A 57,671-nucleotide genomic window follows, 5' to 3' on the forward strand; every position below is an offset into this window, starting at 1 on the left:
AAACACAGAGGCGGGATCCCGAACCGGGATCCCGCCTCGTATGGGTGTTGGCGATCAGAAGCCGCCCATGCCACCCATCTCGTCCATGCCTGGAGCGCCGGCGGCAGCCGGAGCCTTCTCGGGCTTGTCGGCGATGACGGCCTCGGTAGTCAGGAACAGCGCCGCGATGGAGGCAGCGTTCTGCAGTGCCGACCGGGTCACCTTCGCCGGGTCGATGATCCCCGCGTCCACCATGTCGACGTACTCGCCGGTGGCGGCATTGAGACCGTGGCCCTTGGGCAGCCCGGCGACCTTCTCAGCGATGACGCCGCCCTCAAGACCGGCGTTCGTGGCGATCTGACGCAGCGGACCCTGCGCCGCAGCCAGCACGATGCTGGCACCAACCAGCTCGTCGTCATCCAGGCCCTCGACCTTGGCAGCCTTGGAAGCCTGCAGCAGCGCGACACCACCGCCGGGCACGATGCCCTCCTCGACCGCGGCCTTGGCGTTGCGGACGGCATCCTCGATGCGGTGCTTACGCTCTTTGAGCTCGACCTCGGTGGCGGCACCCACCTTGATGACGGCAACGCCACCGGCCAGCTTGGCCAGGCGCTCCTGCAGCTTCTCACGGTCATACTCGGAATCGGAGTTCTCGATCTCCTTGCGGATCTGGGCGACGCGCCCCTCGATCATCTCCTGCTCGCCACCGCCGTCGACGATGGTGCACTCGTCCTTGGTGACGATGACCTGACGGGCCCGGCCGAGCAGGTCGAGGGTGACGGCGTCGAGCGACAGGCCGACTTCCTCGGAGATCACCTGCCCACCGGTGAGGATGGCGATGTCAGCCAGCATGGCCTTGCGGCGGTCGCCGAAGCCCGGCGCCTTGACCGCGATGGACTTGAAGGTGCCACGCAGCTTGTTGACGATCAGGCCGGCGAGAGCCTCGCCCTCGACGTCCTCAGCCACCACCAGCAACGACTTGCCGGACTGCATGACCTTCTCCAGCACGGGAAGCAGGTCCTTGAGGGAGGAGATCTTGGAGTTGACGATCAGGACATAGGGATCGTCGAGGGTGGCCTCCATCCGCTCCGCATCGGTGACGAAGTACGGGGAGATGTAGCCCTTGTCGAAGCGCATACCCTCGGTCAGTTCGAGTTCCAGCCCGAAGGTGTTGGACTCCTCGACGGTGATCACACCCTCCTTGCCGACCTTGTCCATGGCCTCGGCGATGATCTCGCCGACGGTGGGATCAGCGGCGGAGATGGACGCGGTGGCAGCGATCTGCTCCTTGGTCTCCACGTCGATGGCCAGCGAGGCCAGCTCCTTGGCGATGGCGGCGACAGCAGTCTCGATGCCCTTCTTCAGAGCCATCGGGTTGGCACCGGCGGTGACATTGCGCAGGCCCTCGCGAACCATCGCCTGGGCCACGACGGTGGCAGTGGTGGTGCCGTCGCCGGCGACGTCGTCAGTCTTCTTGGCGACTTCCTTGACCAGCTCAGCGCCGATCTTCTCGTAGGGATCGTCGAGCTCGATCTCCTTGGCGATGGAGACGCCATCATTGGTGATGGTGGGGGCGCCCCACTTCTTCTCAAGCACGACGTTGCGGCCCTTGGGGCCGAGGGTTACTTTGACCGCGTCTGCGAGGGTGTTCATGCCCCGCTCGAGGCCGCGGCGAGCCTCTTCGTTGAATTCGATGAGCTTTGCCATGGTGTTTTCGGGAGTCCTCCCGTCCAGCCGGGGCGGGGCCCCGGAATCCTGTTTTCTTCGTTGGCAGGAACAGTGCCCGCGACGGACGGCCCTTGGCCTCACCAGCCCTACCGGTAGCACTCGAAGCGCCCGAGTGCTAACTACATTCTTAGCACTCAACCCCCAAGAGTGCAAAGGACCACTCCGGGTAGAACACCAATCCGGCGCGTCGTCCATCGGACCCCAGACCTGCCCGGACAGCCTGGCGTGATGTTCGAGATGATGATCGGCTGGGAGCCAGCGCGGCAGGGGACACCACCGACTCACACTGGGACACGTGACCGGTGAGTGGCGGCCTCGTCTCAGGAGTGGAGGCGGCGAGCGGAGCGGGCGGCCTGGCGCTGGGCGCGCTGGCGGCGCAGGCGCTTGACCAGCAACGGCTTGTATCCGAGGGCGGCCGGGTCGTCGATCAGGTTGTTGAGCCGCTGGTAGTAACGGGTGGTGGAGCAGCCGAAGCGCTCCATGATGGCCTGTTCCTTGGGGACGTCGAGGGTGAACCAGCGTTCCTCGAAATCAAGCATGGCGGCGTCACGCTCGGCGAGTGGGGTCTCCAGGGAAGCCTCGGTCATGGCCCCATGGTACGCGAGGATTGCGAGGTAAGCCCTGCTGGTGTCATGCAACTGGATGTCAACCGGTTTCCGCGTATCTCCTGCAAAACAGCGCGTTCTGCACGAGACTTGTGGGACCGGGTTCACTGGTACGGCATGACATGTTCATCTGGAGGAAACGATGCTGGAACTGATCGGGGTACGCCAGAGCTACCCCTGGGGCACCAAGGACGCCATCCCCAGCCTGATCGGCCAGGCCCCTGATGCGAAGCCCTGGGCAGAGCAGTGGTACGGCGCCCATCCCCTGGGTGACTCCCCCACACCCGATGGCGCGACGCTGTCGGAGCACCTGGCGCAGCAACAGGACCAGCTGGGCAAGGCCGCCCTGATGACCTTCGGCCGCCGGCTGCCGTTTCTGATGAAGATCCTGTCGGCCGCATCCCCTCTCAGTCTCCAGGCCCACCCCACCAGGCAGCAGGCCCGGGAGGGGCATGCCCGGGAGTCGCTGCTGGGAGTGCCGCTGGGAGCCCCCGAGCGCTCCTTCAAGGATGACTGGCCCAAACCCGAGACCATCGTCGCCCTGACCTCCTTCGAGGCGCTCGTCGGATTCCGCGATCCCGTGCGGACCGCGCAGCTGTTCGAGGACCTGGGTGTGGGCGATGCCCTGGCCTCCGTGATCGGTCCCCTGCGTGATCGTGATGGCAGTCCCGCCCTGCAGGAGGTTTTCCTCGACGTCCTGAGCCTCGATGACCGCCGTCATCTCGTGGACGAGGTGCTGGGCGCCGCCGTCAACCACCTCGACGCACCAGGTGAGCTCGGGCTCTTCGCACGCACCGCCGTCGAGATCGACGAGTACTTCCCCTCCGACCCGGGGATCCTCGCCGCCCTGCTGCTGAACCGTTTCTCGCTGGAACCCGGCCAGGCCCTGGCGCTGGCACCTGGCGTAATGCACAGCTACCTGCGTGGCTGTTGCATAGAGGTGATGGCGAACTCCGACAACGTGCTGCGCGGTGGACTGACCGCGAAGCACATCGACGTCGACGCGCTCCTCCACGTCGTAAGCTTCGCACCCACCCCCGCGGAAGTGCTGCTCCCCAGCGGTTCCGACGGCACCTATATCTACCCGACGAGCTTCGAGGAGTTCGAGCTGTGGCTGCTGCAGCCGACCGACGGCAGTCCTCTGCAGGTGCCTCGCAGCGACTCGGGCCGGATCTGCCTGGTCGCCTCCGGCTCATTCGAGCTGAGCGGCGACGGGGACCCAGTCGTTCTGAAACCCGGGAAGGCGGTCTTCATCGGGGCCGAGGAGGCGATCGTGGCGCGCGGCGAGGGGCAGCTTTTCGTCGCAGCGACCGGCGTCTGAGAGACTCTGCCGCGGACACCAGCCTTACGGACTTGGCCACTTCGCCTGTATGAGGGCACAATGATGCCCACCCGCCTCCGTAGCTCAGCGGCCAGAGCGCTCGCCTTGTAAGCGAGTGGTCGAGGGTTCGACTCCCTCCGGAGGCTCCCATCACCGGTCAGCAAGCCACGCTAGACGGCTGCGTCGGCAGCGGCCAGGACATTGTTTGCGATACTGAAGCATGACTTCTGAGGACGTACCCCCACAACGACCCAGCTGGCTGATCCTGTGTGCGTGGGCGGCTTTCCTCTCCGTGATCCCCTCCGCCCTGTGGCGGGTGGCGATGATCATGGGATGGCTCCCGGGAACCTCTGAGTTCCGGGAGCAGCAGCTGGCTCCCGGTGCCATCGGGGCATACCTATACGTCTACGCCCTGAGCATTGTGCAGCTCGGCTTTGGATTCCTCAGCATCGGTTTGGTGCGCCCCTGGGGCGAACGCCTGTTCGGCTGGCGGATTCCCCGCGTACTCCCCACTCTGGCGGGGCTCCTCGGTGGTCTGGTCGCCACCTGGCTTTTCAACGTCGCGATGGTATCAGCTGTCGTCTTCGGACATCGCCCCGACGGCGGGACCATAAGCGGCTGGCCACTGGCCGTGATGGTCTGGTGTTATTTGCCGCTGCTGCTCTGGGGGCCGCTCGTGGTGATGTCGGCGTGCGGCTACTGGTGGGCCAGGAGAGCCCCGTCCAAGGACATGACCGCAGAGCACGCAAAGCAAGACGAGTAGCGCCTCAGACCCACCGGCTGAGGTTCCGTTGCACGGCCAGGCACCTTCAATCGGCCTGGCTTCGACAACCAGGGGAACCACGAGCACAATGGGCGTCCATGAGTCCTGAGCCGAGCAAGTGGGCACGCATGATCGCGGCCGACCCTGACCACTCGCACCGCTACATCGAGCGCTTCAAGATCATGGAGGCAGCGGGACATGACCTCTACGGTGAGGCCCGCACCGTGGACGCCATGGCGCCGCGCGAGGCCAGGATCCTCGATGCGGGCTGCGGCCCGGGCAGGCACGCGGGCTGGCTCCATCAGCGCGGCCACCGGGTGGTCGGGGTGGACGTCGATCCCGTCCTGATCGCGGCAGCGCAGGAGGACCATCCCGGACCGGCTTTCCTGGTCGGCGACCTGGCGGAACTCGACCTGCCGTCCCAGGGAATCGAGGCGGACTTCGACATCATCTTGTCGGCTGGGAATGTGATGAGCTTCCTGGCTCCCTCGACCCGCGTCGACACCCTGCGCCGCCTCAAGGACCACCTGACCTCTGGGGGCCGCCTGGTGACGGGGTTCGGCGCTGGGCGCGGCTACGACTTCACTGACTTCCTGTCCGACGCGCAGGTGGCGGAGCTGACCCCGGTCCTGGCGTTCTCCACCTGGGATCTGAGGCCCTGGCAGCCGGACAGCGACTTCCTGGTGGCAGTTCTCACGACCGCCTGACGGCTCTTTAGGCAGCGGTCTTCTTCTGCTGGAAGATCGTTGAGCCGATGACCACCACCAGCAGCCCGATGCCCACATAGTTCGAGATGCTGGCGTACGCTCTGAGCAGGCCGACGACCGGTTCGCCGATCCACCAGCCGAACCAGAAATAGAGCGCCAGCCAGAGCCCGTCGGCCAGGAAGTCGTAGAGGAGGAACCGTCTCAGGCTGAGCCCGGTGGCTCCGGAGAGCACAAAGACAACCGGCTGAATGGGCAGTGGAATTGGCAAGTAGGCGATGAGGAAACCCCACGGCCCGAGGGCCTTGGCCCAGCGCTCGACCCTCGCGTAGTTGCGTGCGGCACGTTTGCTGCGGCCGGCCCACACCTCGATCATCCCGCGTCCCCAGAGCTTCCCAGCCCACCAGTAAATCCAGTCGAACTTGATGCTGGAGACGGCAGCGACGAGCAACACCACCGGCCAGTACGGTAGCTCCCCAACTCCTGCGAGCGCGCCGGTGGCGGCGACAGAGACCCGGCCGCCGGTGAGCATGGCGAGGATGTCGGTGGCTGAGCCGAACAGCCAGCCCCGCAGGGGCAGGGTCGCCAGCCCATAGACCGCAACCACACCGATCCAAGTCATGCAGGCGAGGTCGGAGCGCTCCGGCTTGCGCTTCCAGGGCATGCCCTCGGCCTGCCACCACTCTTGATCGGCCTGCGCCTGGCCGTCGTCACTCTGGGGGGCCTCGTCGGTGGTTCCGGGTTCCTCTCTCACCCGCCCGATGGTACGCGAGCCCCTGGCGGATTTAAGAGCAATGCGCCATCACGGATCTTTGAAACCCGCTGTCATGCCTACGTTGCCCCTGATTGATGGGGTGCGTGTGCGCTGCGGGTGGGGACTGTTAACCTTTCCACCAGGAAGAGACACTTCCCCCACTACGGATCGTCGGGCACGTACCTGCCCGTGGAAAGGAAACGTGGCATGGCCACTGTCAGCTACCGCGAAGCCTCGCGCATCTATCCCGGCTCGGATCGCGCCGCAGTCAACAACCTCGACCTGGAGATCGCCGACGGCGAGTTCATGGTCCTGGTCGGCCCCTCTGGCTGCGGCAAGTCGACCTCACTGCGTATGCTCGCCGGCCTCGAGGAGGTCAACTCGGGCTCCATCTTCATCGGTGACCGTGACGTCACCGACCTGCCGCCGAAGGATCGCGACATCGCGATGGTCTTCCAGAACTACGCCCTCTACCCGCACATGACCGTCGCCGACAACATGGGTTTTGCGCTGAAGATGCAGAACGTGCCCAAGGCGGAGCGCGAGAAGCGGGTCAAGGAGGCAGCCGCGCTGCTGGGGCTTGAGGATTTCCTCAGCCGCAAACCGAAGGCCCTGTCGGGTGGCCAGCGCCAGCGCGTCGCCATGGGACGCGCCATCGTGCGACAGCCCCAGGTGTTCCTCATGGACGAGCCGCTGTCGAACCTCGACGCCAAACTGCGCGTGTCCACCCGCACCCAGATCGCCGCCTTGCAGCGCCGCCTGGGCGTCACCACCGTCTACGTCACCCACGACCAGGTGGAGGCCATGACGATGGGCGATCGCGTCGCGGTGATGAAGGACGGCGTCCTGCAGCAGGTCGACTCGCCGCTGGCCCTGTACGACACCCCGAAGAACCTGTTCGTCGCGGGCTTCATCGGCTCCCCCGCCATGAACCTGATGGAAGGCACCGTCGTCGACGGTGGCGTGAAGATCGGTGACTACGTGGTGCCCATCGGCCGTGAGGTCCTGGCCAAGGCGGAGGGTGAGAGCGCCCTGACCCTCGGTATCCGCCCCGAGGCATTCCGCATCTCCACTGATGGGCAGGGCATCGGCCTGGACATCGCCGTCGTGGAGGAGCTCGGCGCGGACTCGTACCTGTACGGCACCCTCGCCGGCCTGAGCGAGGAAGAACTCGTCGGAGCCCAGCAGATCGTGGCCCGTGTCGGCGCCCGCCAGGCTCCCGCGAAGGGCGAGACGGTCCGGCTGGCTGCCGATCCGTCGCAGGTACACGTGTTCAGTAACAAAACCGAGGAGCGCATATCCTGATATGTCAACACGCAGGGACCCCGGTTCACCGGGGTCCCTGCGGCGTTTGCAGGGCTGTGCTCTTTCTCCTCGCAGCTGGCCGAAGGAGAGGGTGCGACATGCCCGGGATGCCGCCAACGATGTGATCCCAGAGGTTAGCGTGGTGCTGCGGGGCCGCTTCGTCAAAGACGACAGCACAATGGCTGCCATAGTTTTTTAGCAGCTGTATCCATCGTGACCCGGGCATGGGGCATCCATCGACACGGGTGGGCGTGGAGTCGCGTTGGTCTTTCAGTGCTCAAGCCCTAGCGAGGTCGATGACCTCTTCACCTTACTCACGAGCCACGGAGCGCCAGCCAAGCAACAGCCCTGGAACGCCTTCTGGGGGCAGCGGTACGCCTCCGTGCTCGACCCCTGCCCACAACCAGGTGGACTTGTTCTGTCCCCTGTGGCTGGGGCCCGGCCCAAGGAATGTCTGGGACAAAGTCCGCCGAGCTGCGGCGCGCCGACAGCACATTGTCAAACCCGCCCCAGCGCCTCGCCGTGCAGGACGGCAAACCAGCCATCCGGGCTGGCTAACCACTCGTGCCAGGCCGCAGCCATGGCTTCCAGATCAGCCTGGGTTGCCAGTCCCAGCTCCACGGTCCGCGGGCCGAAAGAGGTCAGGCTGCGTTCCGCCCACATTTCACCCCACCAGGATCGCAACTCGGGCGTCGCATAGCACCAGGTGTCAGCGGAACAGGAGATGTCGGTGAATCCGGCCGCACGGCACCAGGCCAGCAGGCGGCTTCCCGCATCAGGCTCACCGCCGTTGGCGCGGGCCGTGGCCAGGTAGACCCTGCGCCACGCCTCCATGCCGTCAGGCTGCGGGTACCACGTCATGGCTGAGTAGATCGCGTCGCGGACCGCCACCAGGCCTCCTGGTTTCGTGACACGACGCATCTCCGCCAGGGCCGCGACAGGATCAGCGAGGTGCTGCAGCACCTGGTGGGCATGAACAACATCGAAGGTGTCATCCGGGTAGGGCAGGGCCAGCGCATCACCGATGGTCAGTTCGACCTGGGGTGAGCCCTGCGCCTCCAGGGTGGCGCGCGCCGCTGTCAGGGCCGCCTCAGCAGCATCCAGGGCGACGACGCGTCCCGGGGCGACATGCTCTGCCAGGCCGACTGTGATGGTTGCGGGCCCACAACCGACGTCCAGGAGCGCCTGTCCTTCGCATAGATGTGGTAGCAGATAGGCAGCGGAATTCTCGGCGGTGCGACTGGCATGGCTGGAGAGCACCGCGCGGCTGTGCCCGTGCGTGTAGCGAGCTGGGGACCCGTGGTTCATGAACTCAGTCTCCCGCAACAGCCCGCCCCGGACTCGGCTGTCTCATCCAGGCGGTAGGTTGAGGGGACGACCTCAGGAGGAGACATGGCAGATCTGGGACGCTGGACACGCGCGGTGCGCACGGGGATGGGCGCCGACCCGGCCGTCGGGGCTGTCGTGCCGCCGATCTATCTCAGCACCAACTACCTGTTCGACGGCATGGGCCAGCCGGGCGCGTACGACTATTCCCGTTCCAACAATCCCACCCGCGACCTCCTCAGCGATGCGCTCGCCACCTTGGAGGGCGGGGCGGGCGCGACGGCAGTCGGCACGGGTCTGGCCGCGATCACCCTGATCGCCGAGGCCTTCATCCCGGCGGGCGGGCGGGCTGTCGTGCAGCACGACGCCTACGGCGGCACGTGGCGGCTGTTCGCCTTCCTGGCGGAGCAGGGACGTTTCGACGTGGACTTCGTTGACTTCAACGATCCCGCAGCCTTCCAGGCAGCGCTCGGCCAGAACCCGGCGGTGGTGTGGATCGAGACGCCCTCGAACCCGCTGCTGCGCATCACCGACATCGCCGCCGCTTCAGCGGCAGCCCACGATGCCGGGGCGCTGGTGGTGGCTGACAACACGTTCCTCTCTCCACTGTTGCAGCGTCCTCTGGAGCACGGGGCGGACCTGGTGGTGCACTCCACCACGAAGTTCCTGAACGGGCATTCCGATGTGGTGGGCGGCGCGGTGATCGCCGCCACCCAGGAGCAGCACGAGCGGCTGCGGCTGTGGGGCAATGCCCTCGGCCTGACCGCCGGGGCTTTCGATTCCTACCTGGCGCTGCGTGGCATCCGCACTCTCGATGCCCGGCTCCGCGTCCACCAGGAGAACGCCGCCGTTCTCGTCGAGGTGTTGCGCACGCATCCCGCCGTAGCACGTCTCTACTATCCGGGCCTGCCGGAACATCCGGGCCATGAGGTCGCGGCCCGGCAGCAGAGCGGCTTCGGGTCGCTTATCAGCCTGGAGTTGCACGGCGGCGTCCAAGCGGCGGAGCGATTTCTCGACGGGCTGCTGATCTTCCACCTGGCGGAGTCTCTGGGCGGGGTCGAGTCGTTGATCTGCCACCCTGACTCCATGACGCACGCCGGTATGTCGCCCGAGGCCCGGGCGACGGCGGGGATCACCGGCGGGCTATTGCGGATGAGCGTCGGCGTTGAGTCCGCGGACGATCTGGCGACTGTCGTCTCGGAGGCCCTGGAACGGGCCTCCTGACCGGCACAGACGCACAATCTTCCAATCCCGAAGACCCCGTTTATGTCATGGGGTGGTAGCGGCATTTGGAGGAAAAGCGCACCTGAATCATGCGCCATGCGATCCGCAGCCAGCCTGAGCGTGGATGTGCCCCACTAGCCCAATCTCTCGTGGCGGGACTCTGGCCGTCGCCGCTATATCACGCGGCTAGAATGGGCCCGTCGAACGTGAACCAGCCCACCGTCGTGCCCCTTCCAGACGGCCCGGTCGTGCAGCCGTCTTGGTCGGGGCCGGGTGGACGCAGTTGAGGAAGGGATCTATGACGACCATCGCCGAGCCCGAAGTCAGCCCCATCCGCACCGATCCCTGGGAGGGTTTCGTTCCAGGGCCATGGCAGGAAGCCATTGACGTACGGGACTTCGTCCAGCGCAACTACACCCCCTACACCGGTGACGCCTCTTTCCTGGCAGGTCCCACCGCCAAGACGCTCCGGGTGTGGGACACCTTGGAGCAGGACTACCTGTCAGTGGAGCGTGCCCGCCGAGTCTATGACGTCGACACCGAGACGCCAGCGGACATCGACGCCTTCGCACCGGGCCACATCAGTGCCGACGACGATGTGATCGTCGGCTTGCAGACCGACACCCCACTGAAACGCGCGATGATGCCCAACGGCGGGTGGCGCATGGTGGAGACCGCCATCCGCGAGGCCGGCAAAGAGCCCAACCAGGACGTCAAGGACATCTTCACGAAGTACCGCAAGACACACAACGAGGCAGTCTTCGACATCTACACCCCCCGGATCCGCGCCGCCCGCTCGTCGCACATCATCACGGGCCTGCCCGACGCCTACGGCCGTGGCCGCATCATCGGCGACTACCGGCGCGTGGCGCTGTATGGCGTGGACAAGCTGATCGAGTTCAAGCAGGCCGACAAGGCGGCCGTCGACTCAGCGCCCTTCTCGGAGCACTGGGCACGATTCCGCGAGGAGCATGCTGAGCAGATCAAGGCGCTGAAGAAACTCAAGGCGATGGCCGCCAGCTACGGCTTCGACATCTCCGGCCCAGCGCGCAACGCCAAGGAGGCCGTACAGTGGACGTATTTCGGCTACCTGGCCTCAGTGAAGTCGCAGGACGGCGCCGCGATGAGCATCGGACGGCTCTCCGCATTCTTCGACTGCTACTTCGAACGTGACTTCGCCGACGGCGTGCTCACCGAGGAGGACGCCCAGGAGATCATCGACGCCCTGGTCATCAAGCTGCGGATCGTGCGGTTCCTGCGCACCATCGAGTACGACCAGATCTTCTCCGGCGATCCGTACTGGGCCACCTGGTCTGACGCCGGCATCGGCGAGGACGGGCGTTCGCTGGTCACCAAGACCTCATTCCGCCTGCTGCAGACGCTGCGCAACCTGGGTCCTGCCCCCGAGCCGAACATCACGATCTTCTGGGACCCGAAGCTGCCGGAGGGCTACAAGGAGTTCTGCGCGGCAATCTCCATCGAGACCTCGTCGGTGCAGTACGAGGCCGACGAGCAGATCCGCTCCCACTGGGGTGACGACGCGGCCATCGCCTGCTGCGTCTCCCCGATGCGGGTCGGCAAGCAGATGCAGTTCTTCGGTGCCCGCATGAACGCCGCCAAAACCCTGCTGTACGCCATCAACGGCGGCCGCGACGAGATGAGCGGCAAGCTCATCGTCCCCGACCACGAAGGGGTGGCCGGTGATGGCCCCCTCGACTTCGATGACGTGTGGATGCGATACGAGAAGATGCTCGACTGGGTGGCAGCCACCTACGTCGAGGCCCTTAACATCATCCACTACTGCCATGACCGCTATGCCTACGAGTCAATCGAGATGGCACTGCACGACTCCGACATCCTGCGCACCCTGGGCTGCGGCATCGCCGGATTGTCGATCGTGGCGGACTCGTTGTCGGCCATCAAGTACGCCACGGTGACCCCTGTGCGTGATGAAACGGGGCTGGTCATCGACTACATCACCGAGGGCGACTTCCCCACCTACGGCAATGACGACGACCGGGCCGATGACATCGCCGCCGCCGTCGTGCACACGGTGATGAGCAAGATCAAGGAGATCCCGCTGTACCGGGATGCGATACCGACGCAGTCGGTGCTGACAATCACCTCAAACGTGGTCTACGGCAAGGCGACGGGCTCGTTCCCCTCCGGCCACCAGGCGGGCACCCCCTTCGCGCCGGGCGCCAACCCCGAGAACGGCATCGACAACCACGGCATGCTGGCCTCGATGCTGTCGGTGGGCAAGCTCGACTACGACGATGCCCTGGACGGCATCTCACTGACCAACACCATCACACCCTCCGCCCTTGGCCGCACCAAGGATGAGCAGGTAGACAACCTGGTAGGCATCCTCGACGCGGGTTTCGTGCCCGAGGGTTGCTGCTGAACCACCATCCCAGTCAGAAGGAAGCAGGAAAGAAATGGCAGTCAAGACCTTTGACGAACGCGTGGCAGACATGAAGGCAGCCCGCGAGGCCCGCGGCGATGCCCCCGGGCTGTTCCACGCCAACATCAACGTGCTGAACCGTGAGACCCTTGAGGACGCCATGGAGAATCCGGAGAAGTACCCGAGCCTGACGGTGCGTGTCTCCGGCTATGCCGTGAACTTCGTGAAGCTCACCAAGGAGCAGCAGCGCGACGTCCTCTCCCGGACCTTCCACCAGGGTTCGTGACGACCTCACTCGATTCGGCGGCGGGGGTGCGTGTCGCTCCCGTCGCCGACGGTGTGTCCGGGGAGTTCCGCGTCGCCCCCGTCGACTTGGAGATGCCACGGCTGCGGCCCGGTGGCGCGGGCACCGCTGGCATCGATATCACTGACGACTTGGACCGTCACGAGCATCTCGAACTGGTGCGGGCCGGTGAACTGGCGTCGATGCACTCCTGGGAGCTGGTGACAGGCGTCGATGGGCCTGGCACCCGGATGACGGTGTTCCTCTCAGGTTGTCCGCTGCGCTGCCTGTACTGCCACAACCCGGACACGATGTTCGCCGCCAAGGGCCAGCCGGTGCGCCTCGGCGACCTGGTGGGACGCCTGAAACGGTATCGCTCGATCTTCCGCGCCACCAAGGGAGGGCTGACGGTCTCCGGGGGCGAACCGTTGATGCAGCCCGCGTTCGTCAGGCGGCTGCTGGGCGAGGCGAAGCAGATGGGCATCCACACCGCCATCGACACCTCCGGTTTCCTGGGTGCGAACGCCTCCGACGAGCTGCTCGACAACCTTGACTTGGTGCTCCTCGACATCAAGTCAGGCATCCCCGAGGTCTACCGGAAGACCACCGGCAGAGACCTGAAACCGACCATCGACTTCGCCCGGCGCCTGAGCGAGCGCGGCACTGAGGAGGCGTGGATCAGGTTCGTGCTGGTCCCGGGCCTCACCGACGCCGTCGAGAACGTGGAGGCCGTCGCCGACATCGTCGAGCAGATCCGCGTGGTGTCGCGGGTCGAGGTGCTGCCGTTCCACCAGATGGGGCGTGACAAATGGGCCACCATGGGCCTGCCCTATAAACTCTCGGAGACCACGCCGCCATCGAAGGAGCTGACGGAACGGGTCCGCGAGCAGTTCCGCGCCCGAGGGCTGACCACCTACTGAGAAAAGTCTGCGAGGAGCCTTGATGAATAACCCGGTGCATCCCGGAGAAGTCCTGCGGGAAGACGTCATCCGCGAACTGGGACTCAGCGTTGAAGAAGCCGCTTCGCGGCTGGGGGTATCTCGTGTGACGCTCAGCCGTGTGCTGCACGGCCATGCGGGTATCAGCTCCAATCTAGCCATCCGTTTGGAGGCGGCGGGTGCCGGTACCGCCCGTTCGTGGCTCGCCATGCAGATGGCCTACGACCTGGCCGCCGCACAGTCCACCGCCCCACCGGTGGTCCGCCGACTGGATGAGGTCGCCTGAGAGGTCCTGTGGAAAGCCGGATGTATATCTCTCATAGCGGCACCGCCTCGGCCAGGGCCTGCGGCATGAGTTCTTCTGCGCGGGTGTCATCGACGATGTCTGCCCGGAATCCGGTCAGGCGCTCGATCTCATCGGATAAGAGGGCGAGGGCTAGCAGGTCGGTGCCTGGTCCAGCGGTCACCATAAGGTCGATGTCGCTCCTGAAGTGATCCTCGCCACGCGCCGCAGAGCCAAAAACCCTGAGCCGGCTAAATCCAAGGCGGGATGCCACGTCCCGGATTGATGACGCCTGCTCACTCAGCGGTACAGCGGGGCGGTAGTCCGCAGCCTGCAACACGCGCTCAAGCATGTCGCCGGAGACGCCGCGCGACCCGGTCTCCATCTGCGCCAGGCTCGCCTGCTGGATTCCGGCACGGCAAGCCAGCTCCTCCTGCGTGAGACCGGCGTCAGCGCGGGCGGATCGGATTAGCTGCGCCGCCCGGGAAGTATCAAACCTCACTCCTCAACGATATAGCAGGCCCGCTATACGCAGGCCCACCAGCCTGCTGCAACGTCATGGCTGCGGCCTGGCCGAGTACCACACACAAGCACCACACCTTGGGGCTGCGACCTATGACAGAAACTGACACCGGACATCAAACACCACGACCGGACCCCAGATCACATCCCGCGTAAATCCAGCAGAGGACCCAGTGCCGCGTATCGTTCGCTGGTGTTCTCCGGCCCCGGATGCGGCGCCTCGCCTCGTTCACCTTACGGTACGACCCGGTAGTGTTTCACTCGGCTGTCTTGGCACAGCATCCGCCCGGAGCAGTCTCCCGCTGAACCTCCGATACACGACACTTGGCCAGGCAAGTCCCGGAAGCCGTTCCATACCCGAGGGCTGCCCACCTGGTGAGCAGACGGCCTGAATCTATTGCGGGGTTCTGTGATCACATGTTACGTTTGAAATCCCCGCAAGGCCGTATCTACGGCAAACGAACTCAAAGGAGAGCTGTGATGTGCTGCGCCCAATTCCTCTCCCCGCCCAGCGCCAGCCACACGATTTATTCAGGCCACCAAGCCAGTTGCTGCCTGAGCCGAGGAGCGTCCCCGGCTCGGGCTTAAGCTGCTGATCCGGCCCAGTTCCTGGCTTCAATGGTTTGTGAAACCGGCCGCAGAGACGCCAGGAAGCTCACCTCGCCGTCTGCCATGACGCCGCTCCGCTGACGCGGCTGAAACCACGTCGTGACACCGGCCGATCCCCAGCAGAGTGCTGCCTGTGTCGCTGGCGACCCATAGAGACAATGGCAATAACCAAACCCTGATACATCACCCACACCAAGGAGTAACCAAGATGTCAGATTCCAGCATGGCCGCGCTCGGCATGGTCGAGACCAAGGGCCTCATCGGATCCATCGAAGCCGCTGACGCGATGGTCAAAGCCGCCAATGTCAGGCTAATCGGCAAGGAACAGATCGGCGCCGGCTACGTCACCGTCATGGTGAGAGGCGACGTTGGCGCTGTGAAGGCCGCCACGGACGCGGGTGCGTCTGCCGCCGCCCGGGTCGGTGAGCTGGTTTCTGTGCACGTGATTCCCCGCCCGCACAGTGAGGTCGGACTGATCCTGCCCCACCACGACTGACGACGCCCAGGGCCAGAAGGAAGCCGACAATGGACGTGTCCGGAATCCAGCTACGTGCGCTCTGCCACCTTGACCGGCTGCAGCCACAGTTCGCGGCTTTCGTCGGCGCGGTATCCGACGGCTCCCCGCCGGTAGAGGGGATGAGCGTCCTCTACATCGAGTTGTCGCCGAGCAATTGGGTATTTCCCGTCGTCGACCGGGTGCTGAAGTCGGTGGCAGTGGTGCCGGGCGCACAACAGGTTGAACGGCAGTATGGGATGTTCGAGGTGCACTCGGCCTCCCAGGCTGAGGTGCTGCGCGCCGCCGAGGTGGCGCTGGAGGCGATCGGCCTGCCGGAGACCGATCGGTATGCGCCGCGGGTGGTTTCCGAGCAGGTCATAACGAACATTCACCCGAACCAGGCGCAGGTGCTGAATCGTTTCAACCGCGGCACGATGATTGAGGCTGGACAGACCATGCTGGTGCTTGAGGTGGAGCCCGCCGCGTACGTCTGCCTGGCCGCCAACGAGGCCGAGAAGGCAGCCCCCGTCTTCTTGAACCACCTGGAATCGGTGGGCATGTTCGGCCGGATGTGGTTGTCGGGAACGGAAGCGGAAATCGCAGCCGCCCGCGAGGCTGCCCTGACCGCCCTGTCCTCCGTTGCAGGCCGGCCAGCTCAGGCCCTAGAAGGAAAGGAATATGGCTAGTTGTCTCCCCTATCGCTTCAACCATCGGGATACGGTCATCCCCACGCACGTCATCATGGCATCGCGACCATCCCCACGCACGTCATCATGGCATCGCGACGGGGCTGATCTGATATGAGTGGCACTGACACGATATTGAGCGTCGGCATCGACGTCGGCACCTCAACCACTCAGCTGGTGTTCAGCCGCCTGACTGTCGAGAACATCGCAAACGTCTTCTCGATCCCCCGGATAACGATCGTCGACAAGCAGATCCTGCGCCGTAGCGATATCCACATCACCCCGCTGCTCGATCCGCGGACCATCGACACAGACGCACTGAGACGACTCGTCATCGATGAATATGCCAAGGCCGGTCTGGCTCCCGATGACATCGGCACCGGGGTCGCGATCATCACCGGCGAGACGGCTCGCGCCGAGAACGCCGAGCAGGTGTTGGCTGCTCTCAGCACGCTTGCAGGGGATTTTGTGGTCTCGACTGCCGGCCCGCACCTGGAGTCAGTCCTCGCGGCCCGAGGAGCGGGGCTGGACACCTACTCGGAGCACACCAGCGCCATCGTCGCGAACCTGGACATCGGAGGGGGCACGACGAACATCGCGGCCTACCGCCAGGGACAGCTGCTGGGCACGAGCTGCATCGACATCGGCGGACGCCTGCTGCGGGTTACCGACGGACACATCACCTATATCTCGCACCAGCTTGCCCGGCTAGCCAGGCATCACGGGATCGCCGTGGCCGTCGGGGACCGGGCCGACATCACCCGGTTGCGCAGCCTCACCCAGGTCATGGCACGCCAGCTTGCCATGGCGATCGGCCTTATGGACCGCGATGAGATCCACGAGGTGCTGTACACCAACCAGGGGCGGCCGCTGTCGAAGGACCTGGTTCCGGGTGACATCAGTTTCTCAGGCGGCATCGCCGACCTCATCAGCAGCACCGAGTCCAGCGATCCCTTCCGTTTCGGCGACATCGGGGTTCTGCTCGGCCAAGCTATAGCCGAGGATCCAGCTTTCAAACGTGTGACAAGGCATCAGGGGACCGAAACCATCGGGGCCACCGTCGTCGGGGCCGGAGTTCACACCACGGAGCTGTCCGGCTCCACAGTCGAGTTCTCGGTTTCCTCACTGCCGATCCGCAATGTGCCGATCATCACGGTCCCGGAAGAGGCGGAAAACGATCCAGAACGCCTACCCCAGGTGATCAAAGATCTGCTGCACGCCCTCAACCCGGACGACCCCACCCAGAGTGTCGCGATCTCCTTGCGTGGCCGGGGGCTGAATTCATTCGTGGCGGTGCAGGAACTGGCAGGCGCAATCATCAAAGGCGCCAGCGAGATTTTAGAAGGCCAGCATCCCCTGGTGGTGGTGCTCGAATCGGACCGCGCCAAAGTGCTCGGGCAGTCGCTGGCCGTACAGCGTGGTCGCAGGGAAGACGTCATCTGCATCGACTCGGTGCAGACCGGCGGCGGCGACTACATCGACATCGGCAAGCCTGTCGGGGCGGGGCGAGCTGTGCCGGTTGTCGTGAAAACCCTGGTCTTCAATGACCGACCCGAAGGAGAGTAATGAAGCTAAGCACCACCCTCGACGGGGTAACTTACCGGTTCACCGGGATTCCGGATGTACTAGCCAAGGCAAACGAGCCCAAGGCAGCTGACAGGCTGCAGGGAATCGCGGCGCAGAGCGCAAGCGAACGTGTCGCGGCGAAAATAGTGTTGTCAGAACTCACCGTGGGAGACCTGACCGAGAATCCGGTCATCCCTTATGAGGAAGACGAGGTGACGCGCGTCAACTGGGATGGGTTGAACCAGCCTGGTTATCAGTCGGTGAAGAATATGACCATCGGCGAATTACGCGAGTGGATTCTCGACCACAAGACCACTCCGGACGTGCTGAAACGCTCAGCCCGCAACTTCACCGGTGAGGTGGCGGCCGCCGTCGCCAAGCTGATGACAGCTATGGATCTGGTGTATGGAGCCTCCCGCATCCACTACACGACGCAGTGCAACACCGAGATTGGCCAGCCCGGCACCATCGCCTACCGGGCGCAGCCGAACTCCACCACCGACGACCCGGAAAGCATCATCGTGAGCCTGGCCGAAGGGCTCAGCTTCGGTTGCGGCGACGCTTGTTTCGGTATCAATCCCGTCAATGATGACCCGACCAACACCAAGCGCATAGCCGAGGCCGTCTGGGAGTTCAAGGAGCGCAACGAGGTCCCGACCCAGGTGGTTGTGCTGTCGCATATCACCACCCAGATGGAAGCGATCCGCCGCGGGGCTCCCCTGTCGATGATCTTCCAGTCGATCGCCGGCACCCAGGACACCAACGACGATTTCGGCGTGAACCGCGCCCTCATCGAGGAGGCCTACGAACTGGCCAAGCAGTATGGGCAGTGCCAGGGAGCGAACCTCCTGTACTTCGAGACCGGACAGGGCTCGGAGGTCTCGGTCGGCCGGGATCACGGCGCCGACGAGATGACGCTCGAGGCCCGCACCTACGGGTTCGGACGCTTCTTCCGTCCCTTCATGGTCAACAATGTGACCGGCTTCATCGGTCCCGAGACCATCTACGACGGCAAGGAGATGATCAGGGCGAATCTTGAGGATCATTTCATGGGCAAGATGCTGGGTCTGCCCATGGGCATGGCCCCGTGCTGGACCAACCACACCTCCATCACGATGGATGATCAGCAGCAGGCCACCATGCTGCTGGCGATGGCAGGTTCCACCTATTACATCGGGGTTCCCTGCGCCGACGACGTGATGCTCGCCTACCAGGACACGAGCTACCACGACAACGCGGCGCTTCGCGAACTGCTCGGCAGGACCGCAGCTCCGGAGTTCCATCGCTGGATGGTCTCTCGCGGCCTCTGCGATGAGAGTGGCGTGCTGACCGAACGGGCCGGCGACGGCTCCATGTTCCTATGAGTTGAGTGAGGATAACCATGAGCATTGAGCAGAGCCAGCAGTTTGAAGAGATCGTGCGCCGGGTGATCGCAGAACTCGGTGTGCGCCCTGCGTCCGATGCGCCTCAGCAGGCCGCCACACCAGAGCCACGCCGAGGGCAGCAGGAACAGGAAGCGGAGGCGGAGATCCCGGATATCCGGGCCGTCGACTACCGGCAGGTCTACCGGGTACCGGATCCGGCGAATCCAGACGAGTTCGCGCGGCTGAAGGCCCGCACCTGGGCCAGGCTTGGCCAGGGCCGGACCGGACCGCGATACACCACGGCAGCGCAACTGCGTTTCTGGGCGGATCAGGCCGCAGCCATGGATGCGGTGTTCACGGATGTGGCGTCCGACTGGCTGGAGCACGCCGGGTTGTTCACAGTGCAGACCAAGTGCAGGTCAAAGGACGAGTACCTGACCAACCCGGAGCTTGGCGCCCAGTTTGACGACGCCGTCATAGCCGAGATCAAGCAGCGTTGCCAGTCCAAGCCTGAGGTGCAGGTCTTCGTGGCCGATGGTCTTTCATCGACCTCGGTGGAGGCCAACGTCGCGGAGTTGTTGCCGGCGCTGGACCAGGGCCTGAAGCTGCACGGCCTGACGATGGGAACCCCATTCTTCGTGAAATACGGCCGGGTGCGTTCCATGGAACCGATCTCCGAGGCACTCGGCGCAACTGTCACCTGCGTGCTGCTCGGGGAACGTCCGGGACTGGCCAGTGCGGAGTCGCTGTCGGCCTACCTGGCCTACCAGGCAAAGGTGGGGATGTCGGAGGCGGAGCGGACCTGTGTCTCCAACATCCACAGCTCCGGTTCGAATCCAATCGAGGCTGGCGCCCACCTAGCAGATCTGATTGCTGCGATGATCAAGCAGAAGACCTCGGGAATCCATCTAGAGCTATGACCGGGGAAGGGCGACGCCCCCAGGCAGAGCATGTGCGGTACGACATGTCAAGACCTCTGGTTCGTCAAAGAGTGGCTGTCTGCAATAAAATGCCCCCCGTGGCATTGATGAAGCTGGAACCTGCCCAGCGTGTTGGAGACCAGGCGTTCGATGCCATTCACGATGCGATCATGACTGGCGAGTATCGAGCGGGGCAACGGCTCCAGATCCGCCAGCTCGCTGAGAAGCTGGGCACCAGCGTCATGCCGGTGCGGGAGGCAATCAAGCGGCTGGAGGAGCTCAGCCTCGTGGAGACCTTCCCACACCGCAGCGCCGTCGTGAAACGTTTCACCCGGGACGAGCTCCTCCAGCTGTATGCGGTCCGCCGCATCCTGGAGGTTGAGGCGACACGGCTGGGGGCACCCGCTGTGCCCACCAAGGACATCCAGGCGCTCCGCAAGCTTCATAGCCGCCTGGCCTCAGCCTTGGCCCGGGGGAATGCCATCGAGTATCTGGAGTTCGACGAGAAACTGCTCGCCAGCGTGTATCTCTGCTCCGGCAACACGGTGCTGCTGGATACGATCCGCAGGCTGTGGCAGCGGTGCCGTTCGTACAAGATCGTGGGTGTCAGGCGGCAGATCGAATCCGGCCAGACCGACATCCTGTTGTCTTACCAAGAAGAGCTGATCAACGCTGTCGCCGCTGGCGACGTGGACCGGGCGGAACAGATAACGGCGGATTCCCTGGACGCCGCCACTGAGCGGATCCGGGCCGCCCTGCCAGATGAGGGAGCCGATTAGGCCGGCTGAAGGATCCAAGAAGATCATCAGGAGCTGACCGCTCGCGCAGCCAATTGCACGAGCGGTCAGCTTTTTATTCACCTCTTAGTTTTTATTCACCCCTTGCGTGATCTGTGATCAAATGTTACGTTGTCAGAAATCACGATGCTTGGCCTGGATTGGTCGTTCGTACTCAAAGGAGAGACGTCAGTGAAGGATGTAATCGTTGTCGGAGCTGGCCTTGCCGGATTGTCTGCTGCCTGGCGGATGCGCCACTGGGACACACTGGTTCTGGAAGCCGACTCCCGCGTGGGTGGCCGGATACGCTCCGAGCGGCGTGGTCAGTACTGGCTGAACTGGGGAGGGCACGTGTTCGCAGGCCCGGGCAGTTCAACGGACTCGCTGCTGAACGAGGTCGGGGTCTTAGCCGTCGCGGTGCCGGGTTCCCTTCAAGGCCTTCAGATGAATGGGAAGTTCATCCGGAAGGGGCACATCGCCACCTATCCGTTCCGCATCCCGATGTCGTTCAAGGCCCGGCTTGCCACCCTGCTCACCGGCATCAAGGTAGTCAGCGGCGTGGCCCGCTACACCGCCGTCGTGCGGCAGCGCCCTGGGGAGTCCGGTCCGATGCGGCAGCAGCGAGTTTACGATTTCGACAACGAGCGTTCGTTCCTCGACTTCATCAAGGACCAGCCCGAGGATGCCGCAGCCCTGTTCAAGACGACGGTGACACGTTCCGCCGGGGATATGGACCAGATCTCGGCCGGGTCGGGCATCGGGTATTTCAGTTTGGTGCTCGGTATCGGACAGGGCCTGAACCGGGCCATCGTGGGCGGCCCGTCGACCCTCACCGAGTCCGTCGCGGTGGCTCTCGGGGACACCGTCCAGCTCGGCGCCAGGGTTCACGAGGTGGTTCACCGGAAGAACTCAGTGCTCGTGCGCTACGAGCAGGACGGCCAGGACCACGAGGCCGAGGCCCGGGCAGTCATCCTGGCGACAACCGCCGATGTCTCACACCAGATCGCCGTTGATCTCCCGTATGACCTGAACGAGGCCCTGGGCAAGGTCCAGTACGGGCCCCACGTGAGCACAGCCTTCCTCACCAACGAGACAACCCGTCAGCGCTGGGACGACGTCTACGCGATCGCGGCTCCGAAGCGGTCGTTCGCCATCTGCCTGAACCATGCAAGCGTGATCCGCAGCCAGGAGAAGGAACGCCAGCCAGGCGGCTCCATCATGTGCTTCTCCCCCGCCAGCCTTGGACGGGCTCTCTTCGACAAGAGCAACGAGGAGGTCATCGCGACACATCTGGCGGATCTTGAGGAAGTCCTGCGGCCAGGTTTCTCCGACATGGTTGTGGAGGCCCGGGCCGAGCGCTGAAAGTCCGCCTCGCCGTACTGCTTCCCAGGCCGCTCCAAGCTCCAGCCCACGCTGATGCGGGGCGCCAGCCGCGTCCTACTGGCCGGTGACTTCCTGGGCACCCTCTACACCGAAAGCGCCATCACTTCGGGGTTCGCGGCGGCAACGAATGCCGCCAGCATCCTCGCCACCGAGCGCCAGACCCACCACAACGCCTGACGCAGGGCGTCTCACCCAATCCCCTCTGCCCCAAATCCTTTCTGCGCACCGCTGTTTCACTTTTCTAGGAGAATGATGTCCAAGCACTTGTCCGGCGTCCTCACCGCCCTGGCCACCCCCTTCGACTCCAGTGAGAGCATCGACGCCGACCTCCTCAGAGCAGTCGTCGAACGCTCCGTCTCAGCCGGGGTCGGCGGCGTCGTGGCCTGCGGTTCGACTGGAGAGGTCGGCACCATGTCCTCCGATGAGCGGCGCAGGGTCGTCGACATCGTCGTGGAGCAGACCGCGGGCCGGGTGCCGGTCATCGCCCAGACGGGCGCCACCTCGACTGCCGAGGCCATCCGGCTGTCGCAGGCGGCGCAGTCCTCGGGGGCCGATGTGCTGATGCTGGTCACGCCTTTCTATGAGGCAGTCACCGTCGAGGAGACGGTCGCGTATCTGAAGGATGTCGCGGCATCGGTCGATCTGCCGGTGATGCTCTACAACATCCCGTCGGCCACCGGGGTGAATCTGGATCCCGCGCTGGTGCGGCGGCTCGCCACCGAGATCGACAACGTCAAGTACATCAAGGATTCCAGCGCGAACTTCGAGCAGGCACTTGAGCTGATCCATTACCACAGCGACGTCATCGGCACATTCATCGGCTGGGACGTCTACCTGTACAGCGCCCTGGTCGAGGGGCGGCCGGCATCATGGCCGGCGCTGCGAACGTCGTCCCGGAGGAGCTGGTCGAGGTCGCTGCCCTGATCAAGGAGAACAAGCTCGATGAGGCCCTGGCGAAGTGGAAGCGGGTCTATCCCGTCATCGATCTCCTGATCACGACGGCCTTCATCCCCGGCGTGAAAGCCGGGCTGGAGTTACAGGGTCAGCCGGCCGGGACGCCACGCCGACCACTGGCGCCCTACCCGGCCGATGATGTCGCCCGTCTGCGCGATGCCCTGGCACGCCTCAAACAGGGTTAGGCACATCAATGATCCCTCTGGACATCACCTCAGACACTCAGGCGATAGCGGACTTCATCTGGAATCCGATGGCGTATGTGGTTCTCGGCCTGGGACTGGCCTACACGATCGGCACCAAGGCTGTGCAGTTCCGGCGGGTCCCGGACATGGTCCGCCAGCTGCGTGACTCGACTGGCGGCGACGGCGGCATGTCGTCATTCCAGGCCCTGGCCATGGCCCTCGCGAGCCGCGTCGGTGTGGGTTCCATCGCGGGTGTTGCCACCGCGATCGGCGGTGGCGGCCCGGGCGCCTTGCTGTGGATGGCTGTCACCGGCCTGCTGGGCTGCACCGTCGGCTACGCAGAGGCCTGCCTGTCCCAGACGTTCAAACGCCAGGTCGAGGACGAAGATCTGAAACGGGCCAAGGAGGATATCGGCGGTATGCCGTATTACATCCGGTACGGCCTGAACTGGCCCAAGGTGGGAGCGCTCATCGCGGTCCTGGGTGTCGTCGGCTATGGCCTGGTGTTCCCCGGCCTCCAGGTCAGTACCATCGCCAGCAGCTGGAGTCGGGCTTTTGGGTTGCCGTCCTGGGGGCCTGCGGTCGTCGTGACCGGCCTGGTCGCGATGGTGATCTTCGGTGGCACCGTCCGGCTGGTCAAGGTGACCCAGGTGCTGGTGCCGCTGCTGGCCTTCGGCTATCTGGGCCTGGCGCTGGCGGTCATCGGCATCAACTATGCCCAGATTCCCAGCGCCATCAGTCTGATAGTCCGCTCGGCCTTCGGCATGGAGCCGCTGCTGGCGGGCATCGCGGGGGCTGCTGTCGCCTGGGGCGTCCGGCGTGCGGTGTTCGCCTCGTCGAACGGACTGGGTGAGGCCACCTTCTCCGCGGCTGGCGCGCGCACGTCGCATCCGGGCAAGCAGGGCCTGGTGCAGACCTTCAGCGTCTACATCGACATCCTGCTGATCTGCATGGCCAGTGGGCTCATGATGGTGGTCTCGGGCAAATTCAACGTGACCAACCCCGACGGTGGTTTCTTCATCGAGAACCTGCCGGGTGTGGCCGTCGGGCCGAACTGGGTGCAGGAGTCCATCAACACCTTGGCTCCCGGCTGGGGTCCGGCCTTCGTGGCAGTGGCGGTGCTGATGTTCGGTTTCGCCTGCCTGCTGGCCTATTTCTACGTCGCCAACACCAACCTGTTGTACCTGCTGGATGGGCGCAAGGGCAAAGGCCTGAAACTCGGTCTGAAGCTCGGCACCATGGCGATCGTCTTCACCGGCTCGATCATCAGCGCCGATTTCGTGTGGGCTGTCGGCGATATCGGGCTCGGCCTGATCGCCTGGGTCAACCTGTTCTGCCTGGTGTTCCTGTTCAAGATCGTCCGCACGGTCTGGAAGGATTACGAGGAGCAGGCCAGGGCAGGGCTGGATCCGCACTTCGACCCGGTCAAGCTCGGGATCAAGAATGCCGACTTCTGGCTGGTCAAACACGACTGGGGTTCCCGTCAGGAAAGTGAAAGCAACGAGAACCAGCCAAAGCCCACAACAAACTAACCCTCACGTCAGAAAGAGATTCCGATGTTCACCGTAGACACCTACACCCCGACTCGCGTCATCTTCGGTGCCGGGCGGCTCGAGGAACTCGCCTCAGTGGAGCTACCGGGGACCAAAGCCCTGATCTGCGTCACAGCCGATGGCCTGATGGAGAAAATCGGCGTTCAGCAGCGGGTCCTCGATCTGCTGGCCAAGAACAACGTCGAGGCCGCGATCTTCAGCGACATCACACCCAACCCGAACCGGGAGACCGTGATGGCAGCGGCAGCTCTTGCCGAACGAGAGGGCTGTGACTTCTTCATCGGGCTGGGTGGCGGCTCCAGCATCGACGTGGCGAAGGCGACTGCGATCATCGCCAAGAATGGCGGTGACCTGTGGGATTACGCCGAGGTCGGCAGCGGCGGGCGCAAACCCGTCCAGGTCGCAGCACCCATCATCACCATCGCCACCACCTGCGGCACCGGCACCGAGACAGACCAGTACTGCGTCATCACCAAGGAGGAGACCGCCGAGAAGATCGATTTCACCATGGACGCGTTATTCCCGACGCTGTCTATCATCGATCCCGAATTAATGGTTTCACTGCCCAAGAACCAGACGATGTTCCAGGGCTTCGACGCTTTCTTCCACAACGCGGAATGCTATATCACCAACAACAACCAGAACCGCCTGCTGGACCTGTTCACCATTGATGGTTTCACCACTGTCTACCAGTGGCTGCCCAAAGCGCTGGAGAATGGCTCCAACCTGGAGGCGCGCACGAATATGGCCTATGGCGCAAACATTCTGGGTGGATATGCGATGGCGCACTGCTTCGTCACGACCCATCACATCATCGGCCAGGCCATGGGTGGGGTATTCCCCAAGGTTCCGCACGGCGCCACCTTGATCCTGATCGCGAAAGAGTTCTACCGGCTCTGGGCACCCAAGTTCCCCGAATTCTTCGACGCGATGGGCAAGCTGCTCGGGGTGGAACCCGACCCAGCGCAGCCCGGAACCGGTTTCTCCCGGGCCGTCGAACAGCTGATGGAGGTCACGGGAGCCAGCGACCTGAAGATGTCGGACTTCGGCATCGACCCGGCGGAGTTCCAGAGGATCGCCGACAACACAGTCGACGTCATCGGGATCGACTGGGATCGCTATGTGATGTCCAAGGAGGAGATCGTGCAGCTGCTGGAGAAATCCTACCGCTAAGCCGTCGAAGAAATGTAAGTCGTCAAAGCAATGCGTTGTCTCTTTGCCGGATTCTGGCAAAGAGACAACGTTTTTCATGGAATATTTCACACCGGCCACCGGTTGCGCATTCACCAGAAGCTGGGATCTCTGTCCAGGACACCGAGGAACTGAGAAGTTTCCAGACCTGACGCCGGTGGTCTCTCAGACCTGGAAGCGGGCGAAGGCCCGGCCGGGTGCCGGTCCCAGGGCGTGTAGCTCTGTGAATCCCAGGGACTCGTAGAAGGCGCGCTGCCGGGGTGAGGCGTCGGTCATCAGGACGTGCTGGCGCACTCTGGCGTACGGCTCGAAGACCATTTCGACGAGACACCGGCCGATGCCACACCGATGTACTTCAGGCCGCACCAGCACATCCTGCAGATAGGCAATCGTGGCACCATCTGAGATGATCCGGGCCAGCCCGATCAACCGTTCGCCCTCGTAGGCGGTCACCACCCGCGATGATCCTTTCAGCGCCCGGCGCAGCATCTCCGGCTCACGGGTATAGGCAGTCCATCCGACGGAGTCATACAAGCTGACCAATTCGTCAAGCTCTGGTATCTGGTCAATGTGGATGACGACGTCCATATCCCCCTGCTTTCGTGCTGATGGTCCATGCGGCTCAGGGCACAGATCCGGCCTATCCCGTCCATCGCTGACTGCTGCTGAGCATGGTGCGATAAATGATTTCAGTCCCGCCATTCGGCCTCCCCCCAGGGAAAGCGCGGGACGCTCTCAACGAGCCGCTGGGTGGCTGGCGCAGTGGGCGAGTCGATCACCCGCTGCGCGGTGCCCTGCTCGACGATCTGCCCATCTTCCATGACACAGATCTCATCCGCGACTTCCTTGGCCAGCCCCAGGTCATGGGTTATGAACAGCATCGAAAACTGCCATTTCCTCTGCAGTTCTCCAAGCAATCGAGTGATCTCATCCTGCATCGACACGTCGAGTGCGGAGACTACCTCGTCAGCGACCAGGAGCCGGGGCTCCGCCAGCAGGGCACGAGCCAGTGCGGCCCGCTGCAGTTGGCCTCCAGACAGCTGACCAGGATGACGCGACAGGTGCGCCTCCTCAAGGCCGACATCGGCAAGCAGCCGGCGCACCTTCACCACTGCCGAGGCTGCGTCAAGCCGGTGGATGCGGCAAGCCACCGGCAGCAGGCTTTGCCGCAGACTCAGGTGGGGCGCGAAGGACGCGAACGGGTCCTGGAAAACCAGTTGGAATGCCGGCCGGAGCGGACGCCAGGACCGTCCGCGGCGCCGTACCAGGTCAGTGCCGCACTCATCAAGGACCCGGCCGGAGTCAGGCCGAATCAGACCGACGCAGATCTTGCCCAGCGTGCTCTTCCCGCACCCGGATTGCCCCACCAGCGCGAGCGTGTGGTCAGCCACCAGCTCCAGACTGACTCGATCAACAGCCTGCACTTGGCCGCCACCACGGCGGAATGCCTTGCTGACGGCGTCGAGGGCTAGCACGGCTGTCATCGTGGCCGGACCTTCCTGGTTCCGGCGAGGAGCCTCTTGGTGACCTCGCTGACCGGATGGCCGAAGACCTCATCGAGGCTGCCGCTCTCCACAATGGTCCCGGAACTCACGACCATGACGTGAGTGCACAGACGGGCAGTCAGCGCCAGGTCATGGGAGACGTAGAGCAGTGCCCTGCCGCGTCCCCGGCTGAGCTCATCAATCAGCCCAATACATTCGGCTTGCCGCACCATGTCGAGGGCTGTCGTGGGTTCGTCGGCCACCACGATCGGCTGGCTGCCGCACAGGCTCATAGCGAGCATGACGCGTTGCCGCATACCACCCGAAAGCTGGTGTGGATACGCCTGGAGGACCTTCGCGCCCTGGGGTAGCCCGACCCTCCCCAGCCATTCCTGGGCCAGATCCCGAAGCTCTGCGCGGGGCCGCTTCTCGTGCAGCTGGAGGGCCTTGGCCAACTGAATCCCAATACTTTCGTATGGGTTGAGCGACTGCATCGAGTCCTGCCACAGCAAGGCCAGTTTCGACGTCACCAGGCGATGGCGTTCCGCGGGCGGCAGGGACAGGACGTCCTTGCCGTTCAGCGATACCGTGCCGCTCACTTCTATGGCAGCGGGGGTGAAGCCGGTGAGTGCCTTCAAGATCATGCTCTTCCCAGAGCCCGACGGGCCGACGATGCCGAGACGTTGGGTGGACCTGAGATCAAAGTCGACGCCATGCAGGATTGGTCTCGGGCGCGGCGCAGCGGCCGAGGCTGTGAGGTTCTTGACCTGAAGGATTATCCGCTCTGGTGCGTTCATGATCGTGCCGGGTCGAAGACGATGTGGAAAAACGATGCCAGCAGCAAGATGCCAGCGGCCGGGGTGAGGATCAGCATCGGATTGTCCGTCTGGGACCGGTAGGTGTAGAGCATGGTGCCCCAGTCTGGTGTCGTCGTATCGAGGCCCAGACCGATGAAGGCTAGTCCCGCGTAGGACAGCACCGCACCTGATGCGGTCGCGCCGAAATAGCTGGACAACGGTGATTTGATGGCCGGCAGCACATGTGTGGCCAAGATGGTGTGAGCCGGGGAGCCAAGCAGTAGCTCCACCTGCACGTAGTCACGGGAACGGACCGTACGGGTCAATGCCCGTACCTGGTTCACATAGGGTCCGGCTCCGAACAACCCAAGCACCATTCCGGCGGTCAGTGGCGTCAGGCCGGCCACCGAGGTGACGATCAACGCGGCGACGAAGCTTGGGATCACCATCGTCAGATCGGTGATCGTCATGATCACGGCGTCAAGCCAGCCGCCCCGGTATCCGGCCGCCAGCCCGCAGGGAAGCCCGATGAGCAGGCTGGTCACACAGGTTGCGGCGACCACGACCAGGGTGCGCCAGTAACCTGCCGCGGTCAGCGCCCACAGGTCGCGGCCCAGCTGGTCAGTGCCGAGGGGATGAGCTTGGCTGGGGCCGGTGAGGACATTGACCAGGTCCACTTGCATCGGGTCAGCGTGCGGCAGGCAGCTGGCGATGGTCACCGCGGCGACGACCACGATGATCAACAGGACCTGGACGCGGCGGCTCATCGTGACCTCGGATCCAGCCGGTTCAGGACAAGGCCCAGGACGACGCGGGTGGCGAACATCCACAGCACCAGCACCATGAGATAGGACTGCACCACGGTGTAGTCACGCGAGGAGATGCTGCTTATCAGATAGGTGCTGATGCCGGGTACCGCGAAGACGTATTCAACGACAGCCGTGCCGCCGATGACCCAGGCCATCTTGGCGATCACTGCGCTCACCAGTCCGTAGACAACAGGACGCCAGGCATCGCGCCACAGGACCTGCGAGCGGGTGAAACCGCGGGAGACCGCCGCCGTGACGTATGGTTCCGCCGCCTGTTGTTCAGCGTGCGCATAGGCTATCCGGGAAAGCTGGCCGAGCGAGTAGAGCCCGACGACGAGCATCGGCGCCACCACAGCCCGTTCCGGGGGCAGCCTGTAGAACGGTATCCATCTCAGTTTCACCCCGAGCACGGCGATGATCAGCGTGCACACCAGGAAGCTGGGAACGGCCTGCCCAGCTATGGCCAGCACCCGGGTCAGCCCATCCCACAGGCCACCGCGAGTGTAGGCCAGCATGCCGAGCGGATAGGACAGGATGAATGCCAGCGTCACCCCGCCCAGGCCGATCGCCAGCGACGCCGGCAGCCGGCTCAGGAACTCCGCGCTCACCTGCGTCCCGGACGAGATGGACTCGCCCCAGTCGCCGGTGAGGAAACCGGTGATCCACCGCAGGTATTGACCAGTCAACGGCCCGTCCAGGCCCCATCGTCTGCTCAATGCCTCAAGGGCCTCTGGGGTGACCGGCTGGCCGTGGGTCTCCAGGTAGACCTGCATCGGGGTCCTGGGCAGGGCCCGGGTGACGATGAAGATGACGACGCTCGCCAGGAGAGCCAGACCCACCTGGCGGGCCACGCCACTGATGCCGCGGAAGCGGGTCACTGGCCGTGGCCTTTCAGGCGGAGGCTCACCGGGCAGTCAGGACAGCCCAAGTTTGGCGTCCACGACGTAGTAGTCACCGCAATAGGGCTGATAGCTGGCCAGGCGGTCAGTGACCCCGATGTGCCATTGCGGATCGACCAGATACAGCACAGCCTCATCGGTGCGAAGCTGGTGCTGGACCTCGACGGCCAGGGTGTCCCGGTCGGCGCCGGCGGGCAGCGCGGCAAGCCGGTCGAGCATCTCGTCGGTCGTGGGCGAGGAGTACCCATTGAGATTGGAGGCCGCGCCCGAACGGAAGAACTGGTTCAGGAAGAACGACGGGTTGCCGGTGGGCGCGGTGTGCTGGGCCCACAGGGCGAGGTCGTAGTTGCCTTCCTTCACAGCGCCCTGAATGTCGTCGACCACGCTCGTGGTGGCTGCGATCCCGAGCTCCTTGAGCTGGGAGACCATGATCTGCATGATGATCGACAGGTCGGGACGCATGGCATAGGTCACCAGGCGCAGGCTCAGCTGCTGGCCGTCCTTCGCCCTGATGCCGTCGCTGCTCTTGACCCAGCCGGCCTCGTCGAGCAGCCTGTTGGCCTCTTCCGGATTGGTGGTCAGGTTCTCGGTGCCTGCGAAGCTGTAGTAGTGGGCGAAAGCACCGTTGGCCACGGTCCCGCCCTTCAATGCCGTCAGATAGGCTGTGCGGTCCAGTCCCAGGTCGAGAGCCGACCGGACCTTGAGGTCAGTCAATGGCCCGCTGACCAGGTTGGGGCGTCCGAAGTACTGGTAGCCAGCATCGATTGACTTCACGTGGATGCCGCTTTGTCCCTCCAGCTGGCCGGCGACGTCAGGAGTGATGGTGAAGGCCATGTCGATGCTGCTGCTTTGCAGGGCAAGCTTCATGGCATCGACGTCCTTAAATGCCTTGATGGTCACATCCGGGCGACGGCTGGCGTCAGGATACTGGGGGTTCGGGGTCAATTCGAGGATGGTTTCAGCGGTGAAGGACTTGACCTGGTAGGGCCCGGTGAAGAAGTTATTTCCGTCAGAGCCCGCCTTGAAGACCACGTTGCTCCATTCGCCAAGCACCGACGACAGGTCTGCGGTCGGGCCCTCGGTGTGGGCTTTGAGGGTGGTTCCCTCGGCTGTGAAGCTGATGACACCGGCCGAGGCGTTGGACAGCGAGTTATTTTTCTGAATCGAGTTGAGGCAGTCGGCCAGGGCCTGGGCGTCCACTGCCGAGCCGTCGGAGAATTTCGGGCCATCCTTGACGGTCATCGTCCAGTCGTTGTCGCCCACACGCTCCACCTTCTCGACGAAACGGGACGTCTGGGTGCCGTCAGGCTGGAGCATGAACACGTACTCGCCGACGCCTGCGGCGGTGAGTCCCCAGCTCTTCTTGAACGGGTCAAGGCTGGACAATACGCTCGTCTGGCCGATCACGATCGGCGACTTGTCCCCTCCTGCCTCGGAGGATGCGGGCGTTGCCGAGCCCGAGCAGCCGGTCAGAAGAGCCAGCAGCAGGGAGAGTACGAGGGCCAGTGGCCTAAACGGCGAGAGGAGATGCGTGGGCCTGGACATGTCAGGCCGCCGGGGCTTGTTCATTGTTTCTCCGTCGACGGATGGGCGCTGCCACACCAATGCCGACGACAAAGACCGTCCACCACATCACGAGTTCAGCGCTCATAGACGAGTTGTTAGACAGTGATCAGGTCTGGCTATACAGTGGCGCGACCGCCCGGATTCTCACCGAAGTTCCGATGCACTTGCCTCGGACAGTAGCCCTGAGATCTTTCCTGTGTCAATCGGTGTCTTCACCTGTGGTAGGCCTCCTCCGCCTTTGGCTAAGCTGTCGCCGTCAAGAAAGGGGTATGACGCAAGGTGGGCGATGTATTCGCTCCTGGGGTGGTCGTGGTGGTCCGCGATGAGGAATGGCTCATCACCCAGGTGGAGGAGACCGGCGACGGCCCGGTGATCAGCGCGTCGGGGCTCTCGGAGCTGGTGCGCGGCCAGGAGGCGGTGTTCTATCCCGCGCTCGATACCATCGAGGTCAGCGATCCGCGGCAGGCCAGGGTCAGGGCCGACGACTCGCCCCGATACCGGCGTTCCCGGCTGTGGCTTGAGTCGATGCTGCGCAAGACCCCTGTCCCGCTGGGCGATGCCTCCCTGACGGTCTCGACCGGCATGCTCGCCAATCCCCTGGGATATCAGCAGCACGCCGTTGCGCAGGCCCTCGATCCCGCGTCCCTGCGTCCCCGGATCCTGCTGGCCGACGCCGTCGGGCTGGGCAAGACCCTGGAGATCGGCATGATCCTGGCCGAGCTGATCCGGCGCGGCCGGGGTGAGCGGATCCTCGTGGTGACCCCGCGCCACGTGCTGGAGCAGATGCAGCACGAGCTGTGGACGCGGTTCGCGATCCCGTTCGTGCGTCTCGACTCGCAGGGTGTGGCGCGGGTCAAGCAGAAGCTGCCGGCCAGCCGGAACCCGTTCACCTATTTCCGCCGGGTCATCATCTCCATCGACACCCTCAAACAGGAGCGGTTCATCCACGACCTGCGCCGTCACCGCTGGGACGCCGTCGTGATAGACGAGTCGCACAACGTGACGAACTCCGAGACGCAGAACAGCCGGCTCGCGAGCGTCCTCGCACCGCAGACCGACGCGCTGCTGCTGGCGTCCGCCACCCCGCACAACGGGAAGGCCAGCTCGTTCGCGAACCTGATCCGGCTCCTGGACCCGACCGCGGTCAGCGGTGACGGGGAGCTCGACCTCGACCAGGTCAGGCAGCTGACGATCCGGCGGCACCGCCACAGCCCCGAGGTCGCCGAGGAGGTGGGCGCCGACTGGGCCGAACGCCGCGAACCCGACAACCGGCTCGTGCCCGCCTCCGCCGCCGAGAATGCCCTCACCGACGAGCTGGTCGCCACGTGGCTGTATCCGGCTTCTGGTGTCAGCCCCTACTCCGGCAGCGGCAGGACGCTGTTCCCCTGGACCCTGGCCAAGGCCTTCCTCTCGTCGCCGGCCGCGCTGCACGAGACCATCACCAGCCGACTCTCCCGCCTCGGCAACACGGCAGCTGCCTACACCGAAGCCACCGCCCTGCGACGCCTGGACGAGCTCAACAAAGCCTGCGACGCCTCGTCGGCGAAATATGACGAGCTGCTGCGCTACCTGAGGGGCATCGGTGTCAGCGCTGCCTCGCCGGTCAGGGCGGTGGTGTTCAGCGAGCGCGTCGCGACCCTCGGCTGGCTCGCTGACCGCCTCACCCGCGACCTGCGGCTCAAGCCGGACCAGGTCGAGGTCCTGCACGGCGGCCTGGCCGACGATGCCCAGCAGGAGATCGTGGAGAGTTTCAAGCAGGAGCACTCCCCCATCCGGCTCCTGATCACGGGGGACGTGGCCAGTGAGGGCGTCAACCTGCACCGGCAGTGTCACCACCTGATCCACTTCGACATCCCCTGGTCGCTGATCCGCATCGAGCAGCGCAACGGCCGCATCGACCGGTACGGGCAGCGGCGGCGTCCGGAGATCACGACCCTGCTGCTCGACCTCGCCAGCCCGCGGTTCGCGGGCGATGTGCGGGTGCTGGCCAGTCTCGTCCGCCGCGAGCATGAGGCGCACCTGGCGCTGGGTGACGCGGCGAGTCTGATGGGCCGCTACAGCGTCGCCGACGAGGAGGAGGCGATCCGGCAGGTCCTGGCGGGGGCCAGGGAGTTCGACGAGGTGGTGGCGGATCCCGCCTCCGCCGGTGACGATGCTGAGGACTGGCTCCAGCAGCTCCTCGACTCGCCGCCCGCGCAGGAGGCCGCTGTCCGGCAGGCGGAGGAGCAGCGGCTGTACGAGCGTCCCGTCGACTTCCTGCGCGACGCGCTGCGCGAGTACTACCCCAACCCGGAGGAGGCGCCGTCGGGACGCGACCAGGGCGGTGTCGCGTGGCGCGAGCATCCGGCCCAGCACCTGGTGGAGTTCACCCCGCCCGCGGACCTGCGGCAGCGGCTGGAGGTGCTGCCCAAGGGCTATCTGACGGAGCGGACGGTGCTGGAGCGGCTTCGCCTGGTGACCGACCGGGGCATCGCGAGGACTCTCCTGGAGGCTGCGCTCAGCGACCCTACCGGCTCCTCCTGGCCGGAGGCCCACTTCCTGGGGCCGCTGCATCCCGTCCTGGACTGGGCCGCGGACCGTGCCCTGGCGCGGCTGTCGCGCAACGAGATCTTCGCCGTCCGCGGTGACGTCGATGCCCCGCGGGTGCTGCTGAACGGCACCCTGCTCAACCGCCGCGGCCAGGTGGTGGCGTCGTCTTGGCTGGCTGCCCGCTTCGAGCTCACCCAGCCGATGGTGACCCCGTATGCCTCGGCTGGCCAGATGCTCGCGGACGCCGGGCTGGTGACCGAGCGCATGAATCCCGGGCCGGTGGAGCTGCCCGGCCGCGACCTCATCGGCCCCGCCGTCGAGGCCGCGGAGGGGCATCTGGACAGGACTATGGTCGCGGCCCGGGAGGACGTCGAACGCCGCGTCGCCGCCTGGGTGCGGCGCGCGGAGACCTGGCAGGCCGAGGCCGACGCCCTCATCCAGCGCGGCGCGGTGCGGCAGCGCCGCAGCCTGGTGGAGCAGCAGGAACGCTTGAGCCGCGATATGAGTCCCGACCGGCAGCTGGTGCGGCCGCTGCTGGTGGTGCTGCCCGACGACACCCTGGAGGCGACCGATGGCCGATAGCGACGCACTCCTGATCGTCGAGGACTGGATCAGCGAGCACTACTTCACCACCGACGCCGACCGCGAGTCGTTCCGCGCCCAGGTGCTGGCGCGTGCCAAGCAGTGGAAGTCCGCCAGCGGCCAGACCACCGAGTCCCGGTTCACCGCCACCCGCTCCAGCCTGGCTGCCGGCCTGGCGGCCCTCTACAGCGACGATGATCCCAGCGCCGCCGCGGCCGACGCCATCCACGCCGAGCTGCTGCGGATCCTCGGCTACGTTCCCGGCCCCTACGAGACCGAGGTCAGCGGGCCGGTGCGGTGGCTTCGCTCCCCCAGTCTGCCCACCACACTCGCTGTCGTGGCGGCCCGGCCCGCGGCAGCCCTGGAGGACCTGTTCGCCAAGGACGCCCCGACCCTCGCCGAGCCTTTCGTCACCGACTCCCTGGACGAGATCGTCTCGGCGTCGCGGCTGGTCAGTCACCTGTTCCTGGCCGACGACCAGGTGCGGTTCGCGCTGATCCTGGCGGGACGGTGGCTGGTGGTGGCGGAGGCGTCGCGCTGGCCGGAGGGCCGCTACCTGGCCGTCGACATCCAGACAGTGGCCGAGCGCGGCGACGCCCGCCGCGGCGGCGAGATCCAGCGCGCGCTGACGGCCCTCGATGCCGAGTCGCTGGCGCCTGACGCCGAGGGTGACATCTGGTGGGACGGGGTGCTGGAGGAGTCGGTGCGGCACACCGTCGGGGTGTCGGCGGATCTGCGGGAGGGGGTGAGGACCTCCATCGAGATCATCGCGAACGAGGTGGTGGACCGGCGGCGCGCCCGCGGCCTGGCGCCCCTCCCGGCGGCGGACGCACAACCGCTGGCGCTGCAGTCGCTGCGGTTCCTCTACCGCATCTTGTTCCTCCTCTACGCGGAGGCTTCGCCGCAGCTGCGGATCCTGCCGGTCGGTGACCCCGACTACGCCCGCGGCTACTCCCTGGACCGGCTGCGGGAGCTGATCCAGGTGGAGCTGACCTCGGCGTCTCTGCAGGGGACGCATCTGTACGAGTCGCTGGGGGTGCTGTTCCGGCTCGTCAACCACGGCCACAGCCCGCGGGGCGATGGCGGCATCCAGCGTGGCCTGGAGTTCCAGGGGTTGCGCGCCGACCTGTTCCAGCCCGGGGCGACGGCCCTCATCGACGAGGTGGGCCTGGGCAATGGTGCTCTGCAGGAAGTGCTGCGGCGGCTGCTGCTCAGCAGGGAGCGGGCCGGGCGGGAGCGCGGTTTCATCTCCTATGTGGAGCTGGGCATCAACCAGCTGGGCGCCGTCTATGAGGGGTTGATGAGCTACAGCGGCTCGTTCGCCACCGAGGATCTGTACGAGGTCGCGCCCGACGGCAACCCGGAGAAGGGGTCGTGGGTGGTGCCGGTGCGACGCTGCGAACACCTCCGCGAGGGCGACTTCGTCACCGACACCGACCCGGTCACCGGGCAGCGAACCCGCCGCCGCTACGGTCGCGGCCAGTTCGTGTTCCGGCTGTCCGGGCGGGAGCGGCAGCGTTCCGCGTCGTACTACACCCCCGAGGTGCTGACCCGCTTCACGGTCTCCCAGGCCCTCGCGGAGCTTCTCGGCGACGACCTGCCCGCCGAGCGCATCCTCTCACTGACGGTGTGCGAGCCGGCGCTCGGGTCGGGGGCGTTCGCCATCGAGGCGACCCGCCAGCTGGCTGAGGAGTATCTGCGCCGCCGGCAGGAGGAGCTGGGCGTGCGGATCGACCCCGACGACTACGCCGCCGAGTTGCAGCGCGTCAAGGCGTACATCGCGCTGCACAACGTCTATGGGGTGGATCTGAATGCCACCGCGGTGGAGTTCGCGGAGATCACGCTGTGGCTGGACACCATGGCCCCTGGCCTGGCTGCGCCGTGGTTCGGGCTCAGGCTACAGCGCGGCAACTCCCTCGCCGGGGCCTCCCGCGCCTGCTACACGCGGGCGCAGGTGAATGACAGAACCTGGCTGACTACCCCGCCGGCGGCGGTGCCGCTGACTGACATCGCTGAGCGGGTCGCGCAGAACCGGCAGGAGCTGAGCGGTGTCGATGGACGCATCCACCACTGGTTGCTGCCCGCCGCGGGGTGGGGTGCGACGGCGGAGTCCAAGGAGGCCAAGGCACTCGTCCCGGAGCGGGTCAAGCGGCTCAAGGCGTGGCGGCGAGGCCTCAAGACCAAACCGTCGAAACAGCAGCTGAACAAGCTGGTGGCGATCGCCCACCAAGCCGACGAGCTGTGGGCTCTGGCCTACCGCCGGCTGCACGTCGCCGAGCAGGAGTCTGCCCGCGACATCCCATTGTTCGGGCGGGAGCCATCGGGGCACGGGTCACGGGTCACGCGGGAGCAGATTGAACAGAGCCTCGCCGACGAGAACGGGGCCTACCGCCGGCTGCGGCGCATGATGGACGCGTGGTGTGCGCTGTGGTTCTGGCCGCTCACCGGCCGGGAGGTGGAGCCACCGACCCTGGGCCAGTGGATCACCGCGGCGGAAGGCATCCTGGGAGCCGAGCGCCCAGCAAGGGAGAAACACGCCCTGCCCGGCCAGGAGCAGCTGACCCCCACCGACGCCTGGACCGCGCTGGCCGACCAGGAAGACTTCGTCCTCATCAGCGGCAGCGCCCGGCCTGTCGAGGAGGTCCTTGAGGAGCATCCCTGGCTCAAAGTCTGCGAACAGGTCGCAGCCCGGCAGGGCTTCTTCCACTGGCAGCTGGACTTCGCCACCGTCTTCGGCCGCGGCGGCTTCGACCTCCAAGTCGGCAACCCACCCTGGGTGAGGCCCGACGTGGACATCGAGGCTCTGCTTGCCGAGGGGGATCCCTGGTGGCAGCTGGCGCTCAAGCCCTCCGAGGCCGCCAAACGCGAGAAACGAGCCGAGTCCCTGGCCCTTCCTGGAGTCGCCGATTCTGTGCTCGACGGCGAAAACGAGATCATCGCCCTCCGCGAATTCGTCTCCGACATCACCACCTACCCCATCCTCAGCGGACTCCGCCCAGACCTCTATCGCTGCTTCATGGCACGCACCTGGAAGCACATCTCAAAACAAGGTGTCATAGCCTTGCTGCATCCGGAAACCCACTTCACTGATGAGAACGCAGGTCTTCTCCGCAAAGAAGTTTATGAACGATTGCGACGACACTGGCAATTCGGCAACGACTTGAAGCTTTTCGCAGAAATAGATAACCACAACTCCTACGGCGTACACATTTATGGGGCCAGTAACTCCAACATCAATTTTATTCAGGCAGCTAACCTATATCATCCTGAAACAGCAGAGCGCTCCTTCCACCACGATGGATCCGGGGAAGAGCCTGGAGCCAAACATGAAGGGCACTGGGACCAGCGTCCACATGCCGCCCGCCTTCAGCATGTAACGATTGAGACTCTTGAGATGTGGCGGGACCTCCTCGAACCACCAAACAGCCCCGCATCTCGGACACGAATGCTGTACACCGTCAATCGCACTGCGGCCAGGGTGCTGGCGAAGCTTGGGACAGCGCCCCGAGTGGGTTCTCTTGGGCTTGAATTCTCGGCTGGCTGGAACGAGAAGACCGACCGTGTAAAGGGGCGTTTTATCCAGGAATGGGGACGAGTTGACTCCTGGGATGAGGCGATCCTGCAGGGACCACATATTTTCGTAGGCAACCCGGCTTCCAAATCACCCAATTCCACGCTCAAGTCAAACAAGGACTGGTCCCCTATAAACCTGGAAATCCTCGCCCCTGATGCCCTGCCCGTCACCGCCTACAAACCCGCTGGCAGCCGCGAGGAGTACGACACCAGGTACGGAGACTGGAAGACCGGACCAGTCCGAGACCACTACCGGGTCGCCTGGCGCGCCATGGCGGCTAATCGCGGTGAACGCACCCTCATACCAGCCATCATTCCCCCAGGAGCTACGCACGTACACACTGTCAGTTCCCTAGGAACTGGAAATATGCCACGAGATCTAGTCATAGTTGCTGGTTCCTTGTCAACGTTGCTCAATGATTTCGCGGTGCGATCTTCACCAAAAAGCGCAATCACCATGGATGTCATTCGTCGACAAGCAATCCCACCCCTGGACCATCCGCTGCTGCCTCGGCTTCTTCTGCGGACTCTGAGGCTGAATTGCCTCACGGATGCCTATGCCGATGTGTGGGAGGAGGTCTGGGATCCGGTGTTCGCGGAAGATGAGTGGCTGCTGCCTCCGGGGTATGAGGGTGCTCCGCGTATGGGTGATGTCGGCTCGCGGTGGACTCCGGCGACGCCGCTGCGCCGGGACATCGACCGCCGCAATGCCCTGGTCGAGATTGACGCGCTGATGGCCACGATGCTCGGCGTCACGGCCGATGAGTTGTGCACCATCTACCGCACCCAGTTCGCGGTCCTCCACGGCTACGACCAGACCAGCTACATCTTCGACGCCAACGGCCGCATCGTCCCGAACCCGGTCCTGGTCGCCTGGCGCAAGAAGGGCGGCCGCATCACCCAAGAGGAACGCACCCACCCCCACCCAGGCGGCAAGACCTACACCTACGACCTCCCCTTCGCCCCAAGAAACCGCGAAACCGACTTCCGAACAGCCATAACCGCCCTCCGGTCCAAGCAGAAAGGTCACTAGTATGCGTTTCGTTGAGGGGGTCGATATCCCTGAGGAAGTCCTTGAAGCCCACCGCGAGGGAAAACTTGTGTTGTTCGTGGGGGCTGGAGCATCAAAAGCCTCGCCATCCAACTTGCCTCTCTTCGACGAACTTGCGAAAAAGCTCGGGAAGCTGGCAAGGAAGGAGTTTAACGACGAAGACAAGGCCAGGATAGATACCTATATAGGCTCTCTGCCCGATGATTTCGACACTCACCGACACGCCGCCAAGCTACTTCGCCCAGAGGGCTCTACCCCCAACGACCTGCACCGCGCCCTGGTGCGGCTCGCCACCTGCGGCAAAGCAGTGCGGATTGTGACAACAAATTTTGACAATCACCTGTCAGATGCAGCAAAGGAACTCGGTCTCGACCTCGGCGACCAATGGATTGGCCCCGCCCTCCCCCTTGGACGTGACTTCCAGGGCATTGTGCATCTACACGGATCACTCACACGACATCACAAAGAACTAATTCTGGATGACCGAGACTTTGGCCGCGCATACTTCGGAGATGGCTGGGCTCCAAGGTTCCTCCAACCCATGTTCGCAGAGTACGTGGTGCTCTTCGTTGGCTACAGCCTCAGCGACACCGTAATGCGTTACCTGACGCTGGGCCTACCCTCCAAAACCTCAAGGTACACACTAGTACCCAAAGCAGCCGAGGGAGATTTCAGCGAGACCGACCTAACCCGACTGCAGGTCACCCAGATTACCTACCCCAATAGCGACGGTAAGCACACATCCTTACCCCAGGCTCTTGAAAACTGGGCTCAATGGATAGTGATGAAACCAGAGCAGCACCAGAAACGCACTAATGACTTGATTAATAAGAAAGAAACGGGCGAACCGCTCTCTCCTGTCGAGGAGGACTACCTACATTCTAGAATCTCAACAATAGAGGGCGCCTCAACCTTTACAAAAACAGCCCGCTCGCCTGAATGGCTGAACTGGCTAAAAAGACTGCCCGACTTCGAGGCAATTTTCGCACACAGCGGCGAACTATCAAGCCCTGCATTAGCACTAGCGGAATGGTTCACGAAACACTTCGTCGCTGCGCCGACGGCAAGTAGAGCTGCCATGGATTCACTTTGTCAACATCAGCAGACCGGCGGTGTCAAGTGGTGGAAGCAACGAGTAGTTTCTGGAAAGCTTCTCGTGGGGTGAGGTAGCCGAGGGTGGCTCGGGGGCGTTCGTTCAGTTCTTCGGCGATGGCTGTGAGATAGGGCTGGTGTTGGGGGATGGGAGTGCCTTTGGGTAGGTAGTCACGGATGAGTCGGTTGGTGTTCTCATTGCTGCCGCGTTCCCAGGGAGAGTGGGGATGGGCGAAGTACACCGGCATCTGGGTGGCCATGGTGAACGCGGCGTGCCGGGCCATCTCAGAGCCCTGATCCCAGGTCAGGGTGCCCTTCATCAATTCGGGCAGCCCAGTGATGTGGTCGATCAGGGCGTCACACACCCCGTCTGCGTTCTTGCCCTTCGGCAGGGCGAGGATCGTGACGAACCGGGTGGTTCGTTCGACGAGGGTGATCGCGGCTGTTCTGCCGTAGGCGCCGATGATCAAGTCTCCTTCCCAATGACCGGGAACCTTCCGTCCTGTAACCTCCTGAGGCCGCTGATCGATACTGACCATTCCCACAATCGGGGATTTCCGCTCACCCAAACGACGCCGGGACTGACGGCTAGTGCGTTTCGACCCGAGCATGACACCGTGCTCCCGCAGCGTCTTCTTCGGCATCGCATAAATCCAGGTGTAGATCGCTTCATGAGACACGCTCGCTCCTTGGGCCGTGGGGGAACCCTGACACGGTTCAAGCCTGTCACCCCCAGCCTCAGCACGTAATCTTCCCGCGATCTGACGTGGTGTACGAGACCTCCGAAGATCAGCAATCACCCGCTGCTTCAACACCAGATCAGCATCAATCTTGCGGGGCTTGGGCCGGGCACGCCGCCGCTGCGCAGCTACATCAGCAGCCACACACTTGTACCCCGTCTCACCCTGATTCCGGGCCACTTCCCGCGAAACCACCGACACATCCCTACCAATCCGCCGAGCAATCTCACGCAACCCACACCCCTCCGCCAAACCCCTCGCGATCCCAGCCCGATCCGTCACCGTCAACAACCGCCGCACCAACAACCCCTCCCTAACAAACACTGTTGCTACGACCCTATGACACCACCACCCTACACCCCTATCTATTCAGACTGATCACATCTAGCATCCATCAACTTGAACAGCACAATAATTTACCGATGAAAAAGAAATGGAAAGTAATTCTAGCCACATCGATTCGCAACAGTACTGCACCGCCACCATTCGATCCATTACTACTGCACAAAAACGAAGGCATGAGCTGGGGCATAATCCGCAAAGCGTTGACGCCTTTCTTAAAACTCCATAGGAGCTTAGAAAAAGACGGATGGCCTCAGGTGGAGCTGCATTGGCCGGTTGAGACATATTATTTAGAGAATTATCTCCTCCCTTGGCTAGATGCCCAGTCAACCTCACTGAGAGGAGTGGCTGCACTGGAAGCTGCGCTTCTAAGCGCTTACGAGTTGTTGGATGCTTATGATAGCCGCTTCAGCAATACTATCGGATTCACTCGTTCAGCAATCGAAGACCACTCTCAGAACATCCGACAGCAGCCACTCGATATTATCATCGATGGCCTCCGCAATCTTGGAGTCCACCTCCAGGAATCTATACCGCTTCACGAACGCTGGTGGGAATACGGTTTCAACCTGTTTCGCCGTCTAGCACTTCATCTAGTGGCCACCTCATCGGATCTTTCCTCAGATGAGAAGATTGAATGGATACTCAACCGCAAAATACTGTATGATCCAGCAACCAGGCACGAAACATTCCATGTGCTGCATAAATCGATACCCGAAGCCACGCCTAAAAAACGTAAGCAGCTACTGAAAGCAGTGATCGCCGGTAACATAGGACAAAGCGATTCCGAAAGATGGGAACGCACACAAACCTACAATATTTATAATCTTTTGGTGTGGCTAACTCGCGCCGATCCTGACTGGAGTCAGGCAGCTGAGCATCTGGCACGCCTTCAGGAAGAAAATCCAAATTTCTCGGAGAGAGAAAATCCTGATTTCACCATATGGTTTGGGCCCGCAAAATGGACGACCGACTCTGTCGAGTCCACCGAAAAATTCTACGCACAGGTTCAAGCAGATCCCGCATTAGCCATAACCTCGATCATGGATATAAGAGCTCAACGACCCTGGGCAAATGATTTTGACGATGAGGAAGAACTCATACGCGGATTAGCAAGCGAACATCCCACAGACGGAATTGCGTTCTGGGACGCGGCAGATTCAAGCAGCCTAACGGAAGAGCATCACTCATCTTTGCGCTCAGCTCTAGTAAGCGGCTGGGCCAAGGCCAATCTAGATGAAAAAACCGCCTTGAGGATTCTCACTCTAGTAAAATCGATAGTCACACAAGAAGATAACCTATATGCTGTAACTGATTTTCTCCTTGAGCAGGGCCGCAAGCGCATCAAAGAGCCTGATACCGATTTCCTAAAAAATGCACGCGATCTAGCCCAAAACATATGGAATAAATATCAGCAGTCATTCAAACTACCTGAAAATGTAGAAGCGCCTTCATCGCTGGCTTTAAATACCTGGCCAGGCAACCTCGCCTTCTTCTGGTTTAGTCAGATTGAACGCCGGTGGCACACAACCGAGAATAATTGGTCAGGTTTTACCGAAGAAGAAAACGCAACCCTTGAAGAACTTCTCAAAGGACCCCAGACCACCTTACACGCAATCTGGCCAGCCTTTGGAATGGCATTATATTCTCTCGATTCAATGGATGCTAATTTCACAGAAAAGCATGTTCTACCACTCTTTAGTCGCAATGACAGCTTGCGACATGTATGGGAGCCATTTCTTTATAGACCATTAGTGAGTTTGCACCTGTTGCAGGCTGGCCTACTCAATGCCATTGCCGCTCTCTTCGAACAGCTCAGCACACTCAATCTACCGGAAGCCCGTTTTGAAGAGTTAGCAGCCGATGTTGTAACTCCTGCATACAGCACTGAGGAACCAGTGGGCTGGATTTCCATCGAAGATTCCGAGCGTCAACAAATTCTCGATGCGGCAGTTCTCAGCGAAGGAGGGCGTTATGCTGCAGATTTCGCCAGAGCGGTAATTAAGGTACTTCGCAGCAACACTTTACGCACCCAGAAGGCATGGCAGACGTGGCTGCACCAGCATATCAAAAAGCGGCTTAATGGAATCCCTCGTGATGCGAAACCTGATGAGCTGGAGAGCTGGGCGGACATAACACCATTACTAGGAGATCACCTGCTTGAAGCTGTGACCCTATTTCGCGATAGCAAAATCAAAATTGGACTCGGTAAGCTATACTTTGCTCCAGAATTTACAAAAGAGACTCTTGCTCGCTGCTCAACAGAGTTGGTATCTTTCTACGCTGAACGTATCCAGAACTCAGATACTGCTGATTTTTCACTGGGTGTTCGGGTGAGGCAACTAGTTGACGACGCTCGTGCTACCCTTGGCGATGAAACGGCTAAGCCTCTGATCGATGCCGCCCGGAACAAGGGCTTCTTGGAGGATTCTATTTAAAGTGCGCAGAGACGAAGCTTCACGCAGAGTCCTGGCATCAACTAATCATAGGGGATGCTTAGCTGCAAACTTTTCGCCTTCGCGGTTTCCGCATTGCGAACTTATCGGCAGATGAGAAAATTTGCACTGCGAGGTGTCTGGATATAGTTTCAAGAGCTGAAAGGCACCAAAGAACAGTGGCGGCATCCTCTCACCACCGAGATGCCAGTTCCATCACACAGTCTGAGTACACTCGTCTTCATGTCCTCCACGCCTGCTGAGCCGTACCCCTATCATGCATGGCCTGACTTCCAAGAGAGCCTGATAGAGGTGACGCCCGAGGTTTTTGATGCTTTGCTCGAAGCATTGGAGACACCCACTCCGGCTGTCTCTGCAATGACGCAAGCGCATCTGCGGGCGGCTGAACTCGGCCTGTGACTCTCACCGGCCCTCAACGCTTCACCACTCATCACGGCTTAGTCAGCGCTGGGGCGCGGCAGCTGTATTCAACCAGGCTGCCCTTTCCCAGTACATCCCCAACACCCCCATTGAACTTCATCCGCCTGCCGCTCAGCTCGATGGCAGACCTCTGGTCACGCGCCGACGTGTCACCAAGCGTGACCGTAAACGTGTGGCTGAGCTCTACCTGTCGGGGCGTTCTATCGGATACGTCGCAAGCGAAGTGGGGATCGGTCGGGCCACAGTACTAGATATCCTCAAGCGGTTCGGGATCGAACGTAGACCTGTTGGGTTACATTGACGATCAGCAACAGCTCCACCAAAGTTCTCTGGGGACTTCACAAGGACCACTCCAACGTCACGTCACCCACACAAGCCATCTGTCGCACCCTCACGCTCATCGACGCCCTCGGCACCGGCCACCGTCCGCTGCATGCTTGCTGACTGCGCGACTGGCATGTCCCAGTCAGCTGTGGCACGCAAGTACGGTTTGGCAGGGAGCTTGGTATGGAAGTGCGTTAGCGCGAACTGTAAGATCCAACTGCGAATAGCAGCCAGTTAAGCCTCGGTATGGTCCGTTCCCTCCGCCGGCTGCACAACCCCCGTTGTGAACCACTGCACCAAGGTGGCTGCGAGCATCACGGCTGCCCGCGCCTCCTCGTTTGAGGCGTCGGTGTAATCTGGCCTGCCATGCCTACTTTCATGGCCCCGCCACAGTGTGCGCAGCATCGTTGCCAAACTCTTAGCGCCAGGAACCTTAGGGCTGTCACGAAGGATTAACTTCCATTTGGGCCTCTCTGCCTCCAAGATTGAGAAGAGGCTGGACAAGGTAGGCACGGTTCCATTCTTTGGCTCCAGCTTAATGCACGACAAGGCAGCAATCTCAACAGCCACCACAGCGTTGCTATATGCCTCCGAAGGGCGTGGATTGACCCCGTAAGCATCTGCCCAAGCTTTCCGTAACTGGCGAGATGCCTTGTCAGAGGCAGTCAGCACCTTATTCACGGTCTCACGAACACCTTCAGGGACTCGTTGCACCACCCGGTAACGATCGTCATGAAGCTGGACTGACCAGACAGAACCGCCCTCACTCAGAACTTGTTCTACAGGATGAATCTCGATATAAGCATAACCCTTCTCATGTTGAACAAGATAATCCAAGAAATTCACATAGAGATCATCATCTATTCCGCGCAGCCAGCCTAGCGCCTCGTGATCCCAGGATAGCCATTTATCACTTGTAAAATTAAAGCTGTTGCGCATCGCATTTTGAAAATCTATAAACACCGCTGGACTTATTACATCATAGCAAGAATCATCTACGGCCTGTCTGATCCACTTAAATGTCGCTTCACGGAGATACTCCGGGAATCCCTCTACTCTCACATCTTCCCGCCCCGTTGGCACCAGCGGCCGCCACACTGAATTGTTCATAGCCATAGACTAGCGTAGTAGTACTATCGGCGAGAGACTTGATGACCTCACCAAATCCTCACTCCGACCTCTAGCGCCGCGGCTAGGACGAAAAGTGTTCGCAGACGCGGGTTGGGGTGGTGTGCCGGGTCGGAGGCTCTAAGAACCTACTCCAGCTTCGTCTACACACTCCCGGTGTTGCAGCGTCTCAAGAAAGAAGTCCGCACGACACCCACGCGGACAAGGCGACAGCGTCCGAGGCTCAAGTCCCGGTTGACAACCAACCCCAGTGCTAAGAGGCTCGAACAGATACTCACGGACTACCGTGACAGCTTCACCTATATGGCGATCGCCCTGAAGTATGGCGTATCTCAGTTCTCAGTATCGAGGTATGCGTACGCAGCTCAGCAGAGCAGGGCAAGGCTGTTCGGGGCGTCGGATCGCGGCTGAGTTCAGCGTGGCGAAGTCGATGGTGTTCGCAGTGCTGAAGCGGTTGAACGTGGAGAACTGGCCATAGCTTGTAACGTGCTGGCCGTCAGAGACCCTACCTCGTGTAGGAAATTTCGGTGGGCTGCGCCAATATATTCCAGGCACTAAAACAGGAGATGGAGATCATGGGCCAACCGCCAGCCAGCCGAGACATCGCTGCCGCGTTCGGGAAATATTTCCATAATGGCGACGGTCCTAGTCACAGAAGATTCACCGAAGTGTTCTCAGCAGCAGGGCTAAGCGATGTGGCGCCAGGCACAGCGCAGCAGCAAGAAGGATCAACCAAAGCAGAACGAGTACGGCGCACCGTTGAGGCGGCCTGCCGCAAGCCAGAAAGAGCCCGTGAACTGGTAGATGCCCTCCTATCCTGTCTTCGCACAGATGGCTGCCTCTATCAGAACTTGGAAGCAACCGAAGGCTTAAAACGAGCTCTTGGACGCCAGGGGTGGAGTCTTGACTCAGAGGGCTATCTCACGCCTGTTGGTGAGATTGATCTTGAAACTGGCGGCCGCTCGGCTCTTGATGATCAGATCCGGCGCATGCGGATGAATACTGACGATCCGGCACTGCTGCTCGGCACTGCCAAAGAACTACTTGAATCGACCGCGAAATATGTTTTAAGGGAGCTTTCTGTAGAGACCAGCAGCAAGACGCCTGATTTCAATGACCTCTGGCATCTCACGCGCAAACGGTTGAACATCCTCCCGGAGAACATTGCTGGAGATGGTGATGGCAACAAGTGTATCAAGGTGATTTTGCAATCATCTTGGAGAATTATTGAGCAGGTTAATACTCTGCGCAATCTTCAGTGGACAGGCCATGGACGTACCCTGCCTTCTGGCGTGACTCGCGAGCAAGCGCTTCTTGTCGCCCGAGAAGCATGCAGTATGGCGGAGTTCACACTCATGACCCTTGACCAGCAAGTGGGAAGGCGCTGAGCCTGCCGAACAATTACGCCACTATGGCGACGCCTTTCAGCGACTAAGTTCTCCTAGCCATCCAGCGATAACTTGTCCTACGCGATATAGTTTTCCTACATCTCTGTTTTCGAATGTATAATCGGGGCCAACGCTCGGAACGGGTACATAGCCGACACGTTTAAAAAGGAGCGAAAATGTTTCGCTATAGCGATCTCCACTCGAACCTTCGTAGCCAATCTTCAGCTCTCCTTCAGGCATTCCAGATGGTTTACTATCGCCCGTATAATCTGCGGTGAGATGCCAGAGTACTCGCAATGAAGAGTCTGGCGGGAGCATTTTTGAGGTTTCCGTGAGATCTTTAATTGATTTGCAGATATTATCCGGATCCTCTGGCCAATCAGAAAAATCTATAGCTAAATTCCGCGCCATCGATTTACCCGTGTTTGTAATACGCAGATCCCATGAGCCGACCCCGTATAATCCAGGTACAATTCGAGCGAAGACGTATGGACGCGTCTGTTCGATACTATCGAGCTCTGCTTGTTTGTTAGCCAATTCGACTTGTCGATTAGCCAGCGCCGCATGTTCATTAGCTCGTGCAGCTTGCTCATTAGCACGCTCTGCTTGCTTGTTGGCGTCTTGAGCTGAGATGAGCGTTGCTTTCGCAGTTTTCCATGCATACCATGCCAATATGGCCATGATTACTGTGGCGATAGCCGAAAATATAGCACAGATAGCCGATACTATTGAGGAAATTACAACCCAATCCACAACATAATTATAGCCATGCCTAACGTGATTAGCTACCGCCGAAAGCGTGCTGCTGCCGCTCCCTCCTACGCCCTCAGGGGGTCGGCATTGTCAGGTTCATGTTGGGGTGGCTAAGAGTTTTATTGCTTGGTCGGGGTGTCTGAGGGTGGTGGCGGGGCCATGGTGTATCGGATGAGTCCGAATCGGCCTGGGGTTGTCGGGGGACATGGTCTAACACGGAGGATAGTTTCATGCCAGCATCACGGAAGTATGACGATGAGACCCGGGCCTGCGTCATCCGGATGTGTCAGGATCGTCTTGCCGAGGGTGATGAGATCTCGTAGGTGGTGGCCCGCCGCGAGTTCGGTTAACCGTCTGGGGTGAACCCGGACGTGTTCGGGGGTGGCTTCGCCGGGAGTTCGGTGAGGGCATTATCCCGTTAGCGGGGCTAGTAGCAGAGCCGGTGAATGAAGAACTCACCTGGTTGCGGCGTGAGGTCGCCCAGCTTAAGCGCGCGAACGAGATCTTGAAGACTGCGTCGGCTTTTTCGTGGTAGCGGAGCTCGACCGCGAATTCGGATAGTGATCGACTACGTCCGCACCCATGCGGACCGGTTTGGGGTCGAGCTATTCCTGACCGTGCTGAACGAGCACGGTATCGGGGTCGCCCCGTCCACCTACTGCGTTCACGCTGCCAGAAGGCTTCGCCCTGAGCAGACGGGATCTTGACGAGGTGTACGCGGCAAATGAACTCTTCGATTTCTGGAAGCAGAACCGTCGCTTGTGTGGGCGTCGATAGCCTTGGAAAGCCGCGCTCCGTGCCGACCTTCAGGTCGGCTGGGATCGGGTAGAGCGACTCATGCGATTCGCTGGGATTAGCAGGTTGATCGGGTCCGTGAGTGGCGTCCTGGATCTGGCCGGTTTCTTGAGCTACGCGATAGTTGCCATAGTCAGTTGAGAGGATCCACAGGGCATCTGAGTTGTTCTCCCACACCAACGCCACCCCGGAGTGCTTCGTGTGCAACAAACTGTCAGTGAAGACCACCTCACCGGATCCGTTTGTGATGCGTGGCTTCAGCACCCCGGACTTGTCTGACTCCTCCTCGGCAACCTCAGCGGTGAAAGCGCCCGAGGGCGCCCTTTGCGGTAGACCCTGGCGTGGCGATCAGATCGCCTGGAGCGGCTGGCATCGCGCACCCGGCCACCACACAGCTCAGCACAGTGCATACAGCCAGCCACCTCGTCATGCCATGCATGCCCGCGCCTTCCGGAGCATCACAGCTACTGCTGGATCTTGAGTGTTCCAGATCGCCGGTGCAGCTGCAGACATCGAAGGCTTGGCCGGCGGCTTTCAGCAGTCATCGACGCATAGAGTATTATGAAATTTAAATTGTTTAACTTTGTCGAAGAAACTCAACCGGTAAAGCTCCCTCGGACCGCCGTCGCACTGCCTGGCTGCTTTTTGGGATCCTCCGGGAGGCTTATTCATGGGTTGTAGGTGAATATGATTCCAAGCCCCCGGTTTGCTGACCTTACCGCTGTTTGCTGGCCCTATCTCTGGTTTGCTGGCCTTATCTCTGGTTTGCTGGCCTTATTCGCGTCTGCTGGCCTCACAACACAGGCAAACGTGAATAAGGCCAGCAAACCGACAATAACGCCAGCAAAATCCCAGCACACGAGAATGGAGGCCGATAACACATACACGAAAGCTTATACATAGCTCATGACAACCCGCTGCCGACAAGGGGTTCCGCAACCTCATCGACCGCCCATGAATAAGCCTGTGGGCCCCGCTGATGTGATCGACTTCGGGGGCCTGCACCTCGTTGCAGACCATGCAAAAGCCGTCATTATGCGCCATAGCTCGCATTTAACAAAACCTAAATGTTTCCCTGATTTTTAGGCCCATACAGCGGGAGTTTGGTGTATTTAAGACGGCAGGTTTTGCCCTAAAGGGCTATGGCGTTCGAAAGATCGACAATCAGGCTAGTTCACCACTGGTCAATTCAGAGGCTTCAGAGAGCGATAGACAGGTAGGACTATCAGCTATCGGACATCCTTGATCTCCCGCATCCTGCGGAGTTCTAGGCGCATTGCTCTTCGGACCGTGCTGTGCGACTGCGGGTTGCCAAGCATCTTCTGATATGTCGTCCCGTCGCGGTCAGCCCGCAGCCACTCAAGACATTTTTTAGTCGCCGCGTGGTAGTCATCAAGCTCACTCTCATCGCACCATTCCTCGACGAGGTCTGCCTCCTCGTAGAACGCCACGGTCTGCTCCTGGAAAAGGTGTGTTGGAACAATGACCCGGGAACTGTAGTGCACCCACCGTTGAAGTAGCAGATTGACGCCAGTAGGCGACAGCACTGCCAAGCGGTTAGATGATGAGAGCATCTTCGGCGGGACTGTGTGAAGTTTATCAAAATCCGCTGCCTGATTTCTGGCCTGGGTCTTGAGATCTGGCTGAAGGTCAGGGAGAGGCATCAGGTTGTAGTAACCTCTTGCCCACCCATCCTCACCGATCTCCTTGTGTTTTGCCACCTCTGCGACAAGTATCCGCCATGCCAGATCGATGCCGTTGGTGCGCATTGAGCATGGGTGCTGAAGGACGATGATAGATCGCGCTTTTACTGTGCCTGTAGACCCAGGCAATTTCACACCGTTGAATATGTCGCCCGTGAAGACCGGTCTGGAGAATGAGACCTCGGGCCCGCGCGCACGATAGAGGTCGTCCCAACGCGGAAGGCCACCTTGATACGGCGATTCGAGCTCTCCGGCCATCTTTCAGTCTTTCATGCGGATGGATCGGTTATGGTCGCTCGCCTCGAAAATCTCAAAGTCGGAACGATACCGCTCGCGCCAGTCCGGATCGAACTCCGACAGTAGCTTCTCGGGGTCCACATGCCCACTCGCAAACTCAAAAACAAGATCTGCACGATCCGCCGCATAGAGGATGATCGGGGTCACGGGTATTGATGACATCAAAGGCATCTCGAACCAAGAGGCAATCTCTTCGACCATGTAGTGCCTGACAATCAAGTCACACGCAGCCAGCAAGCTTGCCACCCGGATGCGGCTCTCACCCGATGCCTTCTCACCCCTGCGCCACTTCTGCACGGCCGGAACACTCACATGAACCATTCGGGCTATATCGCGCCAAGCGAAACCAAGATCAGCGAGCTCTGCCAGCATGGACTCCATACTTGCCTTACCCCGCTCACCAGCAGCAGTACGCCATTCGGCATCATGAGTCATCTGATGCAAGTCACCAAGTTCATCACGCGATCCACTAACCACGCTTCGCAGTCCACCAACTTTGGAGGTGAGATGTGCTGCCGCGGTAAGCCGGGTCTCCGTCAGTTTCGCATCGTTAATATCGCCGCCTGCTGTAACCCCTGTAACCAGGGATGACTCGACCGCTGCGTTTTTAACCTGTGTTTCAACCACGACGCAGTACTTCCTCTCTGAGTCGTTCCGTAATTAGACTCTCAAAAACGTCCCGCACCGGTTCATGCAGTGCATCAACCTGACGCAAGACAAAATCAGCATCGAACTCAGGAACCTCATCGCCTGCCTGCCAAAAGCTATCGAAGTCCAGCTTAAAGAGCGGCCCCGGCGGAAGCGTCCGCCGCAGCTCTGGAGTTGAAGGCACCACATGTTCGTTCTGTGCACCGTATCGAACCACTAGAGCGCGATTGTCGTTCCCAGCACACACCAGCAAGCCTTCACTACGGACAGGGACGAGCTCGGGAACAACAGCAAGATGCTCCGGCCCTAGGAGGGAGGGATCCACCCATTCACGCCATGCAGGAATATCTTCGCCTTCTTCAAGAGGCACCCTGACCTCATCGATGTAGCGCAACCCGACTCGCTCGACGCCCGCAGGGACACCGGCAGCGAGGCGTCCTTCCAGAGCGAGCTCAAGCAACCCTCGGACCCGTTCGTAGCTTCCGTATTCAGTTGTCTCAAGCACAAGGCTGTCGTGACGTACGGTCAGCGCCGTCCGCTTGTTACGGCTCGTCCACCTGGGCCACGTACTAGCAGTAGTCTGCGACGGCATTGGGAAACTGCTCGCCCCTGACTGGACGACAACCGAGACTTCGTCGATCTCTCCCGGCAACGGCAGCAGCTTCTTGATTCGAGCTGACAACTCCGCCACCTGCTTGCGATCAAGGGGCTCACACACGGGATGGCGCACCTCAACCGCCACCAGCACGATCGGCGCGTTCGGATAAACCTCTCGCTCCTTCATACCCCAGGATGATACCAGTAAAATAACCAAAACAGCAACCGTTAGACTGAGCCCATCACGAGCGGGAGCAGAGCTGACTGCATCCGATCTTGCAGGGGCGCTCCGCTTTCTGGCGCCATATCCTCAGGAAGCGAGAACGTTGACGATGCTCAACACAAAGACCCGTTCAAACCAGGTCTAACACCACGGTGAGCAGCGATTCCCACGGTAACCAGCGCTTTCGGAAACCCTTAATTCACCTTGAGCACGGACAGACGGCTCACGCTTCTTCAGGCTCTGCAACTACCTCGCCGTCGTACTCCCTCGATATGCTCTTCCCCAGCCGATGTCAAAAGGAACCAACGATGGGTGAGTTGCTGCCGGGCCCGCAGGCGCAGCGTCTGCGCGAGGGCATCCTGGACTATCTCACAACCACCTTCGCGCTCGCTGAGCCCGCTGCCCGCAGTGCTCTGCGGGCGTTCCTCGCTGACGAGGACTCGGGCATGTTCAAGGGCCCGTATCTCAAGACCGGCATGCCCTTCCGGGCTGATCCGCGGCGGGCAGCGCTCGGCTGGCTGCCGCCTGGCTTCAGGCCCTACGCCCACCAGGCCGAGGCCTTCACCCGTCTCAGCAGCCGCGACGGACGGCCGCAGCCCACCCTGGTGACCACCGGCACCGGTTCCGGGAAAACCGAGGCCTTCCTCTACCCCATCATCGACCACTGCCTGCGGGCCCGCCGCTACGGCGTCCCCGGCGTCAAAGCCCTCATCCTCTACCCGATGAACGCCCTCGCCAGCGACCAGGCCGCTCGTCTCGCCAAGCTGCTGTGTCCCGCTGACGCGCCAGACAGCCGCGCCCTCGGCGGCATCACCGCCGCCATCTATACCGGAGAGCAGGAGGAGAGCCGGCCCCGGGTCACGCCGGAAGGGCTCATCACCGACCGCTCCGTCATCCGCGACGACCCACCGGACATTCTGCTGACCAACTACAAGATGCTTGACCAGCTGCTGCTGCGCGCCGAGGACCAGGCCCTGTGGCGGAACTCAGCCGACTCGCTCACCTACCTCGTCCTCGACGAGTTCCACACCTACGACGGGGCGCAGGGAACGGACGTCGCCATGCTGCTGCGGCGTCTCGGCCTGGCGCTCAAGTCACACTGGCCGGCCCGCGGCAGCTCCCGCGACAACCACAGCCCCGCGGAGTGGGAGCGACCCCTCGGGAAGATCACCCCGGTCGGCACCTCGGCCACACTCGGACCGAGCGGCGACGCCGCCGACCCCACCGCCAGCATCATCGACTTCGCCACTCAGGTCTTCGGCGAGAGGTTCGATGCCGGCAGCGTCGTCAAAGAGCAGCGCATGAGCGCCGAGGACTGGCAGTCGCAGTCCGGCACCGGCGAGAAGACGCCCGCGAGAACTCCGCTGAAGATCACCCCGGACATGGCGGCCAAGCTCCTGCGCGACCTGGACGGCACGCCCGAGCGGGAGCGCGCTGCCGTCCTGCTGCGGGGAATGTTCGAGTTCCCGGCCGGAGACGTCACCGGCGTATCCCGGGAGGACATGCAACACCTGGTCCGGAGCCACCCCTTCATTCAGGATTTCCTGGAGGAGACGCGCCAGGCCACCCACCTCACCGAGCTGACCGAAACCCTCCTGCCCGGTGAACCGGCGACCCTGAAGGATCGCCGCGCCTTCCTCGTCGAGCTGCACGCGGCACTCGGGCAGCTGCGCGCCGCAGGTCCGGACGGCCGCCCGGACCGGGGCATGCCGACCACAGAGGTCCATCTCTGGATCCGCGAGGTGACACGGCTGGACCGCTATGCGGAGGTCGCCGCCCGGTTCCGCTGGTACGACGACGGGCCCGCCGCACCGGCCGACGAGACCCAGGACTCGGGCATCGCGTTCCCAGCTATCTACTGCCGGATGTGCGGGCGCTCAGGCTGGGGCGTCTCACTGGCCCCTGTCGGGTCGTCCCTGGCGGCCAGCGACGAGGGCATCCGCCGCGACCACGCGGCCCGGGAAGGACGGTTCCGCGCGCTCCTGCACGCCCCCGCCGAGACTCAGGAGATGCTGCCAGGGGTGGTCTGGTTCGATCCCGGAAACCGTGAGCTCACCTCCCGCGACCCCGACGACCAGGCCCTGCGCGAAGGCCGGGTGCTGCGGGTCCAGACCCATACCGGCCCCGACGCCGACCAGCTCTCCCGTAAGGACACCTGCCCCGGATGCCAGCAAAGCGATGCCATCCGCTTCATGGGCAGCGCCGTCGCCACCCTGCTGTCGGTGTGCCTGTCATCCCTGTTCACCGAAGGGGCCATCTCCTCTAGGGAGAAGAAGGCCCTGGTCTTCACCGACTCCGTGCAGGACGCCGCCCACCGGGCCGGATTCGTCACGGCCCGCTCCCACACCCTGACGCTGCGCTGCGTACTGGCCGAGGCCACCGACCAGCCCCGCACCCTGCCGGAGCTCGTGGAGCGGGTCATCGAGATCGCAGGCACAGACCCGGTCCGCCGGTATCGCCTGCTGCCGCCGGATCTCGCGCATCGCGACGACCTGCGGTCCTTCTGGCAGCCGGACGCCACCCGCCGGACCCCGTCCCCAATCACGCGGCGTCTCCTGTTCGATGCCGCTCTCGAATTCGGCCTGGTCAGCGGCTATGGCCGCACGCTGGAGCGCACCGGCACCAGCAGCGCACACATCGAGGCAGGCACACCGGAGGAGCTCGCCGCCCTGGCGGGAGACGTGGTCAAGAACCTTGACCAGGCACTGTTCGAGGCAGACATCACCCCGGCGCAGCTCGTCGCGTGGGTCCGGGGTGTGCTAGAGCGGATGCGCACCCGGGGCGCCATCGCCCATCCCTGGCTCCGGCGCTATGTCAAACGCGACGGCAATCGCTGGGACATCTGGGGTGGGCGTCCCACAGGCATGCCAGCTTTCCCCAAGGGCCGCACCGCTCCGGCCTTCCCGCGGGCCGTCGGGTCGCGCATCGACCCGGACCGCACGCTCCTGGATCCCGTCGCCTCGCCCCAGTCGTGGTACGCCACCTGGACCAGGCGCTGCCTGGGCATCACCACAGGCGCCCCGGTGCTGGCGCGGGCGCTGCTGGACGAGCTCACCGCACACGAGATCCTGCAGGCGAGCGCCACCGACTCCGGCGGCCGGGTCTATGCCCTGCCCGGCGAGCGTGTCGTCGTGACCCGCATCGACGACACAGACCTGGCCGAGGGGCGGCACAGCCTGCGCTGCACCGCCTGTCACAGCATGTTCCCGGTCAGCCGGGACACCGGCGACCAGCTGGCGGGCGCCCCGTGCCTGCACCAGTCCTGCACCGGGACCCTCACCCGCGAGCCAGGCGATCCGGGCAATTTCTACCGGCATCTCTACCGCTCTGGCGACGCCCGCCAGATCGTCGCCCGTGAACACACGAGTCTTCTCGACGCGCAGCAGCGCCTGGACTATGAGAACGGATTCAAGCGCTCCGGCGACGACCCGTCCGCCCCGAATGTACTGGTGGCCACCCCCACCCTGGAGATGGGAATCGACATCGGCGACCTGTCAGCGGTTTTCCTGGCGTCGCTGCCCCGTCGTGTCGCCAACTACGTGCAGCGCGTTGGCCGCGCGGGACGCTTGACCGGCAATGCCCTGGACATCGCCTTCGCCCGCGGCCGCGGCGAGGTGCTGTCACAGCTGGGCGATCCCCTTTCGCTGATCAACGGTGCGGTCACTCCGCCGGCCACGTATCTCAGCGCCGAGGAGATCCTGCGCCGCCAGTACCTGGCCCACCTCGCCGACCGCCTAGCCCGCGACCCGAAGGCGATACATCCCCGCACCACCGCCAAGGCCCTGGAGCTGCCGGGGCCGGGGACCTTCCTGGGGCAGCTGATCGAGCTGGCGCGCACAGACGCGGAAGACACCCTCGCAGGTTTCCTGGCCAGCTTTGACGTCGGCGAAACCTCGGCGCTCCGGACTGAGACCATCGAGGCGATGCGCAGCTGGGCCATCCCCGGCGACGACGGCTTCGCCCTGGCGGAGACCATCATCAAGGCTGCCCGCGCCTGGCACGAGCAGCGCACCGAGCTGATGGAGCTGCGCGATGCCATCCAGCAGCAGCTGCCCGACTTAAGGTCCAGGGAGGCCGACAGCAAGGAGGACGCCCAGGCGCTGCGCGAGGCCGAGGCGGAGCTGCGTCTCATCGGGCGCCAGCTCAGCGAAGCCAGGCACGAGTACTGGGTGGCGGCGCTGGAGAGGCAGGGGCTGCTGCCCAACTACAGCCTTATCGACGACTCCGTCCAGCTCGACGTCACCATGACCTGGAGCGACTCCGAGACCGAGGAACGCCACCTGGAGGAGGGCTCCTACACCCGGCCGAGTGCCCGCGCCCTCACCGATTTCGCGCCCGGCGCCACGTTCTACGTCGGCGGCCACCAGATCAGCATCGACGCCGTCGACATCGGACCCCAGGGCAACTCCATCGGGACCCTGAGGCTGTGCCCGCACTGCGGCTATGCTCAGGAGCTGGCCCGCCACGCCACCGGAGCGCAGCAGCACATCCGCTGCCCTCGCTGCGAACAGCCTGGCATCGGGGATCGCGGGCAGTGTTTCCGGAGCGTCGAGCTGACGAAGGTGTCGGCCTATGTGCGACGCGAGGAGTCGCGCATCGACGACCGGGCGGACGAACGCCAGCTGGCCGGGTTCACGGTGCTTGGCATCGCCGACATCGACCCGGACCGGGTCCAGCGGAGGTGGTTCACCAGCACCGGCATCGAATTCGCCTATCTGCGGCAGCTGGACCTGCGATGGCTGAACCTGGGACCTCGCCGCCACACCGCCGCCGAGCTGATGATCGCGGGGGAACGGATCAAGGCGCCGCTGTTTCGGATCTGCTCCAGCTGCGGTCACCTGGACCGAGGTGGCCTGGTCAACTCCCGCGACGAGCACCGTCCCTGGTGCAAGCACCGCAACGACCCGGACGAGCACATCGAGAATGTGCTGCTGCACCGTCGCCTCACCACGGAGGCGATCCTGCTGGGACTGCCCAAGGAGGTCGCCTACGGACACGATCCGTTCGCCCTGCCGAGCCTGATCGCCGCCATCCAGCTCGGCCTGCGGGAGTCCTACGGCGGAGCCCCGGACCACCTGGCCGCCTTGCAGGTCCGCGACCCGCGCACGCGACGGGAGGCACTGCTGCTCCACGACCTGGTCCCGGGCGGCACCGGCTATCTCGCCGAGCTGGCGGATCCCGAGCAGCTGCGCACCGTGCTGCAGCGCGCCCACGACCGGCTCACCGGGTGCGGCTGTGCGGGCGAGGGCCGCCTGGCCTGTCACCGGTGCCTGCTGCCCTTCGCCGCCAGTAACCACCGGGACCTCACCTCCCGCTCCGTCGCCGCCCAGCACCTGGCCACGATGCTCGGATCCAGCTGGGAGATCAACGAGGAGCCCCGGCCGGCCGAGGACCCGGAGTCCTGGCTTGAGCAGCGGTTCCGGCGGGCTTTCGTGCGGCTCGCGGAGAAGCTGGGTGCCACCGTCACGCAACAGCCCGGGCTGTCCGGGAACACGATCTCCGTGTCACTGGGGAACCGTCGTTTCAAGCTGCAGCCGCAGGTCACTGTGCAGGACACCCGCCCGGACTTCCTGCTGTCCTCACCCGGCCTGCATGACGTCGCGATCTACACCGACGGCCTGGCCTTCCATGCCTCACCTGAGATCGACCGGAT

At 62.9% G+C, this 57,671-nt stretch carries 45 protein-coding genes, 1 tRNA gene and 1 pseudogene (1 of these 47 only partly in view); 30 read left to right on the plus strand and 17 right to left on the minus strand.

Features of this window, described 5'->3' with window-relative positions; genetic code table 11:
- Window positions 1-54: 54 nt before the first annotated feature.
- Complete coding sequence (gene groL / locus SK1NUM_RS11180; RefSeq protein WP_212322008.1) at window positions 55-1,686, minus strand: chaperonin GroEL; 1,632 nt, start codon at window positions 1,684-1,686, stop codon at window positions 55-57.
- A gap of 341 nt (window positions 1,687-2,027) precedes the next feature.
- Entirely contained in the window at window positions 2,028-2,294 is a 267-nt protein-coding gene (locus tag SK1NUM_RS11185; protein WP_212322009.1) for a DUF3263 domain-containing protein, read from the minus strand.
- 160 nt (window positions 2,295-2,454) lie between these two features.
- On the opposite strand from SK1NUM_RS11185, the gene manA reads away from it, so the two are divergent.
- The 4 genes from manA to SK1NUM_RS11205 all read left to right on the plus strand — a co-directional run bounded on the left by manA (window position 2,455) and on the right by SK1NUM_RS11205 (window position 5,103).
- Complete coding sequence (gene manA / locus SK1NUM_RS11190; protein WP_212322011.1) at window positions 2,455-3,633, plus strand: mannose-6-phosphate isomerase, class I; 1,179 nt, start codon at window positions 2,455-2,457, stop codon at window positions 3,631-3,633.
- A 73-nt stretch (window positions 3,634-3,706) separates the two neighbouring features.
- Window positions 3,707-3,779, plus strand: a tRNA-Thr gene (locus SK1NUM_RS11195).
- A 74-nt stretch (window positions 3,780-3,853) separates the two neighbouring features.
- Window positions 3,854-4,396: a hypothetical protein gene (locus SK1NUM_RS11200; protein WP_212322013.1), complete on the plus strand. Its 543-nt coding sequence runs from the start codon at window positions 3,854-3,856 to the stop codon at window positions 4,394-4,396.
- 98 nt (window positions 4,397-4,494) lie between these two features.
- The gene (locus SK1NUM_RS11205) at window positions 4,495-5,103 is read left to right on the plus strand and encodes a class I SAM-dependent methyltransferase (RefSeq protein ID WP_212322014.1); all 609 of its coding nucleotides are present in this window, start codon (window positions 4,495-4,497) and stop codon (window positions 5,101-5,103) included.
- A 7-nt stretch (window positions 5,104-5,110) separates the two neighbouring features.
- Here SK1NUM_RS11205 and SK1NUM_RS11210 read toward each other — a convergent pair whose 3' ends face one another.
- Window positions 5,111-5,854, minus strand: coding sequence for a DedA family protein (locus SK1NUM_RS11210; RefSeq protein ID WP_212322015.1), 744 nt, complete (start codon window positions 5,852-5,854; stop codon window positions 5,111-5,113).
- A gap of 207 nt (window positions 5,855-6,061) precedes the next feature.
- On the opposite strand from SK1NUM_RS11210, the gene SK1NUM_RS11215 reads away from it, so the two are divergent.
- Window positions 6,062-7,159, plus strand: a complete 1,098-nt coding sequence (locus SK1NUM_RS11215; RefSeq protein ID WP_212322016.1) for an ABC transporter ATP-binding protein — start codon at window positions 6,062-6,064, stop codon at window positions 7,157-7,159.
- Between the two features lie 498 nt (window positions 7,160-7,657).
- On the opposite strand, the gene SK1NUM_RS11220 is transcribed toward SK1NUM_RS11215, so the two are convergent.
- The gene (locus tag SK1NUM_RS11220; RefSeq protein ID WP_212322017.1) at window positions 7,658-8,467 is read right to left on the minus strand and encodes a methyltransferase domain-containing protein; all 810 of its coding nucleotides are present in this window, start codon (window positions 8,465-8,467) and stop codon (window positions 7,658-7,660) included.
- A gap of 84 nt (window positions 8,468-8,551) precedes the next feature.
- On the opposite strand from SK1NUM_RS11220, the gene metB reads away from it, so the two are divergent.
- From metB to SK1NUM_RS11245, 5 genes are all read left to right on the plus strand, one after another.
- A complete protein-coding gene (gene metB / locus SK1NUM_RS11225; RefSeq protein WP_212322018.1) occupies window positions 8,552-9,709 on the plus strand; it encodes a cystathionine gamma-synthase in 1,158 nt (385 codons plus the stop codon).
- Between the two features lie 298 nt (window positions 9,710-10,007).
- Entirely contained in the window at window positions 10,008-12,113 is a 2,106-nt protein-coding gene (locus SK1NUM_RS11230; RefSeq protein ID WP_212322019.1) for a pyruvate formate lyase family protein, read from the plus strand.
- 34 nt (window positions 12,114-12,147) lie between these two features.
- Complete coding sequence (grcA2, locus tag SK1NUM_RS15245) at window positions 12,148-12,399, plus strand: autonomous glycyl radical cofactor GrcA2 (RefSeq protein WP_212322020.1); 252 nt, start codon at window positions 12,148-12,150, stop codon at window positions 12,397-12,399.
- Window positions 12,396-13,316, plus strand: coding sequence for a pyruvate formate-lyase-activating protein (gene pflA, locus SK1NUM_RS11240; protein ID WP_396020913.1), 921 nt, complete (start codon window positions 12,396-12,398; stop codon window positions 13,314-13,316). The genes grcA2 and pflA overlap by 4 nt, the downstream gene beginning before the upstream one ends.
- Before the next feature lie 22 nt (window positions 13,317-13,338).
- The gene (locus SK1NUM_RS11245; RefSeq protein ID WP_212322021.1) at window positions 13,339-13,620 is read left to right on the plus strand and encodes a HigA family addiction module antitoxin; all 282 of its coding nucleotides are present in this window, start codon (window positions 13,339-13,341) and stop codon (window positions 13,618-13,620) included.
- 31 nt (window positions 13,621-13,651) lie between these two features.
- Here the strand turns inward: SK1NUM_RS11245 and SK1NUM_RS11250 are convergent, their stop codons facing one another.
- Entirely contained in the window at window positions 13,652-14,119 is a 468-nt protein-coding gene (locus SK1NUM_RS11250; protein ID WP_223927536.1) for a helix-turn-helix domain-containing protein, read from the minus strand.
- Window positions 14,120-14,956: 837 nt separating this feature from the next.
- Between SK1NUM_RS11250 and SK1NUM_RS11255 the strand changes: the two genes are divergently transcribed.
- The 11 genes and pseudogenes from SK1NUM_RS11255 (at window position 14,957) to SK1NUM_RS11305 (ending at window position 25,804) form a co-directional block, all read left to right on the plus strand.
- Window positions 14,957-15,244: a BMC domain-containing protein gene (locus tag SK1NUM_RS11255; RefSeq protein WP_212322022.1), complete on the plus strand. Its 288-nt coding sequence runs from the start codon at window positions 14,957-14,959 to the stop codon at window positions 15,242-15,244.
- A 29-nt stretch (window positions 15,245-15,273) separates the two neighbouring features.
- The gene (locus tag SK1NUM_RS11260) at window positions 15,274-15,930 is read left to right on the plus strand and encodes a hypothetical protein (protein WP_212322023.1); all 657 of its coding nucleotides are present in this window, start codon (window positions 15,274-15,276) and stop codon (window positions 15,928-15,930) included.
- Window positions 15,931-16,044: 114 nt separating this feature from the next.
- Window positions 16,045-17,496 carry an ethanolamine ammonia-lyase reactivating factor EutA gene (locus SK1NUM_RS11265; RefSeq protein WP_212322024.1) on the plus strand — a complete coding sequence of 484 codons (1,452 nt, stop codon included), beginning with the start codon at window positions 16,045-16,047 and terminating at the stop codon, window positions 17,494-17,496.
- Complete coding sequence (gene eutB / locus SK1NUM_RS11270; protein WP_212322025.1) at window positions 17,496-18,860, plus strand: ethanolamine ammonia-lyase subunit EutB; 1,365 nt, start codon at window positions 17,496-17,498, stop codon at window positions 18,858-18,860. The genes SK1NUM_RS11265 and eutB overlap by 1 nt, the downstream gene beginning before the upstream one ends.
- Window positions 18,861-18,877: 17 nt before the next feature.
- Window positions 18,878-19,780, plus strand: a complete 903-nt coding sequence (gene eutC / locus SK1NUM_RS11275) for an ethanolamine ammonia-lyase subunit EutC (protein WP_212322026.1) — start codon at window positions 18,878-18,880, stop codon at window positions 19,778-19,780.
- Window positions 19,781-19,887: 107 nt separating this feature from the next.
- Window positions 19,888-20,559, plus strand: coding sequence for a GntR family transcriptional regulator (locus tag SK1NUM_RS11280; protein WP_223927995.1), 672 nt, complete (start codon window positions 19,888-19,890; stop codon window positions 20,557-20,559).
- Window positions 20,560-20,748: 189 nt separating this feature from the next.
- A complete protein-coding gene (locus SK1NUM_RS11285; protein ID WP_212322035.1) occupies window positions 20,749-21,918 on the plus strand; it encodes a protoporphyrinogen/coproporphyrinogen oxidase in 1,170 nt (389 codons plus the stop codon).
- A 54-nt stretch (window positions 21,919-21,972) separates the two neighbouring features.
- Window positions 21,973-22,116, plus strand: coding sequence for a hypothetical protein (locus tag SK1NUM_RS11290; RefSeq protein ID WP_212322037.1), 144 nt, complete (start codon window positions 21,973-21,975; stop codon window positions 22,114-22,116).
- 75 nt (window positions 22,117-22,191) lie between these two features.
- Window positions 22,192-23,078 (plus strand): annotated as a pseudogene (dapA, locus tag SK1NUM_RS11295) (4-hydroxy-tetrahydrodipicolinate synthase).
- Window positions 23,079-23,086: 8 nt separating this feature from the next.
- Complete coding sequence (locus tag SK1NUM_RS11300) at window positions 23,087-24,610, plus strand: alanine/glycine:cation symporter family protein (RefSeq protein WP_212322043.1); 1,524 nt, start codon at window positions 23,087-23,089, stop codon at window positions 24,608-24,610.
- Window positions 24,611-24,634: 24 nt separating this feature from the next.
- Window positions 24,635-25,804 carry an iron-containing alcohol dehydrogenase gene (locus SK1NUM_RS11305; protein ID WP_212322045.1) on the plus strand — a complete coding sequence of 390 codons (1,170 nt, stop codon included), beginning with the start codon at window positions 24,635-24,637 and terminating at the stop codon, window positions 25,802-25,804.
- 183 nt (window positions 25,805-25,987) lie between these two features.
- On the opposite strand, the gene SK1NUM_RS11310 is transcribed toward SK1NUM_RS11305, so the two are convergent.
- From SK1NUM_RS11310 to SK1NUM_RS11335, 6 genes are all read right to left on the minus strand, one after another.
- Entirely contained in the window at window positions 25,988-26,410 is a 423-nt protein-coding gene (locus SK1NUM_RS11310; protein WP_212322046.1) for a GNAT family N-acetyltransferase, read from the minus strand.
- A gap of 101 nt (window positions 26,411-26,511) precedes the next feature.
- Window positions 26,512-27,306: an ABC transporter ATP-binding protein gene (locus SK1NUM_RS11315; RefSeq protein ID WP_212322048.1), complete on the minus strand. Its 795-nt coding sequence runs from the start codon at window positions 27,304-27,306 to the stop codon at window positions 26,512-26,514.
- Window positions 27,303-28,103, minus strand: coding sequence for an ATP-binding cassette domain-containing protein (locus tag SK1NUM_RS11320; RefSeq protein WP_212322050.1), 801 nt, complete (start codon window positions 28,101-28,103; stop codon window positions 27,303-27,305). The genes SK1NUM_RS11315 and SK1NUM_RS11320 overlap by 4 nt, the downstream gene beginning before the upstream one ends.
- Window positions 28,100-28,870 (minus strand): ABC transporter permease, encoded by a 771-nt coding sequence (locus SK1NUM_RS11325; RefSeq protein WP_212322052.1) that lies wholly within the window; start codon window positions 28,868-28,870, stop codon window positions 28,100-28,102. Before SK1NUM_RS11325 ends, SK1NUM_RS11320 begins: the two co-directional genes overlap by 4 nt.
- Window positions 28,867-29,790, minus strand: a complete 924-nt coding sequence (locus SK1NUM_RS11330; protein ID WP_212322054.1) for an ABC transporter permease — start codon at window positions 29,788-29,790, stop codon at window positions 28,867-28,869. The genes SK1NUM_RS11325 and SK1NUM_RS11330 overlap by 4 nt, the downstream gene beginning before the upstream one ends.
- Window positions 29,791-29,826: 36 nt before the next feature.
- Entirely contained in the window at window positions 29,827-31,380 is a 1,554-nt protein-coding gene (locus SK1NUM_RS11335) for an ABC transporter substrate-binding protein (RefSeq protein WP_212322057.1), read from the minus strand.
- Window positions 31,381-31,656: 276 nt separating this feature from the next.
- On the opposite strand from SK1NUM_RS11335, the gene SK1NUM_RS15315 reads away from it, so the two are divergent.
- Genes SK1NUM_RS15315 through SK1NUM_RS11355 form a run of 3 tightly spaced genes read left to right on the plus strand, consistent with a single transcriptional unit; the run spans window position 31,657 to window position 40,277 of the window.
- Window positions 31,657-34,488, plus strand: coding sequence for a helicase-related protein (locus tag SK1NUM_RS15315; RefSeq protein WP_212322058.1), 2,832 nt, complete (start codon window positions 31,657-31,659; stop codon window positions 34,486-34,488).
- Entirely contained in the window at window positions 34,478-39,094 is a 4,617-nt protein-coding gene (locus SK1NUM_RS11350) for a class I SAM-dependent DNA methyltransferase (RefSeq protein WP_212322059.1), read from the plus strand. Before SK1NUM_RS15315 ends, SK1NUM_RS11350 begins: the two co-directional genes overlap by 11 nt.
- A 1-nt stretch (window position 39,095) precedes the next feature.
- On the plus strand, window positions 39,096-40,277 hold the full coding sequence (locus SK1NUM_RS11355) for an SIR2 family protein (protein ID WP_212322060.1): 1,182 nt from the start codon (window positions 39,096-39,098) through the stop codon (window positions 40,275-40,277).
- Here the strand turns inward: SK1NUM_RS11355 and SK1NUM_RS11360 are convergent.
- Window positions 40,228-41,268 carry an IS30 family transposase gene (locus SK1NUM_RS11360; protein WP_317988060.1) on the minus strand — a complete coding sequence of 347 codons (1,041 nt, stop codon included), beginning with the start codon at window positions 41,266-41,268 and terminating at the stop codon, window positions 40,228-40,230. The genes SK1NUM_RS11355 and SK1NUM_RS11360 overlap by 50 nt on opposite strands.
- Window positions 41,269-41,366: 98 nt before the next feature.
- Here SK1NUM_RS11360 and SK1NUM_RS11365 point away from each other — a divergent pair, with 98 nt between their 5' ends.
- Both SK1NUM_RS11365 and SK1NUM_RS11370 read left to right on the plus strand, forming a co-directional pair.
- Window positions 41,367-43,724, plus strand: a complete 2,358-nt coding sequence (locus SK1NUM_RS11365) for a hypothetical protein (protein WP_212322062.1) — start codon at window positions 41,367-41,369, stop codon at window positions 43,722-43,724.
- Between the two features lie 240 nt (window positions 43,725-43,964).
- A complete protein-coding gene (locus SK1NUM_RS11370; RefSeq protein WP_212322063.1) occupies window positions 43,965-44,141 on the plus strand; it encodes a hypothetical protein in 177 nt (58 codons plus the stop codon).
- 579 nt (window positions 44,142-44,720) lie between these two features.
- On the opposite strand, the gene SK1NUM_RS11380 is transcribed toward SK1NUM_RS11370, so the two are convergent.
- Window positions 44,721-45,596, minus strand: coding sequence for a hypothetical protein (locus SK1NUM_RS11380; protein WP_212322065.1), 876 nt, complete (start codon window positions 45,594-45,596; stop codon window positions 44,721-44,723).
- Between the two features lie 370 nt (window positions 45,597-45,966).
- On the opposite strand from SK1NUM_RS11380, the gene SK1NUM_RS15250 reads away from it, so the two are divergent.
- Together SK1NUM_RS15250 and SK1NUM_RS11385 are read left to right on the plus strand one after the other, a co-directional pair.
- Entirely contained in the window at window positions 45,967-46,092 is a 126-nt protein-coding gene (locus SK1NUM_RS15250; protein WP_263407053.1) for a hypothetical protein, read from the plus strand.
- Window positions 46,093-46,141: 49 nt separating this feature from the next.
- The gene (locus SK1NUM_RS11385) at window positions 46,142-47,002 is read left to right on the plus strand and encodes an abortive infection family protein (RefSeq protein WP_212322066.1); all 861 of its coding nucleotides are present in this window, start codon (window positions 46,142-46,144) and stop codon (window positions 47,000-47,002) included.
- Between the two features lie 36 nt (window positions 47,003-47,038).
- On the opposite strand, the gene SK1NUM_RS11390 is transcribed toward SK1NUM_RS11385, so the two are convergent.
- Window positions 47,039-47,755, minus strand: a complete 717-nt coding sequence (locus tag SK1NUM_RS11390; protein WP_212322067.1) for a hypothetical protein — start codon at window positions 47,753-47,755, stop codon at window positions 47,039-47,041.
- 560 nt (window positions 47,756-48,315) lie between these two features.
- Between SK1NUM_RS11390 and SK1NUM_RS11400 the strand changes: the two genes are divergently transcribed.
- Complete coding sequence (locus tag SK1NUM_RS11400) at window positions 48,316-48,462, plus strand: hypothetical protein (protein WP_212322068.1); 147 nt, start codon at window positions 48,316-48,318, stop codon at window positions 48,460-48,462.
- A 1,317-nt stretch (window positions 48,463-49,779) separates the two neighbouring features.
- Here the strand turns inward: SK1NUM_RS11400 and SK1NUM_RS11405 are convergent.
- The 3 genes from SK1NUM_RS11405 to SK1NUM_RS11415 all read right to left on the minus strand — a co-directional run bounded on the left by SK1NUM_RS11405 (window position 49,780) and on the right by SK1NUM_RS11415 (window position 51,982).
- Complete coding sequence (locus SK1NUM_RS11405; protein WP_212322070.1) at window positions 49,780-50,319, minus strand: hypothetical protein; 540 nt, start codon at window positions 50,317-50,319, stop codon at window positions 49,780-49,782.
- A gap of 195 nt (window positions 50,320-50,514) precedes the next feature.
- Window positions 50,515-51,177: a hypothetical protein gene (locus SK1NUM_RS11410; RefSeq protein WP_212322072.1), complete on the minus strand. Its 663-nt coding sequence runs from the start codon at window positions 51,175-51,177 to the stop codon at window positions 50,515-50,517.
- The gene (locus SK1NUM_RS11415) at window positions 51,170-51,982 is read right to left on the minus strand and encodes a TIGR04255 family protein (RefSeq protein ID WP_212322074.1); all 813 of its coding nucleotides are present in this window, start codon (window positions 51,980-51,982) and stop codon (window positions 51,170-51,172) included. Before SK1NUM_RS11415 ends, SK1NUM_RS11410 begins: the two co-directional genes overlap by 8 nt.
- Before the next feature lie 344 nt (window positions 51,983-52,326).
- Here SK1NUM_RS11415 and SK1NUM_RS11420 point away from each other — a divergent pair, with 344 nt between their 5' ends.
- Window positions 52,327-57,671, plus strand: partial view of a DEAD/DEAH box helicase gene (locus SK1NUM_RS11420; RefSeq protein ID WP_212322075.1) — the 5' portion only. 886 nt of this gene lie beyond the right edge of the window; 5,345 of the gene's 6,231 nt are visible here — the first part of the coding sequence; the start codon lies at window positions 52,327-52,329; the stop codon falls past the right edge of the window.

The organism is Arachnia rubra (assembly GCF_019973735.1).
Taxonomy (GTDB): Bacteria; Actinomycetota; Actinomycetes; order Propionibacteriales; family Propionibacteriaceae; genus Arachnia; species Arachnia rubra.

Bases quoted from the DNA above. Each gene is read 5' to 3' on its own strand.
- SK1NUM_RS11365 (WP_212322062.1), top strand. From the start codon at position 41,367: ATGAAAAAGAAATGGAAAGTAATTCTAGCCACATCGATTCGCAACAGT.
- metB (WP_212322018.1), top strand. From the start codon at position 8,552: ATGGCAGATCTGGGACGCTGGACACGCGCGGTGCGCACGGGGATGGGC.
- SK1NUM_RS11290 (WP_212322037.1), top strand. From the start codon at position 21,973: ATGCGGGGCGCCAGCCGCGTCCTACTGGCCGGTGACTTCCTGGGCACC.
- grcA2 (WP_212322020.1), top strand. From the start codon at position 12,148: ATGGCAGTCAAGACCTTTGACGAACGCGTGGCAGACATGAAGGCAGCC.
- SK1NUM_RS11185 (WP_212322009.1), bottom strand. From the start codon at position 2,294: ATGACCGAGGCTTCCCTGGAGACCCCACTCGCCGAGCGTGACGCCGCC.
- SK1NUM_RS11265 (WP_212322024.1), top strand. From the start codon at position 16,045: ATGAGTGGCACTGACACGATATTGAGCGTCGGCATCGACGTCGGCACC.
- SK1NUM_RS11325 (WP_212322052.1), bottom strand. From the start codon at position 28,870: ATGAGCCGCCGCGTCCAGGTCCTGTTGATCATCGTGGTCGTCGCCGCG.
- SK1NUM_RS11315 (WP_212322048.1), bottom strand. From the start codon at position 27,306: ATGACAGCCGTGCTAGCCCTCGACGCCGTCAGCAAGGCATTCCGCCGT.
- SK1NUM_RS11305 (WP_212322045.1), top strand. From the start codon at position 24,635: ATGTTCACCGTAGACACCTACACCCCGACTCGCGTCATCTTCGGTGCC.
- SK1NUM_RS11310 (WP_212322046.1), bottom strand. From the start codon at position 26,410: ATGGACGTCGTCATCCACATTGACCAGATACCAGAGCTTGACGAATTG.
- SK1NUM_RS11415 (WP_212322074.1), bottom strand. From the start codon at position 51,982: ATGAAGGAGCGAGAGGTTTATCCGAACGCGCCGATCGTGCTGGTGGCG.
- SK1NUM_RS11320 (WP_212322050.1), bottom strand. From the start codon at position 28,103: ATGAACGCACCAGAGCGGATAATCCTTCAGGTCAAGAACCTCACAGCC.
- groL (WP_212322008.1), bottom strand. From the start codon at position 1,686: ATGGCAAAGCTCATCGAATTCAACGAAGAGGCTCGCCGCGGCCTCGAG.
- eutB (WP_212322025.1), top strand. From the start codon at position 17,496: ATGAAGCTAAGCACCACCCTCGACGGGGTAACTTACCGGTTCACCGGG.
- SK1NUM_RS11205 (WP_212322014.1), top strand. From the start codon at position 4,495: ATGAGTCCTGAGCCGAGCAAGTGGGCACGCATGATCGCGGCCGACCCT.
- SK1NUM_RS11380 (WP_212322065.1), bottom strand. From the start codon at position 45,596: ATGAACAATTCAGTGTGGCGGCCGCTGGTGCCAACGGGGCGGGAAGAT.
- SK1NUM_RS11355 (WP_212322060.1), top strand. From the start codon at position 39,096: ATGCGTTTCGTTGAGGGGGTCGATATCCCTGAGGAAGTCCTTGAAGCC.
- SK1NUM_RS11370 (WP_212322063.1), top strand. From the start codon at position 43,965: ATGTCCTCCACGCCTGCTGAGCCGTACCCCTATCATGCATGGCCTGAC.
- SK1NUM_RS11200 (WP_212322013.1), top strand. From the start codon at position 3,854: ATGACTTCTGAGGACGTACCCCCACAACGACCCAGCTGGCTGATCCTG.
- SK1NUM_RS11300 (WP_212322043.1), top strand. From the start codon at position 23,087: ATGATCCCTCTGGACATCACCTCAGACACTCAGGCGATAGCGGACTTC.
- SK1NUM_RS11245 (WP_212322021.1), top strand. From the start codon at position 13,339: ATGAATAACCCGGTGCATCCCGGAGAAGTCCTGCGGGAAGACGTCATC.
- SK1NUM_RS11260 (WP_212322023.1), top strand. From the start codon at position 15,274: ATGGACGTGTCCGGAATCCAGCTACGTGCGCTCTGCCACCTTGACCGG.
- SK1NUM_RS11405 (WP_212322070.1), bottom strand. From the start codon at position 50,319: ATGCGCACCAACGGCATCGATCTGGCATGGCGGATACTTGTCGCAGAG.
- SK1NUM_RS11350 (WP_212322059.1), top strand. From the start codon at position 34,478: ATGGCCGATAGCGACGCACTCCTGATCGTCGAGGACTGGATCAGCGAG.
- SK1NUM_RS11335 (WP_212322057.1), bottom strand. From the start codon at position 31,380: ATGAACAAGCCCCGGCGGCCTGACATGTCCAGGCCCACGCATCTCCTC.
- SK1NUM_RS15250 (WP_263407053.1), top strand. From the start codon at position 45,967: ATGCGTACGCAGCTCAGCAGAGCAGGGCAAGGCTGTTCGGGGCGTCGG.
- SK1NUM_RS11255 (WP_212322022.1), top strand. From the start codon at position 14,957: ATGTCAGATTCCAGCATGGCCGCGCTCGGCATGGTCGAGACCAAGGGC.
- SK1NUM_RS11215 (WP_212322016.1), top strand. From the start codon at position 6,062: ATGGCCACTGTCAGCTACCGCGAAGCCTCGCGCATCTATCCCGGCTCG.
- eutC (WP_212322026.1), top strand. From the start codon at position 18,878: ATGAGCATTGAGCAGAGCCAGCAGTTTGAAGAGATCGTGCGCCGGGTG.
- SK1NUM_RS11220 (WP_212322017.1), bottom strand. From the start codon at position 8,467: ATGAACCACGGGTCCCCAGCTCGCTACACGCACGGGCACAGCCGCGCG.
- SK1NUM_RS11230 (WP_212322019.1), top strand. From the start codon at position 10,008: ATGACGACCATCGCCGAGCCCGAAGTCAGCCCCATCCGCACCGATCCC.
- manA (WP_212322011.1), top strand. From the start codon at position 2,455: ATGCTGGAACTGATCGGGGTACGCCAGAGCTACCCCTGGGGCACCAAG.
- SK1NUM_RS11280 (WP_223927995.1), top strand. From the start codon at position 19,888: ATGAAGCTGGAACCTGCCCAGCGTGTTGGAGACCAGGCGTTCGATGCC.